This is a genomic window from Crossiella cryophila, assembly GCF_014204915.1.
Lineage (GTDB): Bacteria > Actinomycetota > Actinomycetes > Mycobacteriales > Pseudonocardiaceae > Crossiella > Crossiella cryophila.
This window is the reverse complement of sequence record NZ_JACHMH010000001.1, coordinates 4,953,493-5,011,163: the sequence shown is the minus strand read 5'-3', so window position 1 is coordinate 5,011,163 and position 57,671 is coordinate 4,953,493. Positions and strand designations below refer to the sequence as shown.

Here is a 57,671-nt window from a genome sequence, read left to right as displayed (position 1 = left end):
GTGATCACCGCGCGGTGCTCGTGCGTGCTGCGGGTGGTGACCAGGGAGTGCGCCACGTCGGCCGGGGTGGCCTCGGGGTGCTCGGTGAGCCAGGCGGCGAGGCGGTTGGCCTGGGCGGTCAGCGCGGTGCGGTTACGGGCGGAGAGCGGCCAGGCGGACAGTTCGGGTCCGGGCGCGGGCTCGGCGGCCACCTCCTCGGGCTGTTCGATGACCACGTGCGCGTTGGTGCCGCTGACGCCGAAGGAGGAGATCCCGGCCCGGCGCGGATGCCCGTTGCGCGGCCAGTCCTGGTCGGCGGTGAGCAGTTCCACCGCACCCGCGGTCCAGTCCACGTGCGGGGTGGGCTGGTCCACGTGCAGGGTGCGCGGCAGCACACCGTGCCGCATCGCCATGATCATCTTGATCACGCCGGCGACCCCGGCGGCGGCCTGGGTGTGGCCCAGGTTGGACTTGACCGAGCCGAGCCAGAGCGGCCGTTCGCGGTCCTGGCCGTAGGTGGCCAGCAGGGCGGTCGCCTCGATCGGGTCGCCGAGGGCGGTGCCGGTGCCGTGCGCCTCGACGGCGTCCACTTCGGACGGTCGCAGTCCGGCGGTGGCCAGTGCCTGGCGGATCACCCGTTGCTGAGCAGTTCCACTGGGTGCGGTGAGGCCGTTGGAGGCGCCGTCCTGGTTGACCGCGCTGCCCTTGACGATGGCCAGGATCTGACGTCCGTTGCGCCGGGCGTCGGAGAGCCGTTCCAGGAGCAGCAGGCCGACGCCCTCGCCCCAGCCGGTGCCGTTGGCCGCGGCGGCGAAGGCCTTGCACCGGCCGTCGGGGGCCAGTGCGCCCTGTTTGCTGAACTCGGTGAAGGCCACCGGGGTGGACATCACCGCGACGCCACCGGCCAGTGCCAGCGCGCATTCGCCGCGGCGCAGGGCGTCGGCGGCCAGGTGCAGGGCGACCAGCGAGGAGGAGCAGGCGGTGTCCACGGTGACCGCGGGCCCGGACAGGCCAAGGGTGTAGGCGATCCGGCCGGAGAGGATGCTGGCGGCGTTGCCGGTGCTGAGGTAGCCCTCCAGGCCACCGGAGCCGGCGGCCATGAACAGCGAGGTGTAGTCCTGGCCGTTGGTGCCGACGAAAACCCCGGCCTGACTGCCCCGGATCGCGGCCGGGTCGATGCCCGCGTCCTCCAGTGCCTCCCAGGAGGTTTCCAGCAGCAGGCGTTGCTGCGGGTCCATGGCCAGTGCCTCACGCGGGGAGATGCCGAAGAATCCGGCGTCGAAATCGGCGGCGTCATAAAGGAACGCGCCGTCGGTGATGCGGGTGGCGCCCTCGCCGGGGTCGGCGTCGTAGAGGCCGGGGGTGTCCCAGCCGCGGTCGGTGGGCAGCGGGCCGGTGGCGTGCCTGCCCGCGCGCAGCAGCTCCCACAGTTCGGCCGGGGAGTGCACGTTGCCGGGGTAGCGGCAGGCCATGCCGACGATCACGATCGGATCGTCATCCACAGTGGACAGTGCGGCCGGGAGCAGGTCGGTGGACTGGCCGAGCAGTTGCTCGTGCAGGTGCCGGGCCAGTTCCTCGGCGGTGGGGTGGTCGTAGACGACCGTGGTGGGCACCTCGTGGCCGGTGGCGGCGCGCAGCCGGTTGCGCAGGTCCACCGCGGCCAGTGAGTCGAAGCCGAGGTCGGCGAAGTTGCGGCCGGGTTCGATCCGGGCGGCCTCGGCGTACCCGAGCACGGCCGCGGTGTGTTCCCGGACCAGGGCCAGGACCCGTTGCCGCTGCGCGGTTTCCTCCAGTGCGGCCAGTTCCCTGGCGAAGGCGGAGCCGGTGAGCGGGGCGGCGGGTTCGGCCGCGGCCAGTTCGGGCAGGGCGTCCAGCAGCGGGCGCGGGCGGGCCGAGGTGAACCCGGCGGCGAAGCGCGGCCAGTCCATGTCGGCGACCAGCACGAAGGTGTCATCGTGGTCCAGGGCCTGTTGCAGGGCACGCAGGGCCAGTTCGGGCGGCATGCCGCGCACGCCGCGCCGGGCCAGGTAGCCGGTGACCTCGGTGTCGGCGGCCTTACCGCTCTCCGCCCAGGCGCCCCAGGCGATCGCGGTGGCGGTCTGCCCACGGGACCGACGCTGGGCGGCGAAGGCGTCCAGGTGCGCGTTGGCCGCGGCGTAGGCGGCGTGCCCGCCGCCGCCCCAGACGCCAGCGGTGGAGGAGAACAGCACGAACGCGTCCAGCTCGGTGTCGCCGAGCACGGCGTCCAGGTTGGCGGTGCCGGTGACCTTGGCCGCGATGATGTCCGCGAACTCGGCCGGGGTGCTCTCGGCCAGGGTGCCGGTGGCGACCACGCCGGCGGCGTGCAGGACCGCGCGGACCGGGTCACCGGCGGCGGCCAGGTCCTCGACCAGGGCGGCGAGTGCGGTGCGGTCGGTGACATCGCAGGCGGCCACGGTGGCCCGCACGCCGAGGGCCTGGACCTCGGCGAGGAGTTCGGCGGCACCCGGTGCGTTGACGCCGCTGCGGCTGGTGAGCACGAGGTGCGCGGCCCCGTTGGCGGCCAGCCAACGGGTCAGTTCCGCGCCGAGGCCGCCGGTGCCGCCGGTGACCAGCACGGTGCCGCGTGGCCGCCAGTTGCGGCCGGCCGGGGCGCCGCCGGTGGGTGCCGAGACCAGTCGGCGCACGTACACGCCCTCGGCGCGCAGGCGCAGCTGGTCCTCGTGGCCGGGTGCGGCCAGCACCGCGCACAGCCGGTCCGTGGTGACCTGGTCGAGCTGCTCGGGCAGGTCGACCAGACCGCCCCAGCGCTGCGGGTGTTCCAGGCCGAGCACCCGGCCGAGGCCCCAGAGCTGGGCCTGCGCCGGGGTTTCCGCGGCGGCGCGGGTGAGCAGCCAGAGCGGGGCGTCCAGCTCGGCGTCGCCGAGGGCCTGGATCAGCGCGAGGGTGTCCAGGGTGGTCCGCGGGGTGTGGTCCAGGGCCAGCGTGGACAGCACTCCGGTCAGGTCGGGGTGGTCGGCCAGCCGGGCGGTCAGCGTGACCCGATCGTCCACATCGGACACATCGAGGCAGTGCACGGTGGCCCCGGCCGCGGTCAGCGCGGTGTCCAGGCCGTGCGGCTCGCCCGCGGTGACCAGCAGCCAGTTCCCGGTGAGCAGGCCGTCGCCGACCGGCATCGGCCGCCAGTCGATCCGGTAGCGCCAGCGGTCCACCTGGGACTCGTCACGCCGCCTGCGCCGCCAGGCCGACAGCATGGGCAGCACCGCGTCCAGGGATTCCTGCCCGGCCCCGTCCGCGCCGAGCACGGCGGAGAGCGCGGACATGTCGGCGCGTTCCACCGCGTCCCAGAAGTCGGATTCCAGTTCCAGCCCGGCAACGGCCTCGGCCACCGCCTCGGCCCCGTCCACCCAGAACCGCTCCCGCTGGAACGGGTAGGTGGGCAGCGGCACCGGTCGCGCGGGCGGGAAGAACAGCCGCCAGTCCGGCGCGTGCCCGGCCACGGTGAGGGTGCCGAGGGCGGCGGTCAGCGTGACCTGCTCAGACCGGTTGGCCCGCACCAGTGGCGCGACCACGGCCTCGGGCAGGCAGTCCTGGATCATCCCGGCCAGCACCGCGTCCGGGCCGACCTCCAGGAACCGGCTCACGCCCTGTCCGGCCAGGGTGGTCACCGCGTCGGCGAAGCGCACGGTCTCCCGCACCTGCCGCACCCAGTACTCCGGCGTGGCCGGATCACCCTCCACAGTGGACACGAACGGGATTTCCGGGCTGGCGAAGGACAATCCCTCGACCACGGATCGGAACTCGGCCAGCATCGGGTCCATCAGCGGCGAGTGGAAGGCGTGCGAGACCCGCAGCTGCTTGGTCTTCACCCCGCGCTCGACCAGGATCTCCACGATGGCCGAGACTTCGGCCCCGGCCCCGGAGATCACCACCGACTCCGGGCCGTTCACCGCGGCCACGCTGACCAGGTCGGTGAGCAGCGGCTCGACCTCGGCCAGCGGCGCGCGCACGGACACCATCACGCCGCCGGTGGGCAGCGCCTGCATCAACCGGCCGCGTGCGGTGACCAGGCGGCAGGCGTCTTCTAGGGAGAACACCCCGGCCACGTGTGCGGCCGCGATCTCGCCGACCGAGTGCCCGACCACCGCGTCCGGCCGCAGGCCCCAGCTCTCCAGGAGCCGGTAGAGCGCGACCTCGATGGCGAACAGCGCGGGCTGGGCGAATTCGGTGCGGTTGAGCCGTTCCTCATCGCCCCAGATCTCCAGGACGAGATCGAAGTCCAGTTCGGTGCACACCTGTGCGAAGGCGGCGGCGAAGACCGGGAAGGTCTCGTGCAGTTCCCGGCCCATGCCGAGCCGCTGCGCGCCCTGCCCGGTGAAGGCGAAGGCGGTGCCGCCGCGGGTCGTGGTGCCCTGCACCAGGCCGGGGGCCTGCGTGTTGGCGGCCAGTGCCCGCAACGCGGCGAGCAGTTCCTCCCTGGACCGGCCGGTCAGCACCGCGCGGTGCTCGAACCCGGCGCGCCCGGTGGCCAGGGCGCGACCGATCTCGGCCGGACCGAACCCGGTGGCGGACTCCAGGTGCGCGGCCAGCCGGTGTGCCTGGGCGCGCAGCGCCTCGCCGGTGCGGGCGGCGAGCACCCAGGGCACCACGGGCAGCTCGGTCCGTTCCGGCTCGTCGGCGGCGGGGGCCTGTTCGATGATCACGTGCGCGTTGGTGCCGCTGATCCCGAAGGAGGACACCCCGGCCCGGTGCGGGCGACCGGTGTCCGGCCAGTCCATCGGCTCGGTCAGCAACTCCACCGCACCGGCGGTCCAGTCCACGTGCGGGGTGGGCTCGTCCACGTGCAGGGTGCGCGGCAACCGGTTGTGCCGCAACGCCATCACCATCTTGATCACACCGGCGACGCCCGCGGCGGCCTGGGTGTGCCCGAGGTTGGACTTGATCGAACCCAGCCGCAGCGGGTCCATCCGGCCCTGCCCGTAGGCGGCGATCAGTGCCTGGGCCTCGATTGGATCGCCCAGCGGGGTTCCGGTGCCGTGTGCCTCCACCGCGTCCACCTCGGCCGCGGCCAGGCCGGCGTTGGCCAGCGCGGCCCGGATCACCCGCTGCTGCGAGGGACCGTTGGGGGCGGTGAGACCGTTGGACGCGCCGTCCTGGTTGACCGCGCTGCCACGCACCACGGCCAGCACCGGGTGGCCGTTGCGGACGGCGTCGGAGAGGCGTTCCACCAGCAGCACGCCGATGCCCTCGGCCAGGCTGGTGCCGTCGGCGCTGCCCGCGAAGGTCTTGCAGCGCGCGTCGGGGGCCAGGCCGCGCTGCCGGGAGAAGGCGACGAACACCGAGGCGGTGGACATCACCATCACGCCACCGGCCAGTGCGAGATCGCATTCCCCGGTGCGCAGGGCCTGCACGGCCAGGTGCAGTGCGACCAGGGAGGAGGAGCAGGTGGTGTCCACGGTGACCGCCGGGCCCTCCAGCCCGAAGGTGTAGGCGAGGCGGCCGGAGACCACGGCGGCCGCGTTGCCGGTCATCAGGTGGCCCTCGACCTCCGGCGGGATGTGCTTCATGCCGTGGATGTAGTCCTGGGTGCTGCACCCGATGAACGCGCCGGTGGCGCTGCCGCGCAAGGACGCCGGGTCGATGCCCGCGCGTTCGAAGGTCTCCCAGGTGGTCTCCAGCAGCAGGCGTTGCTGCGGGTCCATGGCCAGGGCCTCGCGCGGGGAGATGCCGAAGAAGGCCGGGTCGAAATCGGCCACGCCGGAGAGGAATCCGCCCTCACGCACGTAGCTGGTGCCGGAGTGGTCCGGGTCCGGGTGGTAGAGCCCCTCGGTGTCCCAGCCGCGGTCGGCCGGGAACCCGGCGATGGCGTCCCGGCCCTCGGCGACCAGCCGCCACAGGTCCTCCGGCGAGCTGATCCCGCCGGGGTAGCGGCAGGCCATGCCGACGATCGCGATCGGCTCACTGGCCTTGTCGGTCAGCTCACGCAGCCGCGCGCTGGTGTCCCGCAGGTCGGTGGTGACCCGCTTGAGGTAGTCGCGGAGCTTCTCTTCGTTCGACATCTAAAACCGCCCCCAGAGCGAAAGTCGTGTGCTGGTCAGTGCCTGCCGAAGTCGCTGTCGATCAGCTCGAACAGCTCTTCGTCGGAGGCGGATCCGATATCGGCCTGCTCCGGTCCGTCCGCGGGTCTCCTGGCGTTCCAGCGGTCCAGGAGGTCCTTGAGCCGCCGGGTGATCTCGGCGTCCGCGCCGGGGTCGAGTCCGTCGGCGCCGGTGGCCAGCGCGTTCTCCAGCCGGTCCAGTTCGGCCAGCACGAGTGGCCGGTGATCGCCGCCGAACAGCCCGTCGTGCAGGTGTTCGGCGAGCACGCCGGGGGCCGGGTAGTCGAAGATCACCGTGGTGGGCAGCCGCAATCCCGTTGCCCTGGTGAGGTTGTTGCGCAACTCGACCGCGATCATCGAGTCGAAGCCGAGTTCCTGGAAGGCCCGGTCGGCCTCGATCGCGCCGGGGTCGCCGTGACCGAGCACGGCCGCGGTGTGCCCGCGCACCAGGTCGAGCAGGGCGGCCCGGCGGGCGGGCGGGTCCAGTGCGGTGAGCCTGCCCAGCAGTTCGGGTTCGCCGCCGGTCTCGGCGTTGTGTTCCACGGCTTCCGGGATGCCGGTGAGCAGCGGGCTGGGCCTGGCCACGGTGAACAGCGGCGCGAACCGGGTCCACTCGACGTCGGCCAGCACCCCGGTGGGTTCGTCCCGGTCGAGCAGGCCGCGCAACGCGGTGAGCGCGGCGGCCGGGTCGAGCAGGCGCAGGCCGAAGTCCGGGGCGTCGACCTGGTAGCCGAAGTCCCACAGGCCCCAGGCGACCGCGGTGCCGGGGTGGCCGGTGGCGCGGCGGCGCTGGGCGGTGGCGTCCAGGTGGGCGTTGGCGGCGGAGAGCGCGGTGTGCTCGCCACTGCCCCAGATGCCCGCGATGGAGGAGAACAACACGAGTTCCGCGCTGTCCCCGGCCAGTTCGGTGACCGCGTCCAGACTGTCCACTGTGGACGCCAGGACGCGGGCGAGGTCGGCGGGTGTCAGGTCGGCCAGTGGCGTGAGTTCGTCCGGGGTGGCCGGGCGGGTGCCTGCGGCGTGGATGACCGCGCGGACCGGTTCGCCGTCGGCGGCGAGTTGCTTGCCCACCGCGACGATGGTGTCCGGTTCGATGACGGTGAGCCGGACCTCGGCCAGTTCGGCGCGCAACTGCTCGACGTCCGGGGGTTCGGCCCCGGCGAGGACCACGTGACTCGCGCCCGCGGCGGCCAGCCAGCGGGCCAGGTGTCCGGCGAGCACCGGCACGCTGACGGTGGCCAGCACGGTGCCCTCGGCCCGCCAGTCCCGCACGGACCTGCGCTGGGGCGCACGGACCAGGCGGCGGGCCAGCAATCCGTTGCCGCGCACCGCGAGCTGGTCCTCCTCCCCCGCACCGCTCAGGGCCGCGATCACCAGCGCGGGGTCGAACTCCCCGGCAGGCAGGTCGAGCAGGCCGCCCCAGCGGCGGGTGTGCTCCACCGCGGCCACCCGGCCCAGCCCGCACAGCTGGGCCTGGGCCGGATCGGCGGGTTCCGCGATGCCGGTGGCGGCGCGGGTCAGGCACCACAGCGGGGCCTCGATCCCGGCGTCGCCGAGGGCCTGCACGGCGGTGAGGGTGGCGGCCAGGGCGGCGGAGAGTCCGCTGGGGTGCTCGCCGGGGGCGAGTCCGAGCAGGGAGAGGACGCCGGTGTACTCGGTGCCCGCCGCGCGCAGCCGGTCCGCGAAGTTGGCGCGGTCGGCGGTGGTCGCGGGCAGTTCGAGCACCTCGGCCTGTCCGGCCAGTGCCGTGGCGAGGGCGGTGGTGGTGGCGTCCTGGGCGTCGGCGGTGAGCAGCAGCCAGGTCCCGGGCGGGGCGGGCGCTGGAGTGAACGGGATCCAGTCGATCCGGTAGCTCAGGCCGTCGCCGGTGGGTTCGGGCGCACCCGAGCTGAGCCAGAAGCGTTCGTGCTGGAAGGCGTAGGTGGGCAGCGGGATCCGCGTGCCGGGCACCACCTGGGTCCAGTCCACCGGCACGCCGTGCACGTGCGCCTCGGCGAGCGCGCCCAGCACCCGGCGCACCCCGCCGTCCTCGCGGCGCAGCGTGCCGACCACCACCGCCTCCCGCTCGGACTCGTGCGCGGTCTCGGTCAGTCCGGGGGTGAGCACCGGGTGCGCGCTCACCTCGATGAAGACCCGATGCCCCTGCGCCAGCAACGCGGTGGTGGCCTCGGCGAAGCGGACGGTCTGGCGGAGGTTGCGGTACCAGTACTCGCCGTCCAGCTCGGCCCCGTCCACCCAGCGACCGTCCACAGTGGAGTAGAACGGCACGCTCGCCTTGCCGGGCCGGATGTCCTGGGCGCAGGCGCGGACCGGAGCGGCGATCTGCTCGATCTGGGTGGAGTGCGCGGTGAAGTCGACGCCGGGGATCCGCCAGCGCTGGACCCGTTGGGCGGAGAGTTCGCGTTCCAGTTCGGTGAGCGCGCTGTCCTCGCCGGAGACCACGATGGTGGCCGGCCCGTTGATCGCGGCCACCGAAAGCCGGTCGCCCCAACGGGTCAGCAGCTCCCGCACCCGCGCCTCGGGCAGCGTGACCGAGAGCATGCCGCCATGTCCGGCCAGCGGCAGCAGTTCCCGGCTGCGCAACGCGACCAGCCGGGCCGCGTCGTCCAGGGAGAGGATCCCGGCCACGCAGGCGGCGGCGATCTCGCCCTGGGAGTGGCCGAGCACGGCGGCGGGTTCGACGCCGAAGGAACGCCACAACTCGGCCAGCGAGACCATCACCGCCCACAGCACGGGCTGCACGACGTCCACTCTGGACAGTGCTTCTTCGTCCGCGGCCAGCTCGGCCAGGGGGCGGTCGAGGTAGGGGGCCAGGGCCTGGGCGCAGGCGGTGAAGCGGGCGGCGAAGACGGGGTAGTGCGCGATCAGGTCGGTGGCCATGCCGGGCCATTGGGCGCCCTGGCCGGGGAAGACGAAGACCGGGCGGGCGGGGTGTGGGGCGGTGCCGTGCAGGAGGCCGGGGGCGGGGAGGTCCTCGTGCAGGGCGCGCAGGCCGTCGGCGAGGGTGGTGGGGTCGGCGAGCAGGACGGCGCGGTGGGGGAAGGCGGTGCGGGTGGTGGCTAGGGAGTGGGTCAGGTCGGGGAGGGGGGTGTGGGGGTGGGTGGTGAGGTAGTCGCGGAGTTTTGCGGCCTGGGCGCGGAGGGCTGCGGGGGTGCGACCGGAGAGGAGGAGGGGCGCCGGAGTAGCGACCGGGCCGGGCTCGTTCTCCTGGCGGGCTGGAGCCGGGGCTTCCTCGATGATCACATGCGCGTTGGTCCCGCCGATCCCGAACGAGGACACCCCCGCCCGCCGCGGCCGCTCCCCCACCGGCCACGGCACCGGCTCGGTCAGCAGCGACACCGCGCCCGCCGACCAGTCCACCTGCGGCGTCGGCTCGTCCACGTGCAAGGTCCGCGGCAACCGCTGGTGCCGCAACGCCAGCACCATCTTCATCACCCCGGCGACACCGGCCGCCGCCTGCGTGTGCCCCAGGTTCGACTTCACCGAACCCAGCCACAGCGGCCGGTCCCGGTCCTGGCCGTAGGTGGCCAGCAATGCCTGTGCCTCAATGGGATCGCCCAGCGCGGTGCCGGTGCCGTGCGCCTCCACCACGTCCACCTCGGTGGGTGCCAGCCGGGCGGCGGCCAGGGCGGCTCGGATGACTCGTTGCTGGGCTGGGCCATTGGGGGCGGTGAGGCCGTTGGAGGCGCCGTCCTGGTTGACCGCGGAGCCGCGGAGGACGGCGAGGATCTGCCTGCCGTCGCGTTCGGCGTCGGAGAGCCGTTGCAGGAGCAGGATTCCGGCGCCTTCGCCCCAGCCCGCGCCGTCGGCGGCGGCGGCGAATGCCTTGCAGCGGCCGTCGCCCGCGAGTCCGCCCTGTTTGGCCAGTTCGGTGAAGACCGCGGCGGTGGACAGCACGGTGACACCACCGGCCAGGGCCAGGTCGCATTCGCCGGAGCGCAGGGCCTGGGCGGCCAGGTGCAGGGCGACCAGGGAGGAGGAGCACGCGGTGTCGATGGTGACGGCGGGGCCGGACAGGCCAAGGGTGTAGGCGATGCGGCCGGAGGCGACGGCGTTGGAGTTGCCGGTCATCAGGTGGCCGCTGACCTCGGCGGGCAGGGTGCGCGGGCCGGCGAGGTAGTCCTGGTTGCTGCAGCCGACGAACACGCCGGTGGCGGTGCCGTGCAGGGTGGCCGGGTCGAGGCCGGCGTGTTCGACGGTCTCCCAGGTGGTTTCCAGCAGCAGCCGGTGTTGCGGGTCCATGGCCAGTGCCTCGCGCGGGCTGATGCCGAAGAAGGCGGCGTCGAATTCGGCCGCCTCGGCCAGGAAGCCGCCGACCTGGGCGTAGTCCGCGCTGGGCCGCAGGTCCCAGCCGCGGTCGCGGGGGAAGCCGCGGACCGCGTCCACCCCGCCGTCCACCAGCTGCCACAACAGTTCCGGGGTGGCCGCGCCGCCGGGCAGGCGGCAGCCCATGCCCACGATCGCCACCGGTTCCCTGGCGGCGTCCTCGACCTCGCGCAGTCGCGCCCTGGTGTCGTACAGCTCGGCGGTCACCTGCTTGAGGAAGTGCCGCAGCTTGTCGTCGGTCATGAGATCCCGAACTCCTCGCTGATGAACTCGAACATCTCCTGGTCCGAGGCCGCGTCCAGCCGCTCGGTGGCCAGGTCGTTGTCTCCCTTGGCGTTCCACTGCCCGATCAGCTCGCGCAGCCGGGCGCCGATGGCGCGGTGCGCGGTCTCGTCCACGCTGGTCGCGGCCAGGGTCGCGGCGAGCCGGTCGAGTTCGGCCTGGACCGATGGCCCCTGTCCGCCCTCGCCGAAGAGTTCCGCGGCCAGTTGTCCGGCCAGGGCTTCCGGGTTGGGGTGGTCGAAGACCAGGGTCGCGGGCAGTCGCAGGCCGGTGGCGCTGTCCAGGCTGTTGCGCAGTTCGACCGCGGTCATCGAGTCGAAGCCCAGTTCCTGGAAGGCCCGGCCGGGTGGCACGGCCTGTTCGTCACGCAGGCCGAGCACGGCGGCGGTGTTGCGCCGCACCAGATCCAGGAGTCGCTGCCGCCGGGTGAGCGGGTCGAGTCCGGCGAGGTCGCGGACCAGGTCCTCGGCCGCGCCGGTGGCTGGGGCGAGCCTGAGCACCTCGGGCAGGGACTCGATCAGCGGGCTGGGCCGCATCAGGTTGAACAGCGGCGCGATCCGGGGCCAGTCGATGTCGGCCACCATCAGCGCGGGCTCGGTCCGGCCCAGTGCCCGGCCGAGTGCGGCCAGGGCCAGGCCCGGTGGCAGCGCGAGCAGGCCGCGGCGGCCGAGTGGCTGGCCGTCCTCGCCGGTGAGCACGTGTTCGGCCATGCCGCCACCGGCCCACGGTCCCCAGGCCACGGTGGTGGCGGGCAGGCCGTCGGCGTGTCGGCGGGCGGCGAGGGCGTCCAGGGCGGCGTTGGCGGCGGCGTAGTTGCCCTGGCCAGGCGAGCCGAGCACGCCCGCGATCGAGGAGAAGGTGACGAACGCGGTCAGTTCGCGCTCCCTGGTCAGCTCGTCCAGGTGCAGTGCGCCGAGCACCTTGGCCCGCAGCACCCGGTCGAACCGCTCGGTGTCGAGGGAGCCGAGCACGCCGTCGTCGAGCAGTCCGGCGATGTGGAAGACCGCGGTCACCGGGTGCGCGGCGAGCAGTGCGGACACCGCGTCCCGGTCGGCGACATCGCAGGCGAGCACGGTGGCCTTGGCGCCGAGTTCGGCGAGTTCGGCGCACAGTTCCTGGGCGCCGGGTGCGTCCGGGCCCTGGAGGTTGGCCAGCAACAGTTCCCGGGCACCCGCATTGGCCAGCCAGCGGGCCAGGTGTTTGCCGAGCGCGCCGGTGCCGCCGGTGACCAGCACCGCGCCATCGCCGGGCGTCCAGACCGCGGCGGGCCGGGGCGGGGCGTGTTCGAGGCGGCGGGCGTGGCCGCCAGTGGCGCGCAGGGCGACCTGATCTTCACCGGGCAGGGCGCCGCCGAGCACCGCCGCGACCTGGGCCAGGGTGTCCTGGTCCGGGTTGGCAGGCAGGTCGAGCAGGCCGCCCCAGTCCTGCGGGTACTCCAGTCCGACCACCCGGCCGAGGCCCCAGAGCTGGGCCTGCGCGGGATCGGCGGACTCACCCTCCACTGTGGACACTGCCTGGCCGGTGAGGCACCACAGCGGTCCGTGGCCCGCTCCGGCGAGGGCCTGGACCAGGGTGATGGTGGCGTCCAGTCCCCGGGAGACGGCGGTGGCGCCGGGCTTGGTGCGTTCGTCGAAGGCGAGCAGGGACAGGATTCCGGCGAGTGGACCGGTTTCGTGGAGTCGGGCTGCCAGGTCGGTGTCCTGGTCGAGTTCCAGCCAGACCGGTTCCGCGCCCTGCGCCTGCAGTGCGGTGCGCAGTTCGGCCGCCCATGGGAGGTCGATTCCGGCGGGTGCGGCCACGAGCCAGGTGCCGGTGAGGGAGCCGCCGGTGACCGGGCCGAGGGGCTGCCAGGTGATGCGGTACAGGCAGTCGTCGACCCGGGAGTCCTCGGCGTGGCGGCGGCGCCAGGCGGAGAGTTTGGGCAGCACCACGCCCAGTGCGGGTGCCTCGACGTCGAGCTGGGCGGCCAGCGAGCCGAGGTCGCCCTGCTCGACCAGGTCCCAGAACGCGGTGTCCGCCTGCTGCGGTGGTTCCAGGTCCACCCAGTAGCGCTCGCGCTGGAAGGCGTAGGTGGGCAGCGGTACCCGGCGCGCGCCGCGTCCGGCGAAGAAGGCGGCCCAGTCCACCGGGACCCCGGCGATGTGCAGCCGGGCCAGGGCGGTCAGCAGGGTGCGCGGCTCGTCCCGGTCCCGGCGGGCGGTGGCCGCGACCACCGGGGGCTGGTCCAGGCAGTCCTCGACCATGGCGGCGAGCACCGCGTCCGGGCCGACCTCCAGGAACCGGGTCACGCCCTGCTCGGCCAGTCCGCGCACCGCGTCGGCGAACCGGACGGCCTCCCGGACGTGCCGCACCCAGTACTCCGGCGTGGCCGGGTCACCCTCCACAGTGGACACGATGGGAATCCGTGGCTGGGCGAAGGAGAGTTCGGCGACCACGGTCCGGAACTCGTCGAGCATCGGGTCCATCAGCGGGGAGTGGAAGGCGTGCGAGACCCGCAACTGCTTGGTCTTGTGTCCGCGCTCGGCCAGGGTTTCGGCGATGGCCAGCACCTCGGCCTCGGCGCCGGAGAGCACCACGGAGTCCGGGCCGTTCACCGCGGCCACCGCGGCAAGTCCGGTCAGCAGTGGCTCGATCTCGGCCAGTGGCGCGCGCACCGACACCATCACGCCACCGGTGGGCAGCGCCTGCATCAGGCGGCCGCGGGCGGTGATCAGCCTGGCCGCGTGCGGCAGGGACAGGATCCCGGACACGTGCGCGGCGGCGACCTCGCCGATGGAGTGCCCGGCCAGCAGATCCGGGCGCACGCCCCAACTCTCCAGGAGCCGGAACAACGCGACCTCGACGGCGAACAGCGCGGGCTGGGTGAACTCGGTCTGTCCCAAGCGGTCCGCGTCCGACCAGAGCACCGTGCGCAGCTCGGGATCCAGTTCGGCGCAGACCTGGTCGAAGGTGGCGGCGAACACCGGGAAGGTCTGGTACAGCTCCTGGCCCATGCCGAGGCGTTGCGCGCCCTGGCCGGAGAACAGGAAGGCCAGCTTGCCCGGTCGTACCTCACCCAGCAGCACGTTCGCGGCGGCCTCCCTGCCAGCCAGCGCGCTGAGTCCGGACCGGAACTCGGCCGGGTCGGCGCCCAGCACCACGCCCCGCCAGGACAGTGCGGCCCGGCCGGTGGCCAGCGAGTACCCGGCCGACACCACATCGTCGTCCACAGTGGACAGCAACCGGTCGGCCTGGGCGCGCAGGGCGTCCTCGGTGGCGCCCGAGATCACCCACGGCACCAGTGCCGGGGCGGCCGGTGTCGGTTCGGTGGCCGCGGGCGGCTGTTCGATGATCACGTGTGCGTTGGTGCCGCTGATGCCGAAGGAGGACACCCCGGCCCGGCGCGGACGGCCGTTCTCCGGCCAGTCCACCGCCTTGGTGAGCAGTTCCACCGAGCCCGCGGACCAGTCCACGTGCGGGGAGGGTTCCTCGGCGTGCAGGGTGGGCGGCAACTGGTTGTGCCGCAGGGCCTGTACCACCTTGATGATCCCGGCGGCCCCGGCCGCGGCCTGGGTGTGGCCGAGGTTGGACTTGATCGACCCCAGTCGCAGCGGGGTGTCCCGGTCCTGCCCGTAGGCGGCCAGCAGGGCCTGCGCCTCGATCGGATCGCCCAGCACGGTGCCGGTGCCGTGCGCCTCGACCAGGTCCACATCGGACGGTCGCAGGCCCGCGTTGGCCAGTGCCTGCCGGATGACCCGTTGCTGGGCCGGGCCGTTGGGGGCGGTGAGGCCGTTGGACGCGCCGTCCTGGTTGACCGCGGTGCCCTTGACAATGGCCAGCACCGGGTGCCCGTTGCGGACGGCGTCGGAAAGCCGTTCCACCAGCAGCACACCGGCGCCCTCGGACCAGCCGGTGCCGTCCGCACCCGCGCCGAAGGGTTTGCAGCGGCCGTCGGCGGCGAGTCCGCGCTGGCGGCTGAACTCCAGGTAGAGGCTGGGGGTGGACATCACGGTGACGCCACCGGCCAGCGCCAGGTCGCATTCGCCGGACCGCAGGGCCTGCACGGCCAGGTGCAGGGTGACCAGCGAGGAGGAGCAGGCGGTGTCCACGGTGAGCGCGGGGCCGGACAGGCCAAGGGTGTAGGCGATCCGGCCGGAGGCCACGCTGCCGGAGTTGCCGGTGCCGAGGTAGCCCTCCAGGCCGTCGGGCACGGTGATCATCCGGCTGCCGTAGTCGTGGTACATCACGCCGGTGAACACGCCGGTCTGACTGCCGTGCAAGGACTTCGGGTCGATGCCGGCGTGCTCGACCGCCTCCCAGGAGGTCTCCAGCATCAGTCGTTGCTGCGGGTCCATGGCGAGGGCCTCGCGCGGGTTGATGCCGAAGAAGGCGGCGTCGAACTCGGCGGCCTGGTGCAGGAATCCGCCCTCGCGGGTGTAGGTGCGGCCGGGCAGGCCGGGTTCGGGGTCGTAGATGCGGGCCACGTCCCAGCCGCGGTCCTCCGGGAACCGGGAGATCGCGTCCTCGCCCGCGGCGACCAGTCGCCACAGGTCATCGGGTGAACCCACCCCGCCCGGGTAGCGGCAGGCCATGCCGATGATGGCGATCGGCTCGGTGTCGGCCGCCCGGATCCGGCGGACCGGGGTGACCGGATCCTCTTGTCCGCCAAGGAGTTCGACGAAGAGGTGTTCGGCGAGGGCCAGCGGGGTCGGGTAGTCGAAGACCAGGGTGGCCGGCAGCAGCAGGCCGGTGCGGGTGGTCAGGCCGTTGCGCAGTTCGACCGCGGTGAGCGAGTCGAAGCCGAGGTCGCTGAAGGCGCTGGCGGGGGCGATGGCCGCGTTGCCGCCGTGGCCGAGTACCAGGGCGATCTGGCGGCTGACCAGGTCCAGCAGTTCCTCCCTTGCGGTGGCCTCGGGCAGGGTGCGCAGCCGGGCGCGCAGGGTGGCGGTGTCCGCGCTGCTCTGCTGGGCCTTGCGGCGGACCCGGATCAGCCGGTGCAGCAACGGCGGCAGCATCCCGGCGGTGGCCAGCGGTCGCAGTGCGGCCAGGTTGAGCCGGGTGGTGACCAGGGCGGGCAGTGGCAGGCGCAGGGCGGTGTCGAACAGGGTCAGTGCCTCGGCGTTGGTCAGTGGCGCGATGCCGTCCCTGGTCAGCCGGGTGCCGTCCAGGTCACCACTCATGCCACCGGCCTCGGCCCACCAGCCCCAGGCCAGGGACTGGGCGGGCAGGCCAGCGGCGTGCCGGTGTTCGGCGAGGGCGTCCAGGAAGACGTTCGCGGCGGCGTAGTTGCCCTGGCCGGGCCCGCCCATGGCGCCCGCGGCCGAGGAGAACAGCACGAACATGGACAGGTCGAGGTCGCGGGTCAGCTCGTGCAGGTGCCAGGCCGCGTCGGCCTTGGGGCGCAACACGGTGTCCAGGCGTTCCGGGGTGAGCGAGCCGATCACGCCGTCGTCGAGCACCCCGGCGGCGTGCACCACGCCGGTGAGCGGGTGCGCCGGGTCGATCGAGTCGATCAGCCCAGCCAGCGCGGCGCGGTCGGCCACATCGCAGGCCACGATCCGCACCTCGGCGTCCAGTGTGGACAGTGCGGCCGCGCCGGGCGCGTCCGGGCCGCGGCGGCTGGCCAGCACCAGGTGCTTGACCCCGTGCACGGCGACCAGGTGCCGGACCAGCTCGGCGCCCACGCCGCCGGTGCCGCCGGTGACCAGCACGGTGCCGTGCCGGGCCGGGGTTTCCGGTTCGGCCGGCGCCGGGACCCTGGTGAGCCGGGGTGCGTACAGGGCGCCGGAGCGGACCGCGAGCTGGGGTTCGCTGACGGTGTGCGCGCCGGGCAGGGCCGCGGTGTCGTCGGCGTCGATGAGCAGGAAGCGTCCGGGGTTCTCCGCCTGCGCGGAGCGGACCAGGCCCCAGACCGCGGCCCCGGCCAGGTCGGAAACCCCTTCTCCGGCAACGGAGATCGCGCCCTGGGTGTGCACGACCAGGCGGGCGGCGGCGAAGCGGTCCTCGGCGAGCCAGTCGCGCAGCACGCCGAGCACGCGACCGGTGGCGGCGCGCACCGCGGTCGGCACGTCGGCGTCCGGGTCGGTGGTGCAGGGCAGCACCACCACGTCCGGGATGTCGGTGAGTTCGGCCAGACCGTGCTCGCCCAGCCAGACCGCGGTGACCGGGGCGGGTTCCGGTCCGGAGACCTCGGTCCAGTCGATCCGGAACAACGAGTCGTGCACGCCGCCCCGGCCCAGTGCGAGGTGTTCGGCCGAGACCGGCCGGGAGACCAGGGCCTCGATGGAGGCGACCTGGGCGCCGCCGGGGTCGGCCACGGTCAGCGACACGGTGTCCTCGGCGGGCCGGGACAGCCGGACCCGCAGCGCGGTCGCGCCGGTGGCGTGCAGGCGCACCCCGCGCCAGGCGAAGGGCAGTTGCGCGCGTTCGGCTCCCCCGGTCAGCGCGGCGCTCTGCAGGGCCGCGTCGAGCAGGGCGGGGTGCAGGCCGAAGCCAGCAGGGTTGGCCGCCTCAGGCAGTTCGACCTCGGCGAAGACCTCGGTGTCCCGTCGCCAGACCGCACGCAGGCCGCGGAAGGCGGGGCCGTAGCCGAAGCCGCCCTCGGCGAACCGGTCGTAGAGCCCGTCCAGGGACACCGGTTCGGCGTCGGCCGGTGGCCAGTCCGCCTCGGGCGCGGGGGTGGTGGTGTCGGTGGTGAGCAGGCCGCGGGCGTGGCAGGTCCAGGCGTCCGCGGTCACGGCGCGTTCCGGGCGCGAGTACACGCTCAGCGCGCGTCGGCCGTCCTCCAGTGCGGACACCGCCACCTGGAGTTGCACGGCGCCGCGTTCGGGCAGGACCAGCGGGGATTCCAGGGTGAGTTCGGCCAGGGCCGGGCAGTCCACCCGCTCGCCCGCGTGCAGGGCCAGTTCGACGAAACCGGTGCCGGGGAACAGGATGCTCTCGCCGACCACGTGGTCGGCCAGCCAGGGCTGGGTGTCCACCGAGACCCTGCCGGTGAGCACCAGTCCGCCGGAGTCGGGCAGCGCGACCGCCGCGCCGAGCAGCGGGTGCTCGGCCGACTCCACGCCGAAGCCCGCGGCGTCGCCTGCGGGTGCGCCCGCGGCGGGCCAGAACCTGGTGCGCTGGAAGGCGTAGGTGGGCAGCTGGACCCGCCGCGCGCCGCGACCGGCGAACACCGCGGTCCAGTCCACCGGCAGTCCGGCCACGTGCAGGCCGCCGAGGGCGGCGAGCAGCGCGCGCGGCTCGTCCCGGTCGGTGCGCAGTCCGGGCACCACGGTCTCGCCCGCGGTGAGGTTTTCCTGGGCCAGTGCGGTGAGGGTGCCGCCCGGTCCGACCTCCAGGTAGGCGGTGACGCCCTCAGCGGCCAGTCGCTGAATGCCGTCGGCGAACGACACCGGCTCGCGCACCTGCCGCACCCAGTACTCCGCCGTCGCCGGATCGCCATCCACAGTGGACACGATCGGGATTTCCGGCTGAGTGAAGGACAAGCCTTCGACCACAGTCCGGAACTCGTCGAGCATCGGGTCCATCAGCGGGGAGTGGAAGGCGTGCGAGACCCGCAGCCGCTTGGTCTTGATGCCCTGTGCGGTCAGGGTTTCCGCGATGGCCAGGACCTCGGCTTCGGCGCCGGAGATCACCACGGACTCCGGCCCGTTCACGGCGGCCACGCTGACCAGGTCGGTGAGCAGCGGCTCGACCACGTCCAGCCCGGCCCGCACCGACACCATCACGCCACCCTCGGGCAGCGCCTGCATCAACCGGCCGCGCGCGGTAACCAGACGGCAGGCATCCGCCAGCGAGAACACCCCGGCCACGTGCGCGGCGGCGATCTCGCCAATGGAGTGGCCGAGCACGAAGTCCGGGTGCAGCTGCCAGCTTTCCATCAACCGGAACAGTGCGACCTCGACGGCGAACAGCGCGGGCTGGGTGAACTCGGTCTGCCCCAGGCGTTCCGCGTCCGACCAGATCACCGTGCGCAGCTCGGGGTCCAGCTCAGCGCACACCGCGTCGAACGCCTCGGCGAAGGCCGGGTACGCGTCATACAGCTCGCGACCCATGCCGAGTCGCTGCGCGCCCTGGCCGGAGAACAGGAAGGCCAGTCGTCCGGCGACCGGGCTGGCCGCGGCCTCGCCGGTGACTGTGCTCAGGGCCTGGTCCAGCTCGGCCCGGTCCGCGCCGACCAGCACCGCGCGGTGCTCGAACGCCGAGCGGGTGGTGGCCAGCGAGTAGCCGATGTCCGCCGGGTCCAGTTCGGGCCGCTCGGCCAGGAACTCGGCCAGCTGCCCGGCCTGGGCACGCAGGGCTTCGGGGGTCCGGCCGGAGAGCAGCCACGGGGTGACGCCCGGCTGCGTGACGTGTTCGGTGACCGGGACGGCGGGCGGCTGCTCGATGATCACGTGCGCGTTGGTGCCGCTGATGCCGAAGGAGGACACCCCGGCCCGGCGCGGGTGGCCGTTCTCGGGCCAGGCCACCGGTTCGGTGAGCAGGGAGACCGATCCGGCGGACCAGTCCACGTGCGGGGAGGGTTCGGTGACGTGCAGGGTGCGTGGCAACAGGTTGTGCCGCAGGGCGAGGATCATCTTCATCACGCCCGCGACCCCGGCCGCGCCCTGGGTGTGCCCGAGGTTGGACTTGAGCGAACCCAGCCACAGCGGGGTGTCCCGGTCCTGGCCGTAGGCGGCGAGCACCGCGGATGCCTCGATCGGGTCACCCAGGACAGTGCCGGTGCCGTGGGCTTCGACCGCGTCCACTTCGGACGGTCGCAGGCCGGCGTTGGCCAGTGCCTGCCGGATCACCCGCTGCTGGGCCAGCCCGTTCGGCGCGGTGAGTCCGTTGGACGCGCCGTCCTGGTTGACCGCACTCCCCCGCAGTACCGCCAGGACTTCGTGCCCGTTGCGTTGTGCGTCGGAGAGTCGTTCCACCAGCAGCACGCCCGCGCCCTCGCCAAGGCCGGTGCCGTCCGCCTCGGCGGCGAAGGCCTTGCAGCGGCCGTCGGCGGAGAGGCCGCGCTGGCTGCTGAACTGGACGAACATGCCGGGGGTGGCCATCACGGTGACGCCACCGGCCAGCGCGAGATCGCATTCGCCGGAGCGCAGGGCCTGGGCGGCCAGGTGCAGGGCGACCAGGGAGGCCGAGCAGGCGGTGTCGATGGTGACCGCGGGGCCTTCCAGGCCGAGGGTGTAGGCCACCCGGCCGGAGAGCACGCTGGCCGCGCTGCCGGTGCCCACATAGCCCGCGTCGGCGTCCGGGGCCTGGTAGGCGCCGGTGGCGTAGTCCTGGGCGTTGGTGCCGACGAACACCCCGGTCGCACTGCCCGGCAACGACTTCGGGTCGATCCCGGCCCGCTCGAACACCTCCCAGGAGGTCTCCAGCAGCAGCCGCTGCTGCGGGTCCATCGCAGCGGCCTCGCGCGGGTTGACGCCGAAGAAGGCGGCGTCGAATTCCGGGGCCTGGTAGAGGAATCCGCCCTGCTGGGTGGCTGAGCCGCCGTCGGCGAGGGCGGCCAGGTCCCAGCCGCGGTCGGCCGGGAAGCCGGAGATCGCGTCCCGGCCCTCGGCGAGCAGCTGCCAGAGCTGTTCCGGGGCGGTGATGCCGCCGGGCAGGCGGCAGGCCATGCCGACGATCGCGATCGGGTCGCCGGAGTCCACCGCGGCCCGAACCGGTGCGGTCGCGGTGGCGGGTTCGCGCAGCAGTTCAGCCCGCAGGTGGGTGGCCAGCGCGGTGGCGGTGGGATGGTCGAAGACCAGGGTGGTGGGCAGCCGCAGGCCGGTGGCGGCGGCGAGCCGGTTGCGCAGGTCGACCGCGGTCAGCGATTCGAAGCCGAGTTCCTTGAACTGCCGGTCCGGGGCGATCCCGGCACTGCCCTGGTGGCCGAGGGCGGCGGCGACCTCGGTGCGCACCAGCTCCAGCAGCACCCGGTGCTGTTCGGCCGCGGCCAGTCCGGAAAGCCGTTGGCGCAGCGCGGATCCGCCACCCTCGGCTGCTGCCTCGGCGAGTCGCCGGACCTCGGGGATGGCCGCGATGAGTGGGCTGGGGCGGGCCACGGTGAACACCGGCGCGAACCGGGCCCAGTCCAGGTCGGCCACGGTCGGGTTGATCTCGTCGCGGTCCAGGACCTGGCGCAGTGCGGTGAAGGCGACCTCGGCGCTGAGCACGTTGACCCCGTGCCCGCGCACCCGTTCCCCGGCGGCAGAAGCGTTCCCGCCGGGCTGCCAGAGGCCCCAGGACACCGCGGTGGCCCTGATCCCGCGCTGACGCAGGGTGCCGGCGAAGGCGTCCACGTAGGCGCTGGTGGCGGCCATCGCGGCGTGTTCGGCGCTGCCCCAGATGCCGACGATGGAGGAGAAGCACAGCACCGCGTCCAGGTCGGGCAGTTCGTCCAGGCAGGCCAGGCTGTCGGCGGTGGCGCCGACCACCTCGGCGAGCCGCTCGGGGGTCAGCTCGGCCAGGGGGGTGAGGTCCAGCCGGAGCACGTCGTGCACCACCGCGCGCACCGGGCCGTGTTCGGCGACCAGTGCGGCCAGGGTTTCCCGGTCGGCGGGGGCGGGCAGGGTGACCGGCCGCGCGCCCTGGTCGGTGAGCCAGGCGGCGATGGCCGCGCCCTTGTCCGGATCACTCGCGCAGACCAGCACGGTACCGGTGGGCCGCCAGGCGTCCGGGTTGACCGGGCCGGTGGTGGCGCGGACCAGCCTGCGCAGGAACATCCCGCCCGGCCGGAGCGCGATCTGATCCTCACCATCCACTGTGGACAGTGCGGCGGCGAGCAGGCGATCGGTGTCCTCGGCAGGCAGGTCGATCAGGCCGCCCCAGCGGCGGGGTTCCTCCACCGCGGCGACCCGGCCGAGGCCCCAGACCTGGGCGGCCACCGGGTCGGCGGTCTCCTCGGCGGAGACGGCGACCGCGTTGCGGGTCAGGCACCACAGCGGGGTGTCGATCCCGGCGTCGGCCAGGGCCTGGAACAGGCTGAGGGTGCCAGCCGCTCCGGCACCCAGCGACAGCACCCCGGTGTAGGACTGCTCGGTGTGCGGGCGCAGCAGGTCGGCCAGGGTCGCGCGGTCGGCGGCGGGCTCGACCTCGATCCGGCTGACGGTGGCGCCGAAGGGTTCCAGGTCCACGGACTGCCCGGCGGGGGCGAGCAGCAGCCAGGTGCCGGTGAGCGCGGGTTCGGCCGGTTCGGCGCGCTGCCAGTCGATCCGGTAACGCAGGCCGTCGGCGAGCTGGTCCTCGCGGCGGCGACGGCGCCAGGCGGAGAGCATGGGCACCAGCTGGTGCAGGGACTCGTCCTCGGCCACGCCGAGGGTGCCTGCCAGTTCGGTGAGGTCGGCGCGTTCCACCGCACGCCAGAACTTCTCGTCCACCGGGTCGGATCCCGCCGGCAGGCCGGTGTTGTCCAGCCAGTAGCGCTGCCGCTGGAAGGCCGCGGTGGGCAGGTCCACCGGCCGCACCTGGCCGTACCGCGCGGCGAGGTCGACCGGCACGCCCTGGGTCCAGGCTTCGGCGAGCGCGCTGAGCATCCGGCGCGGGCCGCCGTCCTCGCGGCGCAGCGAGCCGACCACCACGGCCTCGGCGCCGAAGTCCTCGGCGGTGGCGGCGACCGCGGTGGTCAGCACCGGGTGCGCGCCCAGTTCGATGAACACGCCGTGCCCGTCGGCGAGCAGGGCACGCAAGGTGTCCCGCACGGCCATCGGCCTGCGGGCGTTCTCGAACCAGTACCCGGCGTCCAGTGCCGAGCCGTCCAGGGGTCCGGCGGTGACGGTGGAGTAGAAGGCGATCTCGCCGTCGGTGGGCTGGACCGGGGACAGCGCGTCGAGCAGGTGGGCCCGCAGCGGGTCGACCTGGTCGGTGTGCGAGGCGACCGTGTCCGGCACGATCCGGGCCCGCACGTCCTCCCGGACGCAGTCCTCGACGAACCGGGTCAGCAGCCCGGTTTCCCCGGCCACCGCGACCGCGCGCGGCCCGTTGACCCCGGCCAGCACCAGTCCCGGGTAGCCGGTCAGCCGCTGCCGGACCTCCTCGGCGGTGAGCGCGACCGAGGCGACCATGCCGTTGCCGACCAGCTCGTCGGCGAACAACTGGCTGCGCAGCGCGATGATCCGGGCGCCGTCGCTGAGCGAGAGCGCACCGGCCACGCAGGCCGCGGCCACCTCGCCCTGGCTGCTGCCGATTACCGCGGCCGGGTGCACGCCGTGTGCCCGCCACACCGCGGCCAGCGACACCATGACCGACCACAGCAGCGGTTGCAGCACCTCGATCCGGCGCATGGCAACGGGATCGGCGAGCATCGGGCGCGGATCCCAGTCCAGGAACGGTTCCAGCGCGGTGAAGCACTCGGCCATCCTGGCCGCGAACACCGGGTCGGCGGCCATCAGCTCGACCGCCATCCCGGCCCACTGCCCGCCCTGACCGGGGAAGACGAAGACGATCTGACCGGGTTTGGCCACCCGGCCCTGCACGGCCTCGGCGGTCGGACGGCCGACGGCGAGTCCGGCCAGCTCCTCCCGCAGTTCGGCCCGGTCCGCGCCGAGCAGCACCGCCCGCTGTTCCAGGGCGGCCCGGCTACGCAGCAACGCGTGCCCGATCTCGGCGGCGCCGAGGTCCGGCGTTGTGTCCACAGTGGACAGAAGTCGGGCGGCCTGGGCACGCAGTCCGGCCGGGTTCTTGGCCGAGAGCACCCAGGGCAGCAGGCCGTGCTGTGGCACTGATTCCGGTTCGGTGACCGGTGGCGCGGCTTCGAGGATGAGGTGCGCGTTGGTGCCGCTGATGCCGAAGGAGGACACCCCGGCGCGGCGCGGCCGGTCGCCCTCGGCCCAGTCCACCGCCGAGGTGAGCAGCTCGACCTTGCCCGTGCTCCAGTCCACGTGCGGGGTCGGCGCGTCCACGTGCAGGGTGCGCGGCAACCGGTTGTGCTGCAACGCCAGCACCATCTTCATCACCCCGGCCGCACCGGCGGCGGCCTGGGTGTGCCCGATGTTCGACTTCACCGAACCCAGCCACAGCGGGGTGTCCCGGTCCTGCCCGTAGGTGGCCAGCAGGGCTTGGGCCTCAATGGGATCGCCCAGTGCGGTGCCGGTGCCGTGCGCCTCGACGACGTCCACTTCGGACGGTCGCAGGCCCGCGTTGGCCAGTGCCGCCCTGATCACCCGTTGCTGGGACGGCCCGTTCGGCGCGGTGAGGCCGTTGGACGCGCCGTCCTGGTTGACCGCACTCCCCCGCAGCACGGCCAGGATCGGGTAACCCAGGCGTCGCGCGTCGGAGAGCCTGGCCACCGCGAGCACGCCCGCGCCCTCGGCCCAGCCCGCCCCGTCCGCGGCGGCGGCGAATGCCTTGCTGCGGCCGTCCTTGGCCAGCGCGTCACCCCGGGACAGCTCGATGAACACGCCGGGGGTGGACAGCACGGTGACGCCACCGGCCAGCGCCAGATCGCATTCCCCGTTGCGCAACGCCTGCACAGCCAGGTGCAACGCCACCAGCGAGGAGGAACACGCGGTGTCGACGGTGACCGCCGGGCCCTCCAGGCCGAGGGTGTAGCTGACCCGGCCGGAGAGCACCGCGGCCGAGTTGCCGGTGATCAGGTGGCCTTCGACCGCCTCGGGCAGCTCGTGCAGACCGGTGGCGTAGTCGTGGCTGCTGCACCCGGCGAACACCCCGGTCCGGCTACCGCGCAGGGAGGTCGGGTCCAGCCGGGCGCGTTCCAGTGCCTCCCAGGAGATCTCCAGGAACAGCCGCTGCTGCGGGTCCATGGCCAGGGCTTCCCGCGGGGAGATGCCGAAGAAAGCCGGGTCGAACTCGGCTGCCTCCAACAGGAATCCGCCCTCGCGGACGTAGCTGGTGCCGGAGTTGTCCGGGTCCGGGTCGAACAGCGCGTCCAGGTCCCAGCCGCGGTCGCCGGGGAAGCCGGAGATGGCGTCGCCGTCCGCGGACAGCAGCCGCCACAGCTCGGCTGGGGAGCTGATGCCGCCCGGGTACCGGCAGCCCATGCCGATGATGGCGACCGGTTCGGTGCTCGCGGCGACCAGCGCCTCGTTGACCTGGCGGAGCCGCTCGACCTCCTTGAGCGAGGACCGCAGCGCTTCGACGAACTCCTTGGGTGGCGTGCTCATGACTCTCCCATCGCCAGGCGCAGCAGGCTTTCCGCGTCCATGTCATCGATCGAGGGCGCGCCGTTCGCGCCCGCCGGTGCGGTGTCGCTCTCGCCTGCCAGCCCGGCCAGGACGGTGAGCAGTCCGGCCTGACGCAGGCGGCTGACCGGGATGGCCGCGAGCAGGCGGCGGACCTCGGTCTCCTCGGTGTCCGGGTGGTGCCCGTTGGTGTCCGGGGCCAGCACGGTGTGCAGGTGCGCGGCCAGGGCGGCCGCGGTGGGGTGGTCGAAGACCAGCGTGGCCGGCAGTCGTTGACCGGTGGCGGCAGCGAGGCCGTTGCGTAGTTCCACCGCGCTCAGCGAGTCGAAGCCGAGGTCGGTGAAGGCGCGTTCCGGGTCGACCGCGTGCCCGCCGGAGTGGCCGAGCACCGCGGCGACCTGCCCACGCACCAGTTCCACCAGCACCGCCAGCGCCTCGGCCGGGGCCCGCCCGGCCAGTCGCCGCCGCAGGGCCGCCGCGCCGCCGCCGCGCTGGGCGGTGCGCCGGGTGCGGACCAGGCCGCGCAGCAGGGCGGGCAGGTGTTCACGCGTACGGAGTCCGGCCAGGTCGAGCCGCAGCGGGACCGGGGCCGGGGTGGCCAGGGTGAGCGAGCGGTCGAACAGCGCGAGGGCGTCCGGGGTGGCCAGTGGGCGCACGCCGTCCTTCGGGTTCCGGCCGCCCATGCCGCCGGTTTCCGCCCACAGGCCCCAGGCCAGGGAGTGGGCGGGCAGGCCGGTGGCACGGCGGTGGGCGGCGAGACCGTCCAGGAAGGCGTTGGCCGCGGCGTAGTTGGCCTGGCCCGGCGCACCGGTGACCCCGGCGGCCGAGGAGAACAGCACGAACGCGGTCAGGTCCAGCTCGCGGGTCAGTTCGTGCAGGTGCCAGGCGGCATCGGCCTTGGCCCGCAACACGGTGTCCAGCCGCTCGGGGGTCAGCGACTCGACCACGCCGTCGTCCAGGACGCCCGCGGTGTGCACGATCGCGGTGACCGGGTGGTCGGCGAGCAGTCCGGCCAGGGCGTCCCGGTCGGTGACATCGCAGGCCACGACGGTGACCTCGGCGTCCAGCTCGGCCACCAGTTCGGCCGCGCCCGGTGCGTCGGAGCCGCGTCGGCTGGCCAGGACCAGTTGCCTGGCCCCGTGTTCGGCGACCAGATGGCGGGCGACCAAAGCGCCCAGTGCGCCGGTGCCGCCGGTGATCAGCACGGCGCCGGTGTCCCAGCGCGGTGACTCGACGCCGGTGGTGGTGGCGGTGATGAGCCGAGGTACCCGGATCTCGTTGTCCCGCACGGCGAGCTGGGGTTCGCCGGTGGCCAGTGCCGCCCTCGGCAGCTCGGCCGCGTCCACCAGCACGAACCGGTCCGGGTGTTCGGTCTGGGCCGAGCGGACCAGCCCCCAGACCGCGGCCCCGGCCAGGTCGCGAACCTCTTCACCGGCCACGGAGACCGCGTCCCGGGTGTGCACGACCAGCCGGGCGGCGGCGAACCGCTCGTCGGCCAGCCACTCCTGCAGCACCGCCAGCACCCGGCCGGTGGCCGCCCGCACCGCTGCGGGCACCTCGCCCGGTTCGGCGCGCACGGTCAGCACCACCGCGTCGGGGACCTCGGTGAGTTCGGCGAGACCGCCGTCGCCCAGCCAGGCCACCGACGGTTCGGCGGTCTCCTGGACGGCCAGCACCGGCCAGTCGACCTGGTACAGCGCGTCGTCCGTGGTGTTGTTGGCGGCGGCGAGTTGTTCCGGGGACACCGTGCGCAGCACCAGCGAGTCGACCTCGGCCACCGGGAGTCCGTTGTCGTCGGCCAGGTGCAGGCGCACGCCGCCGCCGTCGGGGAGCAGCCTGGCGCGCAAGGAGGTCGCGCCGGTGGCGTGCAGGCGCACGCCGGTCCAGGCGAACGGCAGGCCGGGTCCACCGGTGGATTCGCCCTGGGCGGCCAGCACGTGCAGCACCGAGTCCAGCAGGGCCGGGTGCAGGCCGAAGCGGGCGTTGGCCGAGTCGGGCAGGGCCAGTTCGGCGTACAGCTCGCCGCCGTGCCGCCAGGCCGCGCGCAGGCCGCGGAACACCGGCCCGTAGTGCAGTCCGGCCTCGGTCAGCCGGTCGTACAGCTCTTCCACCGCAAGGCTTTCCGCCCCGGCGGGCGGCCAGTCGCCGGGCACGGTCGGGGTGGTCGTCTCGGCGCTGAGCTGGCCGCGGGCGTGGCAGGTCCACGGTTCGGTGCGGGCGTGCTCGGGCCGGGAGTGCACGGTGACCGGGCGCCTGCCCTGCTCGGCCGCGCCGACCGAGACCTGCACCTGGACGCCGCCGCGGGCGGGCAGCACCAGCGGGGCCTCCAGGGTGAGTTCGGCCAGCACCGGGCTGTCCACCTGCTCACCGGCGCACAGGGCCAGTTCGACGAATCCGGTGCCGGGGAACAACACCAGCTCGCCGACCGCGTGATCGGCCAGCCAGGGCTGGGCGTCCAGGGACAGCCTGCCGGTGAGCACCGCGCCCGCGCCCTCGGGCAGCAGCACGGCCGCGCCCAGCAGCGGGTGGTCCATGGCCTGCTGGCCGATCCCGGCGGCATCCCTGGCGGCACCTGCCGCGTCCAGCCAGTAACGCTGGCGCTGGAAGGGATAGGTGGGCAGGTCAACCCGGCGGGCGTGGTGCCCGGCGAAGACCGCGGTCCAGTCCGGGGTGACTCCGGCGACGAACAACCGGCCCAGTGCCTCGGTCAGCGAGCGGGTTTCGGCCCGGTCCTTGCGCAGGCCCGGCACCAGGATCTCGTTGGCGGTCAGGGTTTCCTGGGCCATCGCGGTGAGCGCGCCACCCGGGCCGATCTCCAGGAACGCGGTGACCCCCTCGGCGGCCAGCGTGGTCACGCCGTCGGCGAACCGCACGGTCTCCCGCACGTGCCGCACCCAGTACTCCGGCGTGTCCCAATCACCATCCACAGTGGACACAACCCGGATCTCCGGTGTGCTGAATGTGATCTGTTCGACCACGGCCCGGAACTCGTCGAGCATCGGTTCCATCAGCGGCGAGTGGAAGGCGTGCGAGACCCGCAGCCGCCGGGACTTCCGGCCCAGTGCCTCGGTGATCGCCCGCACCTCGTCCTCGGCGCCGGAGAGCACCAGCGAATCCGGCCCGTTCACCGCGGCCACGCTGACCAGCCCGGTCAGCAGCGGCTCCACCTCGGCCAGTGCGGCCCGCACCGACACCATCACGCCGCCGTCGGGCAGTGCCTGCATCAACCGGCCGCGTGCCGTGACCAGGCGGCAGGCGTCGTCGAGGGAGAACACCCCGGCCACGTGCGCGGCCGCGATCTCGCCGATGGAGTGGCCGAGCACGAAGTCCGGCCGCACCCCCCAGCTCTCCAGGAGCCGGAACAACGCCACCTCGACCGCGAACAGGGCGGGCTGGGCGAACTCGGTCTCACCCAACTGCTTCTCGTCCGACCAGATGACCTCGCGCAGCCGCGGGTCCAGCTCCGCGCACACCGCGTCGAAGGCGGCGGCGAAGACCGGGTAGGTCTCGTGCAACTCCCGGCCCATGCCCAGCCGCTGCGAGCCCTGACCGGCAAACAGGAAGGCCAGTTTTCCTGTTCCCGCAACACCTTCGGCCAGTCCGGCGGCGGGTTGCCCGGCGGCCAGCGCGGCCAGCCCGGCCCGGAACTCGGCGGACTCCGCGCCGACCAGCACCGCCCGATGGGCCAGTGCCGCGCGCCCGGTGGCCAGCGAGTAGCCGACCGACACCACGTCGTCGTCCACAGTGGACAGCAGTTGCTCGGCCTGTTCGCGCAGGGCGTCCTCGGTGGCGCCGGAGAGCACCCAGGGCACCAGCGCGGGTTCGACCGGCCGGGCGGGTTCGGTCGCCGGGGCCTGTTCGATGATCACGTGTGCGTTGGTGCCGCTGATCCCGAAGGAGGACACACCCGCCCGGCGCGGATGGCCGTTCTCGGGCCAGGACACCGATTCAGTGAGCAGGGAGACCGCCCCGGCCGACCAGTCCACGTGTGCGGAGGGCTCGTCCACGTGCAGCGTGCGCGGCAACTCCTGGTTGCGCAACGCCAGCACCATCTTGATCACACCGGCGACACCCGCGGCGGCCTGGGTGTGGCCCAGGTTCGACTTGATCGAGCCCAGCCACAGCGGCTGGTCCCGGTCCTGCCCGTAGGTGGCCAGCAACGCCTGTGCCTCAATGGGATCGCCCAGGGTGGTGCCGGTGCCGTGTGCCTCGACGGCGTCCACTTCGGACGGTCGCAGCCCGGCGGCGGCCAGGGCGGCCCGGATAACCCGTTGCTGGGCGGGACCGCTGGGTGCGGTCAGGCCGTTGGACGCGCCGTCCTGGTTGACCGCGGAGCCGCGCAGCACGGCCAGGATCGGGTGACCGAGTCGCTGGGCGTCGGAGAGCCGTTCCACCAGCAGCACACCCGCGCCCTCGGACCAGCTGGTGCCGTCGGCGGCCTCGGCGAAGGACTTGCACCGCCCGTCCGGGGCCAGGCCGCGCTGCCGGGAGAACTCCACGTAGGAGTCCGGGGTGGCCAGCACGGTGACCCCACCGGCCAGTGCCAGCTCGCACTCGCCGGAGCGCAGTGCCTGCGCGGCCAGGTGCAGGGCGACCAGCGAGGAGGAACAGGCGGTGTCGACGGTGACCGCGGGGCCTTCCAGGCCGAAGGTGTAGGCGATCCGGCCGGAGGCCACACTGCCGGAGTTGCCGGTGCCGAAGTAGCCCTCGACCTCCTCGGGCACGGTCGTGATCCGGCTGCTGTAGTCGTGCGTCATCACACCGGTGAACACCCCGGTCCGGCTGCCGCGCAACGAGGACGGGTCGATCCCGGCGCGCTCGAAGCTCTCCCAGGAGGTCTCCAGCAGCAACCGCTGCTGCGGGTCCATGGCCAGCGCCTCGCGCGGGGAGATGCCGAAGAAGCCGGGGTCGAACTCGGCCGCGCCGTGCAGGAATCCGCCTTCGCGCACGTAGGTGCGGCCGGGCAGGCCGGGTTCCGGGTCGAAGATCCGTTCCACGTCCCAGCCGCGGTCGGCCGGGAAGCCGGAGATGGCGTCGGTGCCCTCGGCGACCAGTCGCCACAGCTGTTCCGGCGAACTCACCCCGCCGGGGTAGCGGCAGGCCATGCCGACGATCGCGATCGGCTCGGTACTGGCCAGTGCGGCGACCGGTTCCGGTGTGACGGGCTCCAGTGTGCCGAAGAGTTCGGTGAACAGGTGCTCGGCCAGTGCCTGCGGGGTCGGGTGGTCGAAGACCAGGGTGGCTGGCAGTCGCAACCCGGTGGCGGTGGCCAGGCCGTTGCGCAGTTCCACCGCGGTCAGCGAGTCGAAGCCGAGTTCCTGGAAGGTGCTCGCGGTCCGCACGTCCTGCCCGGAGCGGTGGCCGAGCGCGGTGGCGGTGCGGGCGGTGACCAGGTCCAGCAGTCCGGCGCGCTGGGCGGCTGCGGTGAGTCCGGCCAGTCGGCGCACGCCACTGCCTGCCCGGACGGTGGGTTCGCTGCGCTGCTGGCCGCGGCGCAGGCCACGCAGCACCGCGGGTGTCTGTCCATTGTGGATGTAGGAGCCGAGCTGGGCGGCGACCAGCACCGGATCGCCGGTGCCGGGGGCGGCGTCCAGCAGGGCCAGTGCGTGTTCGGTGGTCAGCGCCACGCCGTCGCGGGCGAGCCTGCGCCGGTCGATCTCGGCCAGGTCGCCGCTCATCCCGCCGGCTTCGGCCCACAGGCCCCAGGCCACCGACTGCGCGGACAGGCCGTTGGCGCGGCGGTACTCGGCCAGTGCGTCCAGGAAGGAGTTGGCCGCGGCGTAGTTGCCCTGGCCGGGTGCGCCGAGGGTGCCCGCGGCCGAGGAGAACAGCACGAACGCGGACAGGTCCTGGCAGCGGGTCAGCTCGTGCAGGTGCCAGGCGGCGTCCACCTTGGGCCGCAGCACGGTGTCCAGGCGTTCCGGGGTGAGGGATTCCAGCACGCCGTCGTCGAGCACCCCGGCGGCGTGCGCCACCGCGGAGAGCCGGTCCGGGCCGAGTTCGGTGAGCAGGGCGACCACCTCGGCGCGGTTGGCCAGATCGGCCGCGACCACCTGGACCTGGGCGCCTGCCTCGGTCAGATCGGCGACCAGTTCGGCCGCGCCGGGCGCGTCCATGCCCCGCCTGCTGACCAGCACCAGGTCGCGCACCCCGTGGGTGACCACCAGGTGCCGGGTGACGTCCACCGCGAGGCCGCCGGTGCCGCCGGTGACCAGCACCGCGCCGCTGCCCCACGGCGAACTCGCCGGGGTGGCGCCGGTGCGGGCCCTGACCAGCCGGGGCACCCGCACCACGCCGTCGCGCACGGCGAGCTGGGGTTCGCCCGGGACCACCGCGGTGGCCGGGGAGTCCAGGTCGCCGTCGGTGTCCAGCAGCACGAACCGGTCCGGGTGTTCGGACTGGGCGGAGCGGACCAGGCCCCAGACGGTGGCCGCGGCCAGGTCGGTGATCCCTTCCCCGGCGATGGCGACCGCGCCCTGGGTGTGCACGACCAGGCGGGAGCTGGCGAACCGCGGTTCGGCGAGCCACTGCTGGAGCACGGCCAGCACTTCGCCGGTGGCCGCCCGTGCGGAGCCGGGCAGGTCGGGGCCGGGTTCGGGCAGGCAGGGCAGTACCACCAGGTCGGGGACCTCGGTGAGCGCGGCCAGGCCGCCGGGGCCGAGCCGGGTGTGGGTGAGCGCGGTGGCGGTGCCTGCCGCGACCGGTGGCCAGTCCAGCCGGTACAGCGCGTCGTGGTGGCCGGTGTGCGCGGCGGCCAGCTGGGCGACGGTCACCGGGCGCACCGCGAGCGAGCCGATCGAGGCGACCGGGCCGCCTTCGGCATCGGCCAGTTCGATGCTCGCGTCCGCGCCGTCCAGCTCGACCCTGACCCGCAGCGCGGCCGCGCCCGTGGAGTGCAGGCGCACGCCGGACCAGGCGAAGGGCAGTGCGGTCTCGGTGCTGTCCCGGCCGAGGCCGAGCACGTGCAGGGCCGCGTCGAACAGGGCCGGGTGCAGGCCGTAGCGGCTGGGATCGGCCACCGTGGCGGGCAGTTCCACCTCGGCGAACAGGGTGTTGCCGCGCCGCCAGGCGGTGTGCAGGCCCTGGAAGGCCGGGCCGTAGCCCAGTGCCGCGCCGGGCTGGTCGTACCAGCCGCTGACGGTGAGCGGTTCGGCGTCGGCCGGGGGCCACACGTCCTCGGCGAAACCGTTGGCAGTCAACGAAGTGCTCAGGGTGCCGCCGGCGTGGCGGATCCACGGTGCTTCGTCCGGGGTTTGTTCGGGGCGGGCGTACACGCTCAGTTCGCGGCGGCCGTCGGTTTCCGGGCCGACCGCGACCTGGATCTGCATCGCGCCGCTGGCCGGCAGGGACAGCGGGGCCTGCACGGTCAGCTCGTCCAGCGTGGGGCAGTCGGCATGGGCGCCTGCCTGCAACGCGAGTTCGACAAAACCGGTGCCGGGGAACAGGACCAGGTCGCCGACCCGGTGGTCGGCCAGCCAGGGCTGGGCGGACAGCGAGAGCCTGCCGGTGAGCAGCAGACCGCCGGAGTCGGGCAGGGCCACGGCCGCGCCGAGCAGCGGGTGATCGGTGGCCTGCTGGCCCAGCACGGCCACATCGCCGCCCGCGCTCCCGGCGGCCAGCCAGTAGCGCTGGTGCTGGAAGGCGTAGGTGGGCAGGTCGATCCGCTGACCGCCGCGACCGGCGAGCAGGGTGGGCCAGGGCACCGGCTGGCCGGTGACGTGCAGCCGGGCCAGTGCCTCGGTGAGGGCGGCGGCCTCGGCCCGGCCCTTGCGCAGGGTCGCGGCGGCCACCGGTTCGGGCAGGCAGTCCTCGACCATGGCCGACAGCACGCCGCCGGGGCCGATCTCCAGGAACCGGCGCACTCCCTGGTCGGCCAGGGTCCGCACGGCCTCGGCGAAGCGCACGGTCTCCCGGACCTGCCGCACCCAGTACTCCGCCGTCGCCGGATCACCGTCCACAGTGGACACGATTGGGATTTCCGGGCGGGCGAAGGACAGTTCGCCGAGCACGGTCCGGAACTCATCCAGCATCGGGTCCATCAGCGGTGAGTGGAAGGCGTGTGAGACGCGCAGCCGCCGGGTGCGCCTGCCCTGCTCGGCCAGGATCCGCACGAGCGCCAGGACCTGGTCCTCATCACCGGAGAGCACAATGGATTCCGGGCCGTTGATCGCGGCCACGCCGACCAGCGGGTACTCGGCCAGCAGCGGGGTGAGGTCGGCTTCGGCCGCCTGCACCGCGATCATCACGCCACCGGCGGGCAGGGCCTGCATGAGGCGGGCGCGGGCGGTGACCAGGCGGCAGGCGTCGGTCAGGGTCAGCACCCCGGCCACGTGCGCGGCGGCGATCTCGCCGATGGAGTGGCCCAGCACGAAGTCCGGGCGCTGGCCCCAGCTCTCCAGGAGCCGGAACAACGCGACCTCCACCGCGAACAGCGCGGGCTGGGTGAACTCGGTGCCGGCCAGCCGGTCCTCGTCCGTGGCGATCACCGCGCGCAGGTCCGGGTCCAGCTCGGCGCAGACCGCGTCGAAGGCGGTGGCGAAGGCGGGGTAGGTCTCGTACAGCTCGCGGCCCATGCCCAGGCGCTGGGAGCCCTGGCCGGAGAACAGGAAGGCGAGACCGCCGGGCTGGACCGAGCCGGTCACCAGTCCGGTGGCGGGTTCGCCCGCGGCGAGTGCGCGCAGGCTGTCGAGCAGCTCGCTGGTGTCCTCGCCGACCAGCACGGCGCGGTGTTCCCAGTCCTGCCGCTGGGTCAGCGACACCGCGACATCGACCGGTTCCAGCCCGGTCTTGCCGTCCACAAAGGACAGCAAGCGGGTGGCCTGGTCACGCAGGGCCTGTTCGCTCTTGCCGGAGAGCAGCCAGGGGGTGACCCCGGGCTCGATCCGCCGGATCACGGGTGCGACCGCGGCGGGCTGTTCGATGATCACGTGCGCGTTGGTGCCGCTGATCCCGAAGGAGGACACCCCGGCCCGGCGCGGATGTCCCTGCTCCGGCCAGTCCCTGGCCTCGGCGAGCAGTTCGACCGAACCGGCCGACCAGTCCACGTGCGGTGAGGGTTCGTCCACGTGCAGGGTCCTGGGCAGCAGGCCGTGCCGCATGGCCATGACCATCTTGATGATCCCGGCGACCCCGGCCGAGGCCTGGGTGTGACCGAGGTTGGACTTGATCGAGCCGAGCCACAGCGGTTCGTCCCGGTCCTGGCCGTAGGTGGCCAGCAGTGCCTGTGCCTCGATGGGATCGCCGAGCACGGTGCCGGTGCCGTGCGCCTCGACCGCGTCCACTTCGGACGGTCGCAGTCCGGCGGCGGCCAGTGCCTGGCGGATCACCCGCTGCTGGGACGGCCCGTTGGGTGCGGTGAGTCCGTTGGACGCGCCGTCCTGGTTGACCGCGGTGCCCTTGACGATGGCCAGCACCGGGTGACCGTTGCGCACGGCGTCGGAAAGCCGTTCCACCAGCAGCATGCCCGCGCCTTCGGACCAGCTGGTGCCGTCGGCGGCCTTGGCGAAGGACTTGCAGCGCCCGTCGGCGGCCAGGCCGCGCTGGCGGGAGAACTCGACGTAGGTGTCCGGGGTGGCCATCACCGCGACGCCACCGGCCAGCGCGAGATCGCATTCGCCGGAGCGCAGGGCCTGTACCGCCCAGTGCAGGGCGACCAGCGAGGAGGAGCAGGCGGTGTCGACGGTGACCGCGGGGCCTTCCAGGCCGAAGGTGTAGGCGATCCGGCCGGAGACCACGCTGCCCGCGCTGCCGGTGCCGACGTAACCCTCCAGATCCCTTGGCACCGCGGACATCCGGGTGCCGTAGTCGTGGTACATCACCCCGGCGAACACCCCGGTCTGACTGCCCTGCAAGGACTTCGGGCTGATCCCGGCCCGCTCGAACACCTCCCAGGAGGTCTCCAGCAGCAACCGCTGCTGCGGGTCCATGGCCAGAGCCTCGCGCGGCGAGATGCCGAAGAAGCCGGGGTCGAACTCGGCCGCGCCGTAGAGGAAGCCGCCCTCCCGGGTGTAGGTCTTGCCGGGCAGGCCGGGTTCGGGGTTGTAGATGCCTTCGGTGTCCCAGCCGCGGTCGTCCGGGAACACCGAGATCGCGTCACCACCTGCGGCGACCAGTCGCCACAGTTCCTCCGGCGAGCTGACCCCGCCGGGGTAGCGGCAGGCCATGCCGACGATCGCGATCGGCTCGTCCACGCTGGTGCGCACCGGGGTGGGGGTGCCGGGTTCCTCGGTGGCGCCGAGCAGTTCGGCGGTGAGGTAGCGGGTCAGCGCCAGCGGAGTCGGGTAGTCGAAGACCAGGGTCGCGGGCAGTCGCAGACCGGTGGCGGCGGTGAGGCCGTTGCGCAGTTCGACCGCGGTGAGCGAGTCGAAGCCGAGGTCGCTGAAGGCCCGGTCCGGTTCGATGGCGGTGGCCTGCCCGTAGCCGAGCACCACGGCGACCTGACCGCGGACCAGTGCCAGCAGCCGGGTTTCCCGGTCGGCGGCGGACAGGGCGAGCAGTTCCTGGCGCAGCGGCGCGGTGTGCGCGGTCCCGGCCTGGGCGCGGCGGCGGTGGTGCAGCAGACCGTGCAGCAGGGCGGCGGGGGCGCCGTTGGCGCGCAGCGCGGGCAGGTCAAGGCGCAGTGGGGCGAGCACGGCCCGGTCGGTGGCCACGGCCGCGTCGAGCAGGGCCAGGGCCTCCGCGGTGGCCAGTGGCCGCACGCCTTCGCGGGCCATCCGGCGCGTTTCGGCCTCGGTGAGCCTGCCCGCCATGCCGCCGGTTTCGGCCCAGGCGCCCCAGGCGAGGGAGTGCGCGGGCAGACCGGTGGCACGGCGGTGTTCGGCGAGGGCGTCCAGGAAGGCGTTCGCGGCGGCGTAGCTGCCCTGGCCGGGTCCGCCGAGCAGGCCGGAAGCGGAGGAGAACAGCACGAACGCGGACAGGTCCAGGTTCTGGGTCAGCTCGTGCAACTGCCAGGCGGCGTCGGCCTTGGGCCGCAACACGGTGTCCAGGCGTTCGGGGCTCAGCGATTCGACCACGCCGTCGTCCAGGACCCCGGCGGCGTGCACCACCGCGGTGATCCGGTGCGCGGCGAACAGCTCGGCCAGCACGGTCCGGTCGGCGACATCGCAGGCCATCACGGTGACCTCGGCGTCCAGCTCGGCGACCAGGTCGGCCGCGCCGGGCGCGTCCAGACCGCGGCGGCTGGCCAGGACGAGGTGCTGGATGCCGTGTTCGGCGACCAGGTGCCGGGCCACGGCGACACCGAGGGATCCGGTGCCGCCGGTGATCAGCACCGCGCCGTCACCCCAGTCCGGCGTCGTCCCGGCCACGGCGCGGGTCAGTCTCGGCACCCGGATCATGTTGTCCCGCACCGCGAGCTGCGCTTCCCCGGTGGCCAGCAGCGCGGGCGAGACCTCAGGTGCGTCCACGAGCACGAACCGGCCGGGGTGCTCGCTCTGAGCGGAGCGCACCAGGCCCCAGACCGCGGCCCCGGCGAGGTCGCGGATCTCCTCCCCCGCGACGGAAACCGCGCCGTCGGTGCGCACCACCAGCCTGGCATCGGCGAACCGGTCCTCGGCCAGCCACTCGTGCAGCACCGCGAGCACCTCAGCGGTGGCCGCGCGGACCTGTTCGGGCATCTCCCCCGGCACCGCGGACACCGACAGCACCACCGCGTCCGGCGCCTCGGCCAGTTCGGCGAGACCGCCGTCGGCGAGGGAAACCACGGACAGCTCAGCGGATTCCGGCGCGAGCACCTCGGTCCAGTCGACCTGGAACAGGGCGTCCGCGATGCCGGGCGCACCGGCGGCGAGGTGGTCGGCGGCGACCGGGCGGGAACGCAGGCCGCCAATGGTGGCGACCGGTTCACCGAGGCCGTCGGCCACGTCGATGGTCACCGTGTCCTCGGCCAGCACCCGCATCCGCACCCGCAGGCTGGTCGCGCCGGTGGCGTGCAGCCGCACGTCGTTCCAGGCGAAGGGCAGCCAGCTGCCGCCGATGCCGCGCAGGGCGAAGACGTGCAGGGCCGCGTCCAGCAGGGCCGGGTGCAGGCCGAAGCCGGTGTCCGCACCGGGCAGGGTCGTGACCTCGGCGAACAGCTCCTCGCCGCGCCGCCAGGCAGCCCGCAGCCCGCGGAAGGCCGGGCCGTAGGTCAGTCCGGCGTCCTCGAACTCGGCGTAAACACCATCCACCGCAACAGGTTCGGATCCATTGGGCGGCCATTCCGGCTCGCCGGGACGACCGGGCGTGATCGCGGCGGACAGGGTTCCTCTGGCGTGGCAGATCCAGTCCGCGCCCTCGGCCCTGGCGTGCACCGCGATACCGCGGCGGCCGTCCTGGGCCGCGCCCACCAGCACCCGCAGCTGGACGCCGCCGCGTTCGGGCAGCACCAGCGGGGCCTCGATGGTCAGCTCGTCCAGCACCGGGCAGCCCACCTGGTCACCGGCCCGGATGGCCAGCTCGACAAATCCGGTGCCGGGGAACAGCGCGGTCCCGGCGAACCGGTGTTCGGCCAGCCAGGGCTGGGTGCTCAGGGAGAGCCGTCCGGTGAGCAGCACGCCACCGTCGTCGGGCAGCAGCATGGCCGTGGCCAGCAGCGGGTGGTCGGCCGCGTCCACGCCGAGTCCGGTGGCATCACCGGGCCGGACACCGCTGGCTGGCCAGAACCGCTGGTGCTGGAAGGCATACGTGGGCAGCGGCACCCGCCGGGCGCCCCGGCCCGCGAACACCGCGGCCCAGTCCGGCGACACACCCGCGGTGAACAACCGGCCCAGTGCCTCGAACACCGAGCGCTCCTCGGTCCGGTCCCGGCGCAGCGCGGGGGTGAGCACCGGCTCGCCGGGCAGTGCGGCCTGGCCCATCGCGGTCAGCACCCCGCCGGGGCCGACCTCCAGGAAGGTCCGCGCGCCCTGCTCGTGCAACCTGGTCAGGCCGTCGGCGAACCGCACGGTCTCCCGGACGTGCCGCACCCAGTAGTCCGCGGTCGCCGGATCACCGTCCACAGTGGACACGATCGGGATCTCCGGGCGAGCGAAGGTCAATCCCTCCACCACGGCCCGGAACTCGTCGAGCATCGGGTCCATCAGCGGCGAGTGGAAAGCGTGCGACACCCGCAGTCGCTTGGTCTTGATACCGCGCCCGGTCAGGGTCTCCGCGATCGCGAGTACCTCGGCCTCGGCGCCGGAGAGCACCACGGACTCCGGCCCGTTCACCGCGGCCACGCTGACCAGGTCGGTCAGCAGCGGTTCGACCAGGTCCAGTCCGGCCTGCACTGACACCATCACGCCGCCCGCGGGCAGCGCCTGCATCAGGCGACCCCTGGCGGTCACCAGGCGGCAGGCATCGGACAGGGAGAGCACCCCGGCCACGTGCGCGGCGGCGATCTCGCCGATGGAGTGGCCAAGCAGGAAGTCCGGTCGCAGGCCCCAGCTCTGGAACAGCCGGAACAGTGCGACCTCCACCGCGAACAAGGCGGGCTGGGTGAACTCGGTCCGGTCAAGCTGTTCGGCGTCGGACCACATCACCTCGCGCAGCCGCGGGTCCAGCTCCGCGCACACCGCGTCGAAGGCTGCGGCGAACACCGGGAAGGCCGCGTGCAGCTCCCGGCCCATGCCCAGTCGCTGCGAGCCCTGTCCGGAGAACAGGAAAGCCAGTTTCCCTGAACCGGCAACGCCTTCGGCCAGTCCGGCGGCGGGTTGCCCGGCGGCCAGCCCGGCCAGCCCGGCCCGGAACTCGGCCACGTCCGCGCCGACCAGCACGGCCCGTCGCGCCAGCGCGGCCCGCCCGGTGGCCAGGGAGAACCCGGCCGACACCACATCGTCGTCCACAGTGGACAACAGTCGTTCGGCCTGCTCCCGCAACGCTTCCGGGGAGCGCGCGGACAGCACCCACGGCACCACCGCGGGCTCGGCAGGCTCCACCGGCGGCACGGACGGCGCCTGCTCGATGATCACGTGCGCGTTGGTGCCGCTGATCCCGAAGGAGGACACCCCGGCCCGGCGCGGACGCCCGTTCTCCGGCCACGGCACCGACTCGGTCAGCAGCGACACCGACCCGGCCGACCAGTCCACGTGCGTGGACGGCTCGTCCACGTGCAAGGTCTTGGGCAACTCGTTGTGCCGCAAAGCCAGCACCATCTTGATCACACCGGCGACACCCGCGGCGGCCTGGGTGTGCCCCAGGTTGGACTTGATGGAGCCCAGCCACAGCGGCGTGTCCCGGTCCTGGCCGTAGGTGGCCAGCACCGCCTGCGCCTCGATGGGGTCGCCGAGCACCGTGCCGGTGCCGTGCGCCTCGACGGCGTCCACTTCGGACGGTCGCAGGCCCGCGGTGGCCAGCGCGGCCCGGATGACCCGTTGCTGGGACAGTCCGTTGGGCGCGGTCAGGCCGTTGGAGGCGCCGTCCTGGTTCACCGCCGAGGCCCGCAGCACGGCGAGGATCTCGTGGCCGTTGCGTTGTGCGTCGGAGAGTCGTTCCACCACCAGCACACCGGCGCCCTCGCCCCAGCCGGTGCCGTCGGCGGCGTTGGCGAAGGACTTGCAGCGGCCGTCGGCGGCCATGCCGCGCTGCCGGGAGAACTCCACGAACAGGCTGGGGGTGGCCATCACGGTCACGCCACCGGCCAGGGCCAGGGTGCATTCGCCGGAGCGCAGCGCCTGGGCGGCCTGGTGCAGCGCGACCAGGGAGGCCGAGCAGGCGGTGTCCACGGTGACCGCCGGGCCTTCCAGACCGAGGGTGTAGGCGAGTCGGCCGGAGAGCACGGCGGCCGCGTTGCCGGTGGCCAGGTAGCCCTCGTGGTCGGTGGTCGGGTCGGTGGCCAGCACCGCGCCGTACTCCTGGCCGTTGGTGCCGACGAACACGCCGGTGGCCGTGCCGCGCAGGGAATCCGGGTTGATGCCTGCCCGTTCGACGGCCTCCCAGGCGGTCTCCAGCAGCAGCCGCTGCTGCGGGTCCATCGCGAGGGCCTCGCGCGGGGAGATGCCGAAGAAGGCGGCGTCGAAGCCGGTGGCGTCGGCCAGGAAGGCGCCCTCGCGGGCGTAGGACTTGCCGGGTGTGCCGGGTTCGGGGTGGTAGAGCCCGTCCAGGTCCCAGCCGCGGTCGGCGGGCAGGTCGGACATCAGGTCCGCGCCCTCGGCCAGCAGTCGCCACAGCTCTTCGGGACCGGTGGCCCCGGGGAAGCGGCAGCCGATGCCGACGATCGCGATCGGCTCGTCCGCCGCGGCGAGCACCGCCGGGACCGGGGTCGCCGGTGCGGCCGCGCCGAAGAGTTCGGCGTGCAGGTGCTCGGCCAGCGCCTTGGAGGTGGGGTGGTCGAAGACGATGGTGGCGGGCAGGGTGAGGCCGGTGTCGGCGCGCAGCCGGTTGCGCAGGTCGACCGCGCCGACCGAGTCGAAGCCGAGGTCCTTGAACGCGCGGCCGGGTTCGACGTCCTCGGCGCTGTCGTGGCCGAGCACGGTGGCCACCTGGGCGCGCACCAGGTCGGTGAGCGCGCGCAGCCGGTCGTGTTCGCCGAGAGCGGCGAGCCGGGCGGCCAGGCCGTCCTCGGCGGGGGCCGTGCTGTCGGCGAGCAGGGCGCGGACCTCGGGCACGTCGGCGAGCAGCGGGCTGGGCCGGGTCGCGGTGAAGGCGGTGTGGAACCGCGGCCAGTCGATCTCGGTCAGGGTGACCGTGACGTCGCCTCGGCCGACCGCCTGTTCCAGCGCGCGCACGGCGAGGGCGGGCGGGATCGGCGGCAGGCCGTGACTGCGTGCGGTGTCGTGCTCGCCGGCGCCCAGACCGGCGCCGTCCCACAGGCCCCAGGCGATGGCGGTGGCCGGGTGGCCCTGGGCACGCCGCCACTGTGCGAAGGCGTCCAGGAAGGCGTTGCCGGGCGCGTAGTTGCCCTGGCCGCTGATGCCGACGGTGGCCGACATCGAGGAGAACAGCACGAACGCGGACAGGTCCATCTCACTGGTCAGCTCGTGCAGGTGCCGGGTGGCGGCGAGCTTGACCGCGAGCGCGTTGGCCAGCTGGTCGGCGGTCAGCGCGGCGATCACGCTGTCGTCCAGGGCGGCGGCGGTGTGCACCACCGCGTCCAGCGGCCCGACCTCGGCGAGTATCGCGGCCAGTGCGTCCCGGTCGGCCACATCGCAGGCCCGCAGGGTGACCTGGACGCCAGTGGCGGTGAGTTCGGCGTGGAGTTCGGTCGCGCCGGGGGCGTCGGGGCCGCGGCGGCTGAGCAGCACCAGGTGGGTGGCGCCGGCTTCGGCGAGCCTGCGGGCGACGTGCCCGCCGAGTGCGCCGGTGCCGCCGGTGACCAGCACGGTTCCGGTGGGGCGCCAGGGTTCGCTCGCGCCACCGCGGTCGGCGTGGCCGAACCGGCGGCAGAACACCCCGGCCGGGCGGATGGCCAGCTGGTCCTCGCCGTCGGCTCCGGCCAGCAGCGTGCAGAGCCGGGCCAGCGCGGGGTCGTCGAGTTCGGCAGGCAGGTCGATCAGGCCACCCCACTGGGCCGGGTGTTCCAGTCCGACAACGCGGCCGAAGCCCCAGGCCAGGGCCTGTTCCGGGTTGGTCACCTCGGCCGGGTCGGCCACCGCCATCGCGCCCTGGGTGAGGCACCACAGCGGGACTGCCACGCCGGTGTCGGCCAGCGCCTGCACCAGGGTCACGGTCGCGGCGTGCCCACGCGGCACCGCCGGGTGTTCGGGGTGCGGGTGGGTGTCCAGGGACAGCAGGGACAGCACCCGGCCGGGTGCCTCGGCGAGCAGGGCGCCGAGTTCACGGGCGAGTGTCACCCGGTCGGTGTCCACCTGGACTGGACGCACCTGGGCACCGGCGGCGAGCAGGGCGTCGAGCACCTTGGCCACGTCGGGGTTCGCGGTGGCGGGCACGGCGACCAGCCAGGCGCCCAGCGGGCCTGCCTGCGGGCGGGGTGGGACCGGGCGCCAGTGGATGCGGAAGCGCCAGGAGTCCAGGGTGGCCAGTTCGTGCCGGTCGCGCCGCCAGCGGGACAGCGCGGGCAGCACCTCGCCTACCGGTTGGTCGGCGGCGAGTCCGAGCGCGGTCAGGTCGGCGCGGTCGACGGCGGCCCAGAAGGTGCCGTCCACCGGGTCGGCGGCGGTCGCGGGCGGCACGTCCAGCCAGAACCGCTGGTGCTGGAAGGCGTAGGTGGGCAGGTCCAGGCGTCGGCCGCCGGTCAGCAGCGGCCGCCAGTCGAGCCGGACGCCGCGCACCGCGGCCTCGGCGAGTGCGGTGAGCAGACGGCGCGCACCGCCCTCGGCCCGGCGCAGGGTGCCCAGCACCACGCCGGCGGTGCCGGTGTCGTCGAGGGTTTCCTGCAGGCCGGTGGTGAGCACCGGGTGCGGGCTGGTCTCGATGAACGCGCGGTGGCCGTCGGCGAGCAGCGCCCTGGTGGCGGTCTCGAACCGGACGGTCTCGCGCAGGCTGCGGTACCAGTACCCGGCGTCCATGGTGGTGGTGTCCAGGAGTTCCCCGGTGACCGTGGAGTACAGCGGGACCTCGGCCGCCCGCGGGGTGATCGGGGCGAGCAGGTCGAGGACCTCCGCCTGGATGTTCTCGACCTGGGCGGAGTGCGAGGCGTAGTCCACCGGGACCAGCCGGGCCCGCACGCCCTCGGCCTCGAGTTCGTCCTTGAGCGCGGTCAGCGCGTCCGGGGTGCCGGAGACGACCACCGAGGACGGGCCGTTGACCGCGGCCACCGACAGTCCGTGTGCGGCCAGGCGCGGTTCGAGGGTGGCCACGGGCAGGGCGACCGACATCATGCCGCCGTGCCCGGCCAGTGCGACCAAGGCCCTGCTGCGCAAGGCGACCACTCGCGCACCGTCCACAAGCGACAGTGCTCCGGCCACGCAGGCGGCGGCGATCTCACCCTGGGAGTGCCCGATCACCGCGGCCGGTTCGACCCCGTGCGAGCGCCACACCTCGGCCAGGGAGACCAGCACCGCCCACAGCACCGGCTGCACCACGTCGACCCGGCGCAGCGCGTCCTCGTCGGCGAGCACGTCGTGCAGTCGCCAGTCCACAAAGGACTCCAGCGCGGCAGCGCATTCGGCCATCCGGGCGGCGAAGATCGGAGAGGTGGCCAGTAGTTCCACGCCCATGCCCGCCCACTGCGAGCCCTGGCCGGGGAAGACGAACACCACGCGGTCGGGCGACTCGCCCGCGACGCCGGTGAGCACCGCCGGTCCTGGCCTGCCGTCGCGCAGCAGTTCCAGGCCGTGCCGCAGTTCGTCCCGGTCGGCGCCGAGAACGACGGCGCGGTGCGGGAAGGCAGTGCGGGCGGTCAGCGAGTGCGCGATGTCCAGTGTGGACAGTTCAGGGTCGGTGTCCAGGTGGGTGAGCAGGCGGGCGGCCTGGGCGGCCAGCGCGGGGGCGGTGCGGGCGGAGAGCGCCCAGGGCAGCACCGGCGGCGTGGTGGCCTCGATGAGTGCTTCGGTGGGCAGTGGAGCCTGTTCCAGCACCAGGTGCGCGTTGGTGCCGCTGACCCCGAAGGCGGACACCGCGGCGCGGCGGGGCCGCCCGGTCTCCGGCCAGTCCCTGGCCTCGGTGAGCAGTTCGACCGTGCCCGCCGACCAGTTCACGTGCGGCGAGGGCTGGTCCACGTGCAGGGTTCTTGGCAGTCGGCCGTGCCGCAGCGCGAGCACCATCTTGATCACCCCGGCCAGGCCGGCCACCGGGCCGGTGTGCCCGAGGTTGGACTTGATCGAGCCCAGCCAGAGCGGTTCTTCGCGTTCCCGGCCGTAGGTGGCGATGAGTGCCTCGGCCTCGATCGGGTCGCCGAGGGTGGTGCCGGTGCCGTGTGCCTCGACCGCGTCCACTTCGGACGGTGCGACCCGGGAGTTGGCCAGGGCCTGGCGGATGACGCGTTGCTGGGCCAGGCCGTTGGGTGCGGTGAGGCCGTTGCTGGCGCCGTCCTGGTTGACCGCGCTGCCCCGGATCACCGCGAGGATGGGGTGGCCGTTGCGGCGGGCGTCGGAGAGCCGTTCGACCAGGATCATGGCCGCGCCCTCGCTCCAGCCGGTGCCGTCCGCGGCGGCGGCGAAGGGCTTGCACCGGCCGTCGGCGGCCAGGCCGCGCTGACGGCTGAAGGCGATGAAGGGTTCGGGGGTGGGCATCACGTGCGCGCCACCGGCCAGCGCCATGCTGCATTCGCCCTGCCGGACCGCCTGGCAGGCCCAGTGCAGGGCGACCAGCGCGGAGGAGCAGGCGGTGTCCACGGTCGCGGCCGGGCCCTCCAGGCCGAGGCTGTAGGAGATGCGGCCGGAGGCGACGCTGCCCAGGTTGCCGGTCAGCAGCTGGCCTTCCATGCCCTCCGGGGGTTCGGCCAGCCTGGCCGCGTAGCCGGTGGGGGCGAGTCCGGCGAACACGCCGGTGTCGCTGCCGCGCAGGGTGTCCGGGTCGAGTCCGGCGCGTTCCAGGGTCTCCCAGGCGACTTCGAGCAGCAGCCGTTGCTGCGGGTCCATGGCCAGGGCCTCGCGCGGGGAGATGCCGAAGAAGGCCGGGTCGAAATCGGCCGCGCCACTGAGGAATCCGCCTTCGCGAACGTAGGAGTGGCCGTAGCGCTCGTGATCGGGGTGGTAGACCGCCGGGTCCCAGCCGCGGTCGGTGGGGAACGGGGTGATCGCGTCGCCGTCCGCGCCGAGGAAGGCCCAGAGTTGTTCCGGGGTGTTCACCTCGCCGGGGAAGCGGCAGGCCATCGCGACGATCGCCAGGGGTTCGTCGCTGGCGGTGGCGGCCCGCACCCTGATGTCCTGGCCAGCACCGGTGAGCAGGGCGCGCAGGTGTTCGGCGAGCACGCCGGGGGTGGGGTGGTCGAAGATCAGGGTGGTCGGCAGCAGTAGGCCGGTGGCGGCGCCGAGCCGGTTGCGCAGTTCGACCGCGGTGATCGATTCCAGGCCGAGGTCGCGGAAGGCCCGGTTGGCGGGCACGGTGTCGGCCGAGTCGTGGCCGAGCACGGCGGCCAGGTTGGTCCGGACCAGGTCCAGGAGTTCTTGCCGCGCCTCGGTTTCCGGGAGTTCGGCGAGTCTGCGGCCGAGGTCGGTGCCGGGGGCAGGGATGTCGGTGAGTCCGGGCAGGGTGGCGGTGAGCGCGCCGGTGGCGGCCGGTTCCAGCCAGTACCGCTGCCGCTGGAACGGGTAGGTGGGCAGGTCGACCCGGGCGGTCGGGCCGAACAGTCCGGCCCAGTCGATCCGGCCGCCGCGGGTGTGCAGTTCGGCCAGCGCGGCCAGGATCCGGCGGGGGCCGCCCTCGTCGCGGCGCAGGGTGCCGCAGACCGCGGCGGGCACACCGAATGCCTCGGCGGTCTGCTCGATGCTGACGGTGAGCACCGGATGCGGGCTCACCTCGATGAACACCTCGTGCCCAGCGCTCAGCAGGGCCTGCACGGTGTCCTGGAAGGCCACCGGCTCGCGGCAGTTGTCCCACCAGTACCCGGCATCCAGCGCGGTGCCGTCCAGCAGGCCGCCGGTCACCGTGGAGTAGAACGGGATCGCACCGGCGCGGGCGGTCAGCGGGGCCAGCACCTCGGCCAGTTCCGCGCGCACCACCTCGCTGTGCCTGCTGTGCGAGGCCACCGTGGACGGGGAGATCCGGGCCCGCACGCCGTCCCGCTCGCAGGCGGCGACGAACTCGGTCAGCTCGGCCAGCGCACCGGCCACGGTGACCAGGCGGGGTCCGATGATCCCGGCCAGGGCCAGTTCCGGGTGCTCGGCCAGGCGGGTGCGCACCTCCTCGGCCGGGGCCACCACCGAGGCGATGGCGCCGTGCCCGGCCATGTGCTCGGCGAACAGCCTGCTGCGCTGGGTGATCAGCCTGGCGCCGTCCACAAGGGAGAGTGCGCCGGCCACGCAGGCGGCGGCGATCTCACCCTGCGACTGACCCACCACCGCGGCGGGTTCCACCCCGTGTGCGCGCCACACCTCGGCCAGCGAGACCATCATCGCCCACAGCAGCGGCTGCATCATCTCGATGGCCTGCAAGGATTCCGGGTTCCGCAGTTCGGCGGCCGGGTCCCAGTCCACAAAGGACGACAGGGCGTCGGCGCATTCGGCGAAGCGGGCGGCGAACACCGGTGAGGTCTCCAGGAGTTCCACGCCCATGTCCAGCCACTGCGAGCCCTGGCCGGGGAAGACGAAGACCACCCGGCCGCCCTCGGTGGCGACCGTGCCGTTGACCACCGTCGGACCGGATTCCCCGGCCCGCAACAGTTCCAGGCCGTGGCGTAGTTCCGCGTGGTCCGCGCCGAGCACTACGGCCCGGTGCTCGAACCCGGTGCGGGTGGCGGCCAGCGCGTGGCCGACCGCGGCCGGGGACAGCTCGGGGTCGTTGTCCAGCAGGGCGAGCAGGCGATCGGCCTGGGCGCGCAGGGCGTCCTGGTTGCGGCCGGAGAGCGGCCACGGGGTCAGCGGGAGTTCCTCGGCGGCCGGGGTGTCGGCGCGGGCCGGGGCCTGTTCGACGATGACGTGCGCGTTGGTGCCGCTGATGCCGAAGGCGGAGACCGCGGCCCGCCGGGGCCGCCCGGTCTGCGGCCAGTCCACCGCGTCGGTGAGCAGCGAGACCGCACCGGCCGACCAGTCCACGTGCGGGGTGGGCTCGTCCAGGTGCAGCGTGCGCGGCAGCACACCGTGCCGGATGGCCAGCACCATCTTGATCAGTCCGGCCAGTCCGGCCGCGGCCTGGGTGTGGCCGAGGTTGGACTTGACCGAGCCGAGCAGCAGGGGTTCGTCCCGATCCTGGCCGTAGGTGGCGATCAGCGCCTGGGCCTCGATCGGGTCACCCAGCGGGGTGCCGGTGCCATGGGCTTCCACGGCGTCCACTTCGGACGGTCGCAGGCCCGCGTTGGCCAGTGCCTGCCGGATCACCCGCTGCTGGGACGGTCCGTTGGGGGCGGTGAGGCCGTTGCTGGCGCCGTCCTGGTTGACCGCGCTGCCCCGGATCACCGCCAGCACCGGCAGGCCGCGCCGCCGCGCCTCGGACAGCCGGGCCAGCAGCACCACCCCGGCACCCTCGGCGATACCGACGCCGTTGGCGGCGGCGGAGAAGGGCTTGCAGCGGCCGTCCGGGCCGAGCGCGCCCTGCCAGGTGAGGCCGATGTAGCGGTCCAGGTTGGTCACCACGCTCACCGCACCGGCCAGGGCCAGGCCGCATTCGCCGTTGCGCAGCGACTGCGCGGCCAGGTGCAGGGCCACCAGCGAGGACGAGCACGCCGTGTCCACGGTCAGCGCCGGACCCTCGAAACCGAAGGTGTAGGACAGCCGACCGGAGGCGACGCTGCTGGAGTTGCCGGTGACGATGTGCCCTTCCAGGCCGGGCGGGGCCTCGGCCTCGCGGCCGACGTAGTTGCTGTGCATCACCCCGGCGAACACGCCGGTGTCGCTGCCGCGCAACGAGTTCGGGTCGAGTCCGGCGCGTTCCAGAGCCTCCCAGGCGGTCTCCAGCAGGATCCGCTGCTGCGGGTCCATCGCCAGTGCCTCGCGCGGGGAGATGCCGAAGAATCCGGCGTCGAAATCGGTGGCCCCGTCCAGGAAACCGCCGCTGCGGGCGTAGCCGGGGTCCTCGTCCAGGCGGCCGGTCACCCAGCCGCGGTCCTCGGGCAGGCCGGAGATGGCGTCCCGGCCCTCGGTCACTAGCTGCCACAGCGCTTCGGGCGAGCTGGCCCCGCCGGGGAAGCGGCAGGACATGCCGATGATCGCGATCGGCTCGTCCGCCGCCGCGGTGCGGGCCGGGCGGCGGGCGGCCGGAGTGGCGGCCAGGCGGCCACCCAGTTCGGTGCGCAGGAATCCGGCCAGTGCGGCCGGGGTGGGGTAGTCGAAGATCACCGTGGAGGGCAGGCGCAGGCCGGTGTCGGCGTTGAGCCGGTTGCGCAGTTCGACCGCGGTGAGCGAGTCGAAGCCCAGTTCGCGGAAGGCCCGGCCGGCGGGCATCCGCTCGGCCGAGTCATGGCCCAGTACGGACGCGACGTGGCCGCGGACCAGGTCGGCCAGCAGCCGTTCCTGCTCGGCGGTGGCCAGTCCACCCAGTCGGCGGGCCAGATCGCCGCCACCACCGGCACTTCGGCGGCGGACCGCCGGGGCCAGCGGGCGCAGCAGCGGCGGCACGGTGCCCTCGGCGGCCTGACGGCGCAGCGCGGCGCTGTCCAGGCTCATCGGGACCAGCGCGGGTTGACCGGTGGCGCAGGCCGCGTCGAACAGCGCCAGACCGTCCACTGTGGACATCGGGCCGATGCCGAGCCGGGCCAGCCGGGCCAGGTCGGCCTCGGCCAGGTGCGCGCCCAGTTCGCTGACCTGGGACCAGTAGCCCCAGGCGAGTGCGGTGGCAGGCTGTCCTGCCGCGTGCCGCTGCCCGGCCAGGCCGTCCAGGAAGGCGTTGGCTGCGGCGTAGTTGCCCTGGCCGGGGGTGCCCAGGGTGCCGGCGACCGAGGAGTACAGCGCGAACAGCTTCAGCTCGCCGGTCAGCTCGTGCAGGTTGACCGCGGCCTCGGCCTTGACCCGCAGCACCTGCTCGACCTGCGCGGGGGTGAGCGCCTCGATCACCGCGTCGGCCAGCACACCCGCGGCGTGCACCACCCCGGTCACCGGGTACGCGGCGAGCAGCTCGGCCAGCGCGGTCCGGTCGGCGGCGTCGCAGGCCGCGACGGTGACCCGCGCGCCGAGTTCGGTGAGGTCGGCGGCGAGCTGGGTCGCGCCGGGGGCGTCCTGGCCGCGGCGGCTGATCAGCAGCAGGTTGCCGACCCCGTGGGCGGTCACCAGGTGGCGGGCGAGTTCGCCGCCGAGGGTGCCGGTGCCGCCGGTGATCAGCACGGTGTCGTCCGCACCGAGCGGGCTGGTGGCGGCGGGCGGGTCGAACCGGGCCAGGCCGGGCAGACGCAGGCCGCCGTCGCGGATGGCCAGCTGGGGTTCGCCGGTGGCCAGTGCGGCGGCGAACAGTTCGGTGGCGGGGTCGTCGGTGTCGATCAGGGTGAACCGGCCGGGGTTCTCGGTCTGCGCCGAGCGCACCAGGCCCCAGACCGCGGTCAGCGCCGGGTCGGGTGTCTCGCCCTCGGCGGTGACGACCGCACCCGTGGTGCACACGGCCAGCCGCGCCTCGCCCGGTTCGGCCAGCCACTGCTGCAACCGGATCAGGGTGGTCTGGACGGCGTCCAGGGCCCGTTCGGCCAGGCCGGTCCCGGTGGGTTCCGGCACCTGCCACAGCTCGACCGTGGACTCCGCGACCTCGGTGGGGATGGGCAGTTCCGACCAGCGCACGCCGAACACCGCGTGCGCGGCGGCGGGCCGCAGCTGACGCAGGTCGACCGGCCGCATGACCAGCGAGCCGACCGAGGCCACCGGACGTCCGTCCACATCGGACAGTTCGAGGGAAATGGTGTCCTGGCTGATCCGGCGCAGGCGCACGCGCAGGGTGTCGGTGCCGCCGGTGTGCAGGGCGACCTGGCCCCAGGAGAAGGGCAGCAGGGTCTGACCGGCGTCCGTGCCGAGTCCGGCCAGCCAGAGCGGGTGCAGGGCGGCGTCCAGCAGGGCCGGGTGCACGCCGAACCAGCCGCGGCCCGGTTCGACCTCGGTGGGCAGCCCGACCTCGGCGAAGACCTCGTCCTCCCGCCGCCAGGCGGCCCGCAGGCCCTGGAAGGCGGGCCCGTACTCGATCCCGGTGGCCGCGAGGTCCTCGTACAGCCCGGCCAGCTCCACCGGTTCAGCCCCGAACGGCGGCCAGTCAAGGGATTCGGGCAGGTCCATAGTGGACTCGGGGGCGAGCACTCCGCCGCCGTGCCGGGTCCAGCCCGGCGCGTCCTCGGCCGGGCGGGAGTACACAGCGAGCGAGCGGCGGCCGGTGCCGTCCTCCGCGCCGAGCACCAGTTGCAGCCGCAGTGCGCCGTCCTCCGGCAGCACCAGCGGGGATTCCAGCACGAGTTCCTCGACCACCGGGCACCCGGCCTCGCTGCCGGTGCGGGCGGCCATCTCGACCACCGCGACACCGGGCAGCAGCACCACTCCGGAGACCGCGTGATCGGCCAGCCAGGGGTGCGTGGTCAGGGAGACCCTGCCGGTGGCCACCCAGCCGTCGCCGTCGGCCAGTTCCACCGCCGCGCCGAGCAGGGGGTGCCCGGCCGCGTCCGGTCCGGCGACGCCGGTCTGCCGGGTGCGTTCGACCCAGAACCGCCTGCCCTGGAACGGATAGGTGGGCAATTCGACCCGCTGTCCGGATTCGGCCATGGCGGCCCAGTCGACCGCGACGCCGTGCGCGTAGGCCTCGGCCAGCGCGGTCAGCACCCGGTGCTCGCCGCCCTCGTCCCGGCGCAGGGTGCCCAGCACGGTGGCCTCGGCGCCCAGCTCGTCCAGGGTGTCCTGGATGGCCACCGCGAGGATCGGGTGCGGGCTGACCTCGATGAAGACCTGGTGCCCAGCCTGGGCCAGCGCGGTGATGGTTTCCTGGAAGGCCACCGGCTCGATGGCGTTCTCGAACCAGTAGTCCGCGTCCAGCGCCGCGCCGTCCCTCGGGGCGGCCGACACGGTGGAGTAGAACGGGATCTGCGCCGAGCGGGCGGTCAGCGGGGCCAGTGCGGCGGCCAGCGGCTCGCGGATGACCGCGATGTGCGGGCTGTGCGAGGCCGCGGTGGGCCGGTTCATCTTGGCCCGGATGCCGTCCTGTTCGCAGGCGGCGACAAAGGCGTCCAGCTCGGTCAGTTCACCGGCCACCGCCACCAGTCGCGGCCCGGCGATCCCGGCGATCACCAGGCCCGCGGTGAGCCGCTCGCGGACCTGCTCGGCCGGGGCGAGCACGGAGGCCATGCCGCCGTGGCCCATCATCAGCTCGTTGATCAGTTTGCTGCGCTCGGCGATGATCCTGGCGCCGTCCACAAGGGACAGCGCGCCGATCACACAGGCGGCGGCGACCTCGCCCTGGGACTGGCCGATCACGGCCGCGGGCTCCACGCCGTGCGAGCGCCACACCTCAGCCAGGGAGACCATCACCGCCCACAGCAACGGCTGCACCCGGTCCAGGGTCCGCAACGCCTCCTCGTCGCGGAGTCCGGCGGTCAGGTCCCAGTCCAGGAACTCCGACAACGCCTCGGCGCACTCGGCGAAACGGGCCGCGAAGACCGGTGAGGTCTCCAGCAGCTCCACGCCCATGCCCAGCCACTGCGAGCCCTGGCCGGGGAAGACGAACACCGGCTTGTGCTCACCGGCCTGGCCGGTGACGATCGCGCGCTCGCCGTCCGGCCCGGCGGGCAGCAGCACGGCCCGGTGCTCGAACGGCGTGCGGTCGCGCAGCAGTGAGGCGGCCACATCGATCGGCTTCAGCCAAGGCCGGTCATCCACAAAGGACACCAGCTGGTCGACCTGGGCCCGCAACGCGGTCTCGGAGCGGGCCGAGACCACCCACGGCACCAGCGTTTCCGGCCCCGGCTCCTCGGAGACCGCGGCCAGCGGCGGCTCCTCCACGATGATGTGCGCGTTGGTGCCGCTGACCCCGAAGGAGGACACCCCGCCGCGGCGCGGCCCGTCCGCCTTGGGCCACGGCCGGGTCTCGGTGAGCAGTTCGACCGCGCCCGTGGACCAGTCGACGTGCGGGGTCGGTTCGACCACGTGCAGGGTGCGCGGCAGCACCCGGTGCCACATGGCCATGACCATCTTGATCAGTCCGGCCATGCCCGCCGCGGCCTGGGTGTGCCCGATGTTGGACTTGACCGAGCCCAGCCACAGCGGGATGTCCCGGTCCTGGCCGTAGGTGGCCAGCAGCGCGGTGGCCTCGATCGGGTCGCCCAGCGGGGTGCCGGTGCCGTGCGCCTCGACCACGTCCACATCGGAGGGTCGCAGCCCGGAGTTGGCCAGCGCCTGGCGGATCACCTTCTGCTGGGCGGTGCCACTGGGCGCGGTGAGGCCGTTGGAGGCGCCGTCCTGGTTGGTGGCGCTGCCCCGGATCACCGCGAGCACCGGGTGCCCGTGCTTACGTGCCGCCGAGAGCCGCTCGACCACCACGACGCCGGCGCCCTCGGCAAGACCGAAGCCGTTGGCACTGCTGGAGAATGCCTTGCAGCGCCCGTCCGGGACCAGCCCGCCGAGCCGGGAGACCTCCACGTACATGCCCACGCTGGGGATCACCGTGACGCCACCGGCCAGCGCCAGCTCGCACTCCCCGCGCCGCACCGACTGCACGGCCAGGTGCAGGGCGACCAGCGAGGAGGAGCAGGCGGTGTCCACGGTGACCGCCGGGCCCTCCAGGCCGAGCAGGTAGGCGATCCGGCCGGACATCACACTGCCGGTGTTGCCGGTGAAGACGTAGCCCTCGTAGGCGGACCCGTCGTCCATCCGCGGGCCGTAGTCCATGGTGTAGGCGCCCACGAACACCCCGGCCCGGCGGCCGCGCAGCGAGCCGGGTGCGATGCCCGCGCGTTCCAGTGCCTCCCAGGAGGTCTCCAGCAGCAGCCGCTGCTGTGGGTCCATGGCGGCGGCCTCGCGCGGGGCGATGCCGAAGAACTCGGCGTCGAACAGGTCCGCGTCGTGCAGGAACCCGCCCTGGCCCTGGTTGAACTGGCCGGGTTCGTCGAGTTCGGTGTTGAACGCACCGGCGAAGTCCCAGCCGCGGTCGGCCGGGAACGGGGTGACCGCGTCGGTGCCGGCCAGCACCAGTCGCCACAGGTCCTCCGGTCCGCGCACCCCGCCGGGGAAGCGGCAGCCCATGCCGACCAGCACCACCGGGTCGTCCTCGTCGCCGACCACGATCTCCGGCACCGAGTCATCCACTGTGGACAGTCCGAGTAGTTCGGTGCGGATGAACCGGGCGGCGGCGTCCGGGGTTGGGTGGTCGAAGACCATGGTGGCGGGCAGGGTCATGCCAAGGGCGGCGGTGAGCCTGCGGCGGATCTCCAAGGCGGTGACCGAGTCGAAGCCCTGTTCGCGGAAGGGCAGTTCGCCGTCCACCTCGGCCTCTGGCCTGCCGAGCAGGGCGGCCACCTCGCGGCGGACCACGGCCAGCAGCAGCGCGTGCTGTCCTGCCTCGGTCAGCCCGGCCAGTTCGGCGCGCAGCACCGACTCGCGGTCGGCCTCCTCCACGCCGGGCAGTTCCTCGGCGGCGAGTTCCGTCGGCAGGGCAAGGGGTTGCGCGTCCAGGTCGGCGTGCACCGCGGTCCAGTCCAGGGTGGCGCCGCTGGTGAACAACTCGCCAAGGCTGTGCCGGACCCGGTCCAGGTGGCCCTGGTCGCGCCAGAGCGTGCCGTGCACGGCGACCTCGGCGCCGACTGCCTCGGCGGTGGCCTGCATGCCAGCGGTCAGCACCGGGTGCGGGCTGATCTCCAGCAGCGTGCCGTGTCCGGCCGCCAGGGCCGCCGTGGTGGCCTCGGCGAAGCGGACGGTGTTGCGCAGGTTGGCGCACCAGTAGTCCGCGTCCAGTGTTGATCCGTCCACAGTGGAGGCGTGCAGGCCGGAGTAGTACGGGATCTGCGCGGTGCGCGGGCTGATCGGGGCGAGCAGCTCGCGCAGGGCCGGGGTGATCCGGTCGATGTGCGCGGAGTGCGCGGCCAGGCCGACCGCGACCCGCCGGGCCTGCCAGCCCGCCGACCGCGCCTGCTCCAGGAAACCGGCCGCGGCGTCCAGGTCGCCGGAGACCACGGTGGAGGCCGGGCCGTTGATCCCGGCCACTTCCAGCCGCCCGTCCCAGCGGGTCAGCAACTCCCGGACCGCCTCGGCCGGGGCGAGCACGGAGACCATGTCGCCCAGGCCGACCAGGGTCTGCTGCTGTGCGCTCCACAGCGCGGCGATGCGGGCGCCGTCGTCCACCGAGAGGGCGCCGGAGACCACGGCCGCGGCCACCTCGCCGAGGCTGTGACCCATGACCGCGGCGGGTTCGACGCCGTAGGAACGCCACAACCCGGCCAGGGACACCATCATCGCCCACACCGCGGGCTGGATCACGTCCACCCGCTGCCAGGCAGCGGGATCGGCCTCGCCGCGCAGCAACGCGGGCAGATCGAAGTCCAGGAAGGGTTCCAGGGCCTGCACGCACTCGTCCACGTGCGCCCGGAACACCGGGGAGGTGACCAGCAGTTCGGTGGCCATGCCCGGCCACTGCGGGCCCTGGCCGGGGAAGGCGAAGACAATGCCGCCGTCGCGGGCGACCCCGTCGATCAGCCCTGGGGCGCCCCGGCCCTCGGCCAGTGCGGCCAGTCCGTCGAGGAAGCCCGCGCGGTCGGCGGCCACCAGCGCGGCCCGCCTGCCACCCCGCGGCGGCAACGCGGACAGCGCGGCGGCCACGTCCTGCGGCCGCCAGTCCGGCGTCGCGCTCAGGTAGGCATGCAGCCGGGCCGCCTTGGCCCGCAACGATCCCGCACCGGCGCCGGCCAGCGCCCACAGCATCGACATGTTGTCCCCAGTTCCCCTTGGCTGAGCGCAGCCTCCCGCGCGCACCCCTGGCGGGGACACAACGCGCGGGAGACGTTCGCCCGACGTATGGCGTCCGGCCCGGCTTCGGCTAGGAGAGCCGGGCGAGCACCCGATAGGTGTTGGTCAGTCCGGCCCGCTCCGGAGCGAGCGCGAGCAGCCGGTCCAGCAGCACACCGGCCACCGCCAGTGGCATGCCCGCCGCGACCACCGCGCCGCGTGCCAGGCGCTCCAGCGGGTTGGGCGGCACCGCCAGCCACGGCGCGTCCCCCCGCGGGGCCAGGTTCTCCACGAACAGTCCGGCGGCCAGCATCAGGTCGAAGGGCATGTGCGCCTTCTTCCGGTGCACATCGACCACGGTGAAGCCCTGTTCGGCCAGCTCCGCGCACAGGTTGCCCACCGGCACGAAGTTCAGGTGCTGCGGCTGCAACCAGGACAGCCAGTACCTGCCCAGCACCTTGGCCAGCCTGCACTCCGGATCGGGCACCTCGATGATCAGGTGTCCGCCGGAGCGCAGGGTTTCCCTGGCCGCGGCGATCTCCTCGCGGGGTTCCACGCTGTGCTCCAGGTAGTGGAACATGCTGACCACGTCGTACTGCCCGGCCAGACCGGCCGACAACGCGGTGAACCGGCCCTGGTGCGCCTGCCGGATCCGGCCCTCGCCCTCGGCCAGCAACACCCCGTCGGTCATGTCCACACCGTCGAAGTCGGTGTGCGGGAACAACTTCGCCGCGGTGCCGCAGAAATGCCCATGGCCGGTGCCCACATCCAGCCACGCCTTGGGTTCGGTGTGCGGCCGCACCATCCCGGCCCGGTCCTTGTACGCGCCCTGCTGACTGCGGAAGCGGCCCGCGGTGGCCTTCTCCCCCAGCCGGTCGTAGAAGTCCCGGTAGTAGAAGTCCAGGCCCTCCTCGGTCAGCCGCGGGTTCTGGAAGACGTGCCCGCAGCCACCGCATTCGTCCAGCAGGAAGCGTCCGGGCTTGTGCTGCATGAGATCCGGCGTGCGCAGCCGGGTGGTCAGCTTCGGCGAGTCACACCACGGGCACTGCCGCCTGCGTGGCTCGAAGAACCGCGCGGTGCCCCCGGCCAGCGCTGCCGCGTACTCCGCCCGCAGCCCGGCGATCACCTCGCTCCGTCCCATCAACGCCCCCAGGTGACCGGCAGGTTGCGCACACCCTGCAGGGCCATGCCGACGCCGACCGGGATCTCCGCGACCGGCTTGGCCAGCCGCAGATCGGGGAAGGTGCGCAGCAGCGTGCCGTAGCCGACCCGCATCTGCACCCTGGCCAGCTGCTGGCCAAGGCAGATGTGCGGCCCGTAGCCCAGCGCGAGGTGCCCGGCGGCGTCGGTGCGGCGCAGGTCGAGGCGGTCCGGATCGGCGAAGCGGGCCGGGTCGCGGTTGGCCGCGGCCACGTGCACCAGCGCGGTCTCGCCCTTCTTCAGCAGCACCCCGTCGATCTCCAGGTCCTCCACCGGGCAACGCTGGGTGCCGTCCTTGACCACGCTCAGATACCGCAGCAGCTCCTCCACCGCGTTGTCCATGATGGACTCATCCGCCCGCAGCACGGCCTGCTGCTCGGGGTTGGTCAGCAGCGTGTACATGCCAAGGGCCAGCTGACTCGCCGAGCCCTCGAATCCGGCGATCAGCATGCCCAGGCAGGCCCCGATCACCTCCGGCGCGGACAGTTCGCCACTGGCCACCACCGCGCTGAGCACGTCGTCGGCCGGGTCGGCCGCGCGCCGCTGCACGAGTTCGGCCAGGAACATGTAGATGCTGCCGATGGCGGTCTTGCTGTCCTCGTAGCTGCTGGCGTGGTTGAGGAAGGTGGCGGTGTCCTTCTCGAACCGGTCCCGGTCCTCATAGGGCACACCGAGCAGTTCGCAGATCACCATGGAGGACACCGGAACGGCGAAGTCGGTGGTGAGGTCGGCCGGTGGACCGGCGGCCAGCATGGCCTTGGCGTGTCCCTCGGCGACCTCGGTGATCCGGTCGGTCAGCTCGTTGATCCGGCGTGCGGTGAACTGCCCGGCGAAGAGCTTGCGGAAGCGGGAGTGCTCCTCGCCGTCCATCTTGCTGAACATGCCGGGCGGGTAGTCCGCCGGGTTGAAGCTCTGCGCGCGCTCACCGGCGATGGCCGGGTGCGAGTACTCGGCGCGCGCGCTGAACCTCGGGTCGGTCAGGATCGCCTTGGCCTGGGCGTAGCCGGTGACAAGCCAGCCGGCATGCCCGTCGGCGAAGGTGAACGGGGCGATCGGCGCCTGCGCCCTGATCTGGGCCAGCACGTCGGAGGGGTCCAGCGGGCGTTCCCGGGTAGGGGGCAGCCCGTTGCCCAGGTGGATGGTCTCGGTCATCGGATTCTCCTTGTGCTACCAGGTGATGGGCAGGCGAACCGCGCCGTAGACGCCCGCGCCCGGTCGCAGTTCGATCTCCTCGGCCGGCACGGCCAGCCGCAGGTCGGGGAAGTGGCTCAGCAGGGTCGAGTAGGCGATGCGCAGCTCGATCCGGGCCAGCTGGTGGCCAAGGCACTGGTGGATGCCGTGGCCGAGTGCGAGGTGCCCGCCGGCGTCGGTCCTGGTGATGTCCAGCCGGTCCGGATCGGCGAAGCGGGCCGGGTCCCGGTTGGCCGCGGGCAGATGGATCAGCGCGGTCTCCCCCGCCTTCATCAGCACCCCGTCGATCTCCACGTCCTCCAGCGGCGCGCGTTCGGTGCCGACCTGGAGCACGGTGAGGTAGCGCAGCAGCTCCTCCACCGCACCGTCCACAAGGGACGGATCGGCGCGCAGCGCGGCCAGCTGGTCGGGCTGGGTGAGCAGGGTGTAGGTGCCAAGCGCGATCATGTTCGAGCTGGTCTCGTACCCGGCGATGAGCAGTGCGATGGCCGCCCCGGTCAGTTCCGGGTCGGTCAGCTCGCCCGCGGCGACCAGGTCGCTGAGCAGGTCACCGGAGGGTTCGCTCCGGCGCCGGTGCACCAGTCCGGCCACGTAGCCCCAGGTGCGGCCGACCGCGGCCATCGCCTCCTCGTGGCCGTTCTCCATGTCCATCAGCTTGGAGATGTCGGCCTGGAAGGATTCCCGGTCGCCGTAAGGGATCCCGAGCAGTTCGCAGATCACCAGCGAGGGGATCGGCAGCGCGTACCCGCTGACCAGGTCGGCAGGCGGGCCCTGGGCGAGCATGGCCTTGGCGTGTTCCTCGGCGATCTCGGTGACCCGTTCGGTGAGCTGGTTCATCCGGCGCGCGGTGAACTGGCCGGCCAGCTGCTTGCGGAAGCGGGTGTGCTCGGGCGCGTCCATCTTGTTGAACATGCCCGGCGGCACCTGGGAGGGGTCGAAGTTGGCCGCCCGGTCCCCGGCCACCGGCGCGTGCACGTACTCCAGCCGGGAGCTGAACCGAGAGTCGGCCAGGATCGCCCGTGCCTGGGCGTGGCCGGTGACGATCCAGCCCTCGTGCCCGTCCGGATAGGTGAACCGGGCGATCGGCGCCTGCGCGCGCAGCCTGCTGATCACCTCCGGCGGGTCCAGCGGGGTGTCCCTGGCGGTGGGCAACCCGTTGCCCAGGTGGATGGTCTCGGT

8 protein-coding genes (3 of these 8 cut by a window edge) are annotated in these 57,671 nt (G+C 73.6%); all 8 read right to left on the bottom strand.

Annotated features, from left to right (window positions below; genetic code table 11):
* On the bottom strand, positions 1-6,017 hold the 5' end (the start) of the coding sequence (locus tag HNR67_RS44680) for a type I polyketide synthase (RefSeq protein ID WP_246492570.1). 13,309 nt of this gene lie to the left of the window's left edge; the window shows 6,017 of its 19,326 coding nt (coding positions 1-6,017); the start codon lies at positions 6,015-6,017; its stop codon lies off the left edge, out of view.
* Between the two features lie 35 nt (positions 6,018-6,052).
* On the bottom strand, positions 6,053-10,609 hold the full coding sequence (locus HNR67_RS22175) for a type I polyketide synthase (protein WP_425554093.1): 4,557 nt from the start codon (positions 10,607-10,609) through the stop codon (positions 6,053-6,055).
* 11 nt (positions 10,610-10,620) lie between these two features.
* The gene (locus HNR67_RS44675; RefSeq protein WP_246492569.1) at positions 10,621-24,741 is read right to left on the bottom strand and encodes a type I polyketide synthase; all 14,121 of its coding nucleotides are present in this window, start codon (positions 24,739-24,741) and stop codon (positions 10,621-10,623) included.
* Positions 24,738-54,083, bottom strand: a complete 29,346-nt coding sequence (locus tag HNR67_RS44670) for a type I polyketide synthase (protein WP_246492568.1) — start codon at positions 54,081-54,083, stop codon at positions 24,738-24,740. Before HNR67_RS44670 ends, HNR67_RS44675 begins: the two co-directional genes overlap by 4 nt.
* Before the next feature lie 109 nt (positions 54,084-54,192).
* A complete protein-coding gene (locus HNR67_RS22065; RefSeq protein WP_185004141.1) occupies positions 54,193-55,242 on the bottom strand; it encodes a class I SAM-dependent methyltransferase in 1,050 nt (349 codons plus the stop codon).
* The gene (locus HNR67_RS22060; RefSeq protein WP_185004140.1) at positions 55,242-56,453 is read right to left on the bottom strand and encodes a cytochrome P450; all 1,212 of its coding nucleotides are present in this window, start codon (positions 56,451-56,453) and stop codon (positions 55,242-55,244) included. The genes HNR67_RS22065 and HNR67_RS22060 overlap by 1 nt, the downstream gene beginning before the upstream one ends.
* Before the next feature lie 15 nt (positions 56,454-56,468).
* Positions 56,469-57,671, bottom strand: partial view of a cytochrome P450 gene (locus tag HNR67_RS22055; RefSeq protein WP_185004139.1) — the 3' portion only. Its footprint extends 3 nt past the window's final position; only the last 1,203 of its 1,206 coding nucleotides appear in the window; its start codon lies off the right edge, out of view; it ends in the stop codon at positions 56,469-56,471.
* A protein-coding gene (locus HNR67_RS22050; RefSeq protein WP_185004138.1) for a 3-oxoacyl-ACP synthase III family protein crosses the window boundary here: on the bottom strand, position 57,671 shows a 1-nt sliver of it. The gene runs 1,028 nt beyond the window's last position; only 1 of the gene's 1,029 nt is visible here; its start codon lies beyond the right edge, outside the window; the stop codon is cut by the window's right edge — 1 of its three bases falls inside, at position 57,671. Before HNR67_RS22050 ends, HNR67_RS22055 begins: the two co-directional genes overlap by 4 nt.

Coding starts and splice junctions, on each gene's coding strand:
- HNR67_RS44675 (WP_246492569.1), bottom strand. CDS start 24,741: ATGAGCACGCCACCCAAGGAGTTCGTCGAAGCGCTGCGGTCCTCGCTC.
- HNR67_RS44670 (WP_246492568.1), bottom strand. CDS start 54,083: ATGTCGATGCTGTGGGCGCTGGCCGGCGCCGGTGCGGGATCGTTGCGG.
- HNR67_RS22065 (WP_185004141.1), bottom strand. CDS start 55,242: ATGGGACGGAGCGAGGTGATCGCCGGGCTGCGGGCGGAGTACGCGGCA.
- HNR67_RS22060 (WP_185004140.1), bottom strand. CDS start 56,453: ATGACCGAGACCATCCACCTGGGCAACGGGCTGCCCCCTACCCGGGAA.